Below are 56,930 nucleotides of genomic sequence, written 5' to 3'. Positions count from 1 at the left end.
AACCCGAAGATCATTTCGGTTCGTTATTGCTGATGGCGGCGTGGCTGGCTGAAAGTGGCCGACACACTGAATGCGAACAGCTGCTGGCGTGGCATCTGTTCCCGTGGTCATCCCGCTTCCTGGACATATTTATTGATAACGCCGGTCATCCTTTTTATCGGGCTCTCGGCGAACTGGCCCGCCACACCCTGGCACAGTGGCAGTCTCAGTTACTGACTCCGGTCGCGGAAAAACCGTTATTCCGCTAACCCTCTGAAGGCAGGTTTTTCCTGCCTTTTCTGATACCTGCATCTTTCTTTGTTGTTACAGTGTCACTTCTGATTGGCGTTTTTAAGACAATTCTTTACATACCCTGCTTATCCTTTACGGCATAAGGCCAAATCGCGTTTAGCGATTAATAGTCTGCGAATCTAATTTGCCTTCACGCTGGAATCCTTCCCATCCTGTTGCTATAGCTCAAAACACCCTGCCGATACATGGCATAACAACATGCGACGATTATTCGCCGCCATAACGCATGCAAACAGGGAGACACACTGCAATGCACACTTCCACGTTAAAACACGTGCTGGGCTTTAGTTTCGTCATCATTGTGCTACTGGCACTGCTGATCTGGGGAATTGGCGTCGAAACGCTCAAATCACGTCAGGTCGATTTGCTCTATCTCGGCCAACAGCACCTGATTTTAGTCCTTACCTCAATGTTCTTCGCCCTGCTGGTCGGTATTCCAAGCGGTATCCTGCTCAGCCGCCCCGCAGCAAAGGGGATTGCTGAATATGCCATGCAGATCTTCAACATTGGCAACACGCTACCTCCGCTGGCCGTTCTCGCGCTGGCGATGGTCATTATCGGCATTGGCGACCTGCCCGCTATTGTTGCGCTGTTTCTGGCGTCACTGTTGCCGATTGTGCGTAACACCTATGCCGGACTGATTTCTGTCCCACCGTCGCTGATTGAAGCGGCAAACGGCATCGGTATGACGAAATGGCAGCGGCTTCGTCAGGTGGAAATCCCCAACGCCTGGCCGGTGATGCTTTCCGGGATCCGCATTGCCACAGCGATTAACGTCGGGACCGCCCCGCTGGCGTTTCTGATTGGCGCCAGTAGCTACGGCGAGCTGATTTTCCCCGGCATCTATCTTAACGACTTCCCGACATTGATTTTGGGGGCGACCGCCACCGCACTTTTCGCCCTGATCCTCGACAGTCTGCTCGCCTGGCTTGGGCGCGCCCTGAGCCCGCACACGGCCTGATGACAATGATAAAAACAAGGAGCGCTAAATGAATCTCAAGAATACATGGCTGGGATGGCTCGCCGCCGCGCTGTTGATGAGCACGCAGGCCCAGGCCGCCCCCATTATCCTCGCCACCAAGAGCTTTACCGAACAGCACATTCTCTCGGCCATGACCGTTCAGTATCTGCAAAAAAAGGGATTTCAGGTTCAGCCGCAAACCAATATCGCCACGGTCATCTCACGGAATGCGATGATCAATAAACAGATTGATATGACATGGGAATACACCGGCACCTCGTTGATTATTTTCAACCATATCAATGAGCGCATGAGCCCGCAGGCGTCGTATGACACGGTGAAGCGCCTTGATGCCAGGCTGGGGCTGGTATGGCTGAAACCGGCAGATATGAACAACACCTACGCGTTCGCCATGCAGCGTAAGCGCGCCGAAGCGGAAAACATCAACACCATGTCGGAGATGGTGGCGAAAATTGAGCACATCCGCCAGACCGATCCCGACAACAACTGGTTGCTGGGGCTCGACCTGGAATTTGCCGGGCGCAGCGACGGAATGAAGCCGTTGCAGCAGGCTTATCAAATGGAGCTTGACCGACCGCAAATCCGCCAGATGGATCCCGGACTGGTCTACAACGCCGTGCGTGATGGCTTTGTTGACGCCGGCCTTATCTATACCACTGACGGTCGTGTGAAGGGTTTTGATCTCAAGGTGCTGGAAGATGATAAGGGCTTCTTCCCAAGTTACGCTGTCACGCCTGTGGTGCGTAAAGATACGCTGGAGGCCAACCCAGGGCTTGCCGAGGCGCTCAATACCCTCTCGGCGCAGTTAAATAATGACGTGATCAGTTCATTGAATGCGAAGGTTGATATCGATCACCAGTCACCTCAGCAGGTTGCTCGTGAATTCCTGCAACAAAAGAACCTGCTGTAAGGAGCGCATATGGATACGATTCACTACATGATCGATAACGCAGGTTATCTGGCGACGCTCACTTTTCAGCATCTGTGGCTGGTGGCGCTGGCGGTTGGCCTGGCGATTGTGACTGGCGTACCGCTCGGGATCCTGATTGTCCGCCACAAATGGCTGGCAACGCCCGTACTGAGCGCCGCCACACTGCTATTGACGATTCCATCTATTGCCCTCTTCGGGCTGATGATCCCTCTGTTTTCGCTGATCGGTCACGGAATTGGCGCACTGCCCGCCATTACCGCCGTGTTCCTCTACTCGCTGCTGCCTATCGTGCGTAACACCCATACCGCGCTGGACAGCATCCCACCGGGCTTACGCGAAGCGGGTCGCGGGATAGGCATGACGTTCTGGCAGCGTTTGCGCTGGGTTGAGATCCCAATGGCTTTACCGGTGATTTTCGGCGGGATCCGCACCGCCGTGGTCATGAACATCGGCGTGATGGCGATTGCCGCAGTGATTGGCGCAGGCGGCCTGGGATTACTATTACTGAATGGTATCGGCGGCAGCGACATTCGCATGCTGATTGCCGGCGCATTGATGATTTGTCTTTTAGCGATTGTACTTGACTGGCTGTTACACCGCCTGCAAGTCGTCCTGACACCGAAGGGGATACGATAATGATAAAACTGGAAAACCTCACCAAACAATTTTCGCAGAAAAACGGTCAGCCGCTTAAGGCCGTCGATAACGTCAATCTGAACGTGCCAGAGGGAGAAATGTGCGTTCTGCTGGGGCCGTCGGGCTGCGGCAAGACCACTACCCTGAAGATGATTAACCGCCTGATTACCCCGAGCAGCGGCAACATCCTGATTAACGGTGAAAATACGGGCGAGATGGATACCGTCACCCTACGCCGCAACATTGGCTATGTGATCCAGCAGATTGGTCTGTTCCCTAACATGACGATTGAAGAAAATATTACGGTCGTCCCCCGCATGCTGGGCTGGGATAAAGCCCGCTGTAAAAGCCGTGCCGAAGAGTTGATGGAGATGGTAGCAATGGATGCGAAGAAGTTTCTGCATCGCTATCCAAAAGAGATGTCCGGCGGCCAGCAACAGCGTATTGGCGTCATTCGCGCCCTGGCGGCGGATCCGCCGGTTCTGCTGATGGATGAACCGTTTGGTGCCGTCGACCCAATCAACCGCGAAGTGATCCAGAACCAGTTCCTCGACATGCAGCGCGCGTTGAAGAAAACGGTGATGTTGGTAAGTCATGATATTGATGAAGCGTTGAAACTCGGCGATCGTATTGCCGTATTCCGCCAGGGACGCATTGTCCAGTGCGCCAGCCCGGATGAGTTGTTGGCAAAACCGGCCAACGACTTTGTCGGTTCATTCGTCGGTCAGGACCGTACGCTCAAGCGCCTGCTGCTGGTCTCGGCGGGCGACGTGACCGACCAGCAGCCAACGCTGACCGCGCAACCGTCTACGTCGCTGAATGAAGCCTTTGGCATTATGGATGACAACGACATTCGGGCGATTACGGTGGTGGATGGCGAAGGTAAACCGCTGGGCTTTGTGAAACGTCGCGAGGCGCGTCAGGCCACCGGCACCTGCGCAGACATCATTCATCCCTTCCGTATTACCGGCAAGGCCGAAGACAACCTGCGTATTGTGCTGTCCAAGCTGTATGAAAGTAATACCAGTTGGATGCCGATTGTTGACGAGGACGGTCGCTACAACGGCGAGATCTCACAGGATTACATCGCCGATTATCTCAGTTCTGGACGTACCCGCCGGGCGCTGAACATTCACGAAAGCAGCTAAGACCGGTTTTGACGGTATAAAAAAACCGGGGAGCGCGTTGGCTCCCCGGTTTCATCATTATGATGTGTAAGGTCGTGAATCAGGCCATGATTCTATCGACTGACAGCACGCTACCCAGCATTGACAGGCGAATGTACTGTCCAAGATCGCGCTGCTCGGCGCGCGGTAAATAAGGCAGTTCGCCGATCAACGGCGCAGGCAATTTTTTGCTCAGGACATCGATAATTTCCGCATAGTGTGCCAGACCCGGATTGATACGGTTGGCGACCCAACCGATCAGCGGTAAGCCGTCGTTGGCGATCGCCTGAGCAGTCAGCAGCGCATGGTTAATACAGCCTTCCTGAATGCCTACCACCATCAGTACCGGTAACTGCTCCTGCACCACCCATTCAGACAACGGACGCAGATCGTTCATCAGACTGCGCCAGCCGCCGGTGCCTTCAACCACCACGTGATCGACTTTCTCTGACAGGCTCGCCAGACCGTTAGAAAGTAAGGTGTAATTGATCGGGCAACTGTGGGCCACACTACTTTCATCTTCGCTCAGGGCGATGGGGTTAACGGCCTCATAGGGCAATTCCAGCGTCGATACGCTTTGCAGCACCAGTGCATCCCGGTTGCGCAACCCTTCAGGGGTCTCTTTGCTGCTCTTCGCGACCGGTTTATATCCCGCAACGCTTTTACCCCCCGACGCTAACGCTTGTAGCAATGCGCGGGAAACAACCGTCTTCCCAACAGAAGTGTCTGTACCTGTAATAAAGAAACGCTTCAGCATCACCAACTCCACCGTTATGCTTCGAAAATATAAGCCAGGAAAATAATACAGTAGAGAAAGTCTAAGGTATGCCAGGTAGAATCAGCTTGAGTTAGCGCAATTTTTGGTAGAACAGTTAAAAAATGTTAACCCTGTAATAGACGAATCAACAAAGAACCATTATACATCGCGTCTTTTACCAGCGCGGCCCCCGCCATCGTCCCCTGATTAGAAAACTGCGTGCTCTCAACGACCATATTTTTGCTGTAGGCCGGTAGCGCCTGCTGGCGAATGCTGTCCGCAATCGCCGGGAACAACACGTCCGCCGCTTTACTGAGCGGCGATCCGATCAGTATTTTTTGCGGGTTAAACAGATTGACCATAATGGCGAGGATACGTCCAACGTGAGTTCCCACGCCGCTGATAATGTCTTTAGCCAGCAGATCGCCCTGCATCGCCGCCTGACACAACGAATCAACCGTCAGCGGCTGGCCATGGAGCGACGAGCTCATGGATTGTGCCAGCCGCAATTGCGCCAGTTCCAGCACGCTTTCGACGCTGGCAATGGTTTCCAGACAGCCGTGGTTGCCGCAGTAACAGCGTTTACCGTAAGGATCAACCTGGGTGTGGCCAATCTCCACCAGGCTGCTGCTGCCCGCATGCAGTAAGTGACCGTCGGTAATCACCCCGGCCCCAACGTTATGATCGATAACCACCTGAATCACATCACGCGCCCCACGGGACGCGCCAAACAGCGCCTCTGCCATTGTCCAGGCGCTGATATCATGCTGAATGTAGACCGGTACACCGGTGTGCTGCGACAGCGTATCGCCGAGCGGCATCTCTTTCACATCGGCATAAAACGGCATGCGATGCACGATCCCATTCTCTGTATCAATAATGCCGGGTAAGGTAATGGCGATGGAGGTCAGACGTTCGAGCTTCTGCTGATGGCGAATAAAGAACTGATCGACCAGCGTGACAATCCGCGCCAGCAGCGGCGTTTCATCGTTCAGCGGCAGCTCAAGACACTCTTCCACCACCAGTTTGCTGCTGAGATCGCGCAGGGCGAGAAATATTTCCCCACGACTGATACGAAGAGACAAATAGTGCCAGGCTTCTGTTTCCACCACCAGTCCCACCGCAGGCCGTCCGCGACTACCGGCTTCTTTAATTTCCAGTTCCTGGACCAGGTGCGCTTCAAGCATTTCGCGCACTATCTTCGTGATACTGGCAGGCGCCAGCTGCGCAAGACGCGAAAGATCAATACGCGATACCGGCCCCAACTGATCAATCAGGCGATAAACTGCACCCGCATTGGTCTGCTTTATTTGATCGATGTGCCCAGGCTGACTATCAGCAACCACCTCTGACTCCCTTTATTTTCGCGCTCCGAAATAATCTGCGGGCTATGGTGAAGTACTTCAATACACGACGTCAACTTTTTACTTAGCCGTGTGATTAACTGCACATTTTCAGCCGTTATTAAATTAATTTAAGCGCTCCTGACGGCCTGAATTAACTGCTGACGAAAGCGTAGCGCCGCCTGGCTCTGTTCATGATGTGCCGACCAGACCAGCCACATTTCCGAGACCGCATCCTCTTCCGCAATCGGCACCCAACACATCTCATTGAGCTGCACTTTTTTAAACGACGCCGGAAGTATCGACACGCCTAAGCCGGCAGCGACCAGCCCAATGATCGTCATTGCCTCGCCGACCTCCTGGGTAATCACAGGCGACAACTGGTAGCGACGCATCATGCCGAGGATATCGTCGTAAAGACCGGTTCCGACGTGAGGGTCAAAGAAAACAAACGGTTCTTTCGCCAGTTCAGCCAGCGTCACTACCGGCTTTTGCGCCAGCGGGTACACCCGGGGGATCATCGCCATCAGCGGTTCATGCAAGATAACCGCATGATGTAAGCTCTCCGGCAACAGGGTATTGCGCATCAGGCCCAGATCCAGCGCCCCTTCACTCAGCGGTGCCAGTTGTTCGCGGGTATTCATCTCGCGGGTCTGCAAATGCATATCCGGGTAATTCTGCCGGAACAACGACAGCGTATCGGAGACCGCGCGTATAAACGGCGCCGACGAGGTAAAGCCGATGCGCAGTTCCCCGGCCTCCCCCAGGTGCAGACGCTCCGCGCGGGCGGCGGCATCATTAACCAGCCCGAGGATCTGCCGACTGTCGGCGAGAAATTGCTTGCCTGCGGCGGTCAGCGCGACGCTACGGTTCGTTCGCGCGAGCAGGCGCGCGCCGACCTGTTGCTCAAGCATCTGAATTTGCTGGCTCAGCGGCGGCTGCGAAATGTTCAATCGGGCCGCAGCACGCCCAAAATGCAGTTCTTCCGCTACGGCAACAAAGTAGCGAAGGTGACGAAGTTCAATATTCATATTTTGAAAGTATTATTTGAGACTATTAATATATTAGACAGAATAATGAGTTTTTCCTACTCTACTCAACAAGGTTATGCCCGTCCCCTCAAAACACGGGTTTGTTGCGCAAGGATTTCCAGTGAGTCGTACTACTACAGTCAATGACGCGACGGCGAGCGATATTGACGACCAACGCATTTCTCAGCCGGTTCAGTTTATTCAACGCGGTACCTCTGCCTTCATGCGCGTCACGCTGGCACTCTTTTCTGCCGGACTGGCGACCTTCGCCCTGCTGTACTGCGTCCAGCCTATTCTGCCAGTGCTGTCCCATGAGTTTGGCGTATCGCCTGCCAGTAGCAGTATTTCATTGTCGATTTCCACAGGAATGTTAGCCGTTGGCCTGCTGTTTACCGGCCCGCTGTCGGATGCCATCGGCCGCAAGCCGGTGATGGTGACCGCGCTGCTGCTCGCCTCCTGCTGTACGTTGCTTTCGACGATGATGACCAGTTGGCACGGTATACTGGTGATGCGCGCGCTGATTGGCCTTTCGCTCAGCGGCGTAGCGGCCGTCGGAATGACCTATCTGAGCGAGGAAATCCACCCCAGCTTTGTCGCGTTCTCAATGGGGCTGTATATCAGCGGCAACTCGATTGGCGGAATGAGCGGACGTCTGATTAGCGGCGTGTTTACTGATTTCTTTAGCTGGCGCATTGCGCTGGCGGCCATTGGCTGCTTCGCACTGGCGTCGGCCCTGATGTTCTGGAAAATTCTGCCGGAATCACGCCACTTCCGTCCCACGTCGCTGCGCCCCAAAACGTTGTTCATTAACTTTCGACTCCACTGGCGCGACCAGGGGCTGCCGCTGTTGTTTGCGGAAGGTTTTCTGCTGATGGGGTCGTTCGTCACCCTGTTTAACTACATCGGTTATCGCCTGATGCTTTCACCGTGGGAGCTCAGCCAGGCGGTGGTCGGCCTGCTTTCCGTTGCCTATCTGACCGGGACCTGGAGTTCACCGAAAGCCGGTTCGATGACGGTGCGCTACGGGCGCGGCCCGGTGATGCTCTTCTCTACCGCCGTGATGCTTGTCGGTCTGCTAATGACCCTATTCAGCTCGCTATGGCTGATTTTCACCGGCATGCTGCTCTTCTCGGCGGGATTCTTTGGCGCCCACTCCGTCGCCAGTAGCTGGATCGGCCCGCGCGCGCGGCGCGCCAAAGGCCAGGCCTCTTCGCTGTATCTGTTCAGCTACTATCTGGGATCCAGTATCGCCGGTACGCTCGGCGGCGTGTTCTGGCATAACTATGGCTGGAATGGCGTGGGGGGATTTATCGCTATTATGCTGATACTGGCCATTCTGGTCGGTACCCGACTGCATCACCGCCTTCACGTCTAGTCTGAAAGAAAAGCCCGGGTTTCACCGGGCTTTCGCCTCTCGACCAACAGTGGTTACCAAATTCCTAAGATTGATGAATACCCCATCAATTCTCTGACGGCATCCAGTGCCAGAAGAGCAAAGACAACCCAGTGAAGTGGATTCATTTTGCTGTGTGTGTTTATTTTTATTGGACGGGGACGATGTTCCCGTTGGCTACTATAAAAAAGGCTATCGATAAACATAACTACCCATTATGGTGGGGGAACTCAACCTGCCTGTTTCGTCGAAGAGGTTACATGGATAACAAAAGCTATCAACAACTTGCACGCACCTTCCTGCGGCTGTCCCGCTTCTCTCACCTTTCCGCCATCGCCAGTTGGGATATGTTCGCCATGATGCCGCCAGGCGGCAGCGCGGCGCGCGGTGAAGCGCTGGCTGAGCTGAGCGTGCTGGAACATCAAATTCTGACCGAACCGAAAGTGGCGCAATGGCTTGCCGCTGCCGCCCAGGAGGATCTCAATGATGTGGAACAGGCCAATCTGCGGGAAATGACGCGGCTGCATACCCAGGCCGCATTGTTACCTGAGTCGCTGGTGGAGGCTAAATCGCTCGCTGGAAGTCGCTGCGAGCACGCCTGGCGCAGTCAGCGTCCCGCTAACGACTGGCAGGGATTCTCGGCGAATTTGCGAGAGGTGGTGAAACTGAGTCGCGAGGAGGCCAGGCTGCGTGCGCAGGTCAAAGGCGGCTCGCCGTATGACGCGCTGCTGGATATTTATGAGCCAGAAATGACCAGTGCACAACTGGACGGACTGTTTGCCGATCTCAAATCGTGGCTGCCGGATCTCCTCAACCGCGTGGTTGTCCGGCAGTCACAGCAGTCGCTGGTTGCCCCTGTTGGCCCTTTCCCGACTGCCGTCCAGCGAGAACTGGGGCTGGAGACGATGTCTGTACTCGGTTTCGATTTTAACGCGGGTCGCCTGGATATTAGCGCTCATCCGTTCTGCGGCGGCGTGCCGGAAGATGTGCGTATCACGACGCGCTATGACGAAAACGAGTTACTCAGCGCCCTGTTTGGCGTTATCCACGAAACCGGACACGCCCGCTATGAGCAGAACCTGCCGCGTAACTGGCTGGGTCAGTCGGTAGCGCTAGCCCGTTCCACCGCGATCCACGAATCCCAGAGTCTGTTTTTTGAAATGCAGGTGGGCCGCAGCAATGCGTTTTTACGGCGACTGCTACCCGCCGTGAAGCGTCATTTTGGCTCTCAGGCTGCCTTTGAAGAGCAAAACTTCATCGCCTGGAACCAGCGGGTTAAACCCGGTTTTATCCGCGTGGATGCAGATGAAGTCAGCTACCCGGCGCACGTCATTCTGCGCTATGAGATTGAGCGAGCGTTAATCAATGGCGACATCGAGGTGGAAGATATTCCGGCGCTGTGGGACGAAAAAATGCAGGCATGGCTGGGACTGTCGACAAAAGGGAATTATCGCGACGGCTGTATGCAGGATATTCACTGGACCGACGGCGGGTTTGGTTACTTCCCTTCTTACACGTTGGGCGCGATGTACGCCGCGCAGTTGTTCAGCGCCGCGAACCGCGCGTTGCCGGGTCTCAACCAACAAATTGCTGGCGGTGATTTCAGCGCGCTGTTTGACTGGCTGCGACAGAACATCTGGCAACACGGCAGCCGCTTTACTACGGAGCAGTTGATCACCCAGGCCACCGGAGAAACGCTCAACAGCCGCCATTTCCGCGCCCACCTTGAATCTCGCTATCTGTAAACCGCCTTGCCGGGCCGTTGCGCCCGGCATTGTACATATCGTTACACGCCGAAACCAATGACTCACGGAAGCACACATAATCCAGCGATATAGTTATTTCAACGGCCCCGCAGTGGGGTTGAATGAAAAACCAAATCGAGGGTATGAGAATGAAAAAAGTATTAGCTCTGGTTGTTGCCGCTGCTATGGGTCTGTCTTCTGCCGCATTTGCTGCTGACACTACGACAACTGCACCGGCTGCCGCACCTGTCGCAAAAGCGGCTCCGGCAAAAACCATGCACCACAAAAAACATCACAAAGCGACCACCCAGAAAGCGCCAGAGCAAAAAGCGCAGGCCGCTAAAAAACACCCGAAAAAAGCCAAAGCCACGACTGAGCAGAAAGCGCCAGAACAAAAAGCGCAAGCCGCTAAAAAGCACGCCAAGAAACACACCAAACAACCGGCTGCTAAGCCCGCCGCTCAACCGGCAGCTTAAGTCCTGAATCTGTAAACTGGCGCGCCCCCTCGCGCCATTACTCAACGGCGCTGAACGCTTTCCCGGTTTAGCGCCGTCTTTTTCGGAGGGTAACATGGTGCGCCGTTATCGCTTTGAGTTCATCCTTATCACGCTTATTTTATGTGCACTCATTGCTGCCCGCTTTTATCTTTCCTGATCGTAGTACTCTGATTTTGCTCTCACTTTCCCGCCGTTACGTCTATAGTATTTACTGAGGGTTTTCTTTTAATAATCATAATTACCCACACAGAGTGTGATATGCGTAAAACCGTTGCTGTATTACTGGGGTCGTTGTGCTTTTCATCGGGTATTGCGCATGCGGATAAGCCTGACGCGGATAGCGAGACCAGTGAAGTCAAAACGTTATTTTTTGGTCAGGACGATCGCGCGCCGGTAAGCGATCCTACACAATCGCCGTGGGATGCTATCGGACAACTGGAAACCGCCAGCGGAAACTTGTGTACTGCGACGCTGATCTCCCCGCATCTGGCGCTTACCGCCGGACATTGCTTATTAACCCCGCCTAAAGGGAAACCGGATAAAGCCGTGGTCCTGCGTTTTGTCTCTAAAAAAGGTCTCTGGCGTTATGAAATCCACGGAATTGAAGGACGCGTCGATCCCGGTCTGGGAAAACGTCTGAAGCCCGATGGCGATGGCTGGATTGTGCCGCCGGCTGCCGCGCCGTGGGATTTTGGTCTGGTCGTCCTGCGCTATCCGCCTTCCGGCATCACGCCGTTGCCGCTCTTTGAAGGGGATAAAGCCGCACTGACCGCCGCACTCAAGGACGCCGGGCGCAAGGTCACACAGTCGGGATATCCGGAAGACCATCTTGATACGCTCTATTCTCATCAGGATTGCATTGTCACCGGCTGGGCGCAGAATTCGGTGTTGTCACATCAGTGTGACACCCTGCCGGGCGACAGCGGTTCGCCGCTGATGTTGAAAACCGAGGCGGGATGGCAGTTAATCGGCGTTCAGAGTTCAGCCCCGGCGGCAAAAGATCGCTGGCGCGCAGACAACCGGGCTATCTCGGTGACCGGTTTTCGTGAAAAACTGGATGCACTGGCCGGGGAACAATAACGCTCATCGCGCTGCCCGCAGGAAGCGGGCAGCGGAACATCAGGCAAGTTTAATCATCACCATTCCGGCCAGCAGCAGAACAACGCCAATCCAGCCCTTATGATTCAGGCGCTGACCAAACAGTATCCATCCGGCGGCCAGCGTCGCGGCGATACCAAACCCCCCCCACAGCGCATAGGCAACGGACAGATCAATGCCTTTTACCGCCTGAGACAGCGCGCTGAACGCGGCGAGTACCGCGACCAGCGAGAGGATGCCGTACCATTTGCGCCGAAAGCCGTCAGAGAATTTTAAGAAGACGTTGGCGATAATTTCCAGAACGATCGCCCCTCCCAGCCACGCAGCGTGAACCCACTCAAACTGTTGCATGCGTCACCTCTTTCGCACTCTGACGCGACTTGCGGGTACCAGACTTGATCAACACAATCCCCAGTACCAGCGTCGCCAGACCGGCAATTTTCATGGCCGACAGCGACTCATCAAATAACAGCACGCTAAACAGCGTAATAAATAAAATACCGATACCTTCCCACAGCGCGTAAGCTACGCCGAGGGCGATTTTTTTAACGGCGAAAGAGAGAAAAATATACGAGGTCGCGATCATCACCAGCATTAAAATAAATCCGCTGTTGCCATCGCTCACGCTTGCCCATTTCATCGACAGTGTGCCGGTAATTTCGGCGGCAATCGCCAGGCCTAATAAAATCCAGTAAAACATGGTGCTTCTCCTGCTTGAGAATATAATCCTTTGGGCTTGCACAAAGCGGCAAACCAGAAAATAAAATCAGTTAGCCAGACGCATGGCGTCAGCTCGAACAGAAGAAGGGACTACAGCGCGTTGCGCCAGTGCTGCTCACCTGCAAGCAAGAAAGAGGAGGAAGTGCGAAGAAGAGTCTGTGTAGAAAAAAACGTCCTGAACATATTGTCCATAATATTACAATTATCCGCAGTGTTGCTTCTCGTCATCGCGGATGATAATTGTCCTCGGTAGTTGAACACGCCTGATTTGTATCATAGGCCAGGAATTAACTCAAAACCTTTTCACTTCTTTACCCGAATCGTTTGATTTTTTCCAGGACACCTCGACAGGAATCACATTATTATACGCGGCAATCAGAAAAATACAGGACACCTCATGGCAAAACCCATCATCACGCTGAACGGTCTCAAGATAGTCATTATGCTGGGAATGCTGGTGATCATTCTTACCGGTATCCGCTTTGCGGCGGATATTATTGTTCCCTTTATTCTGGCCTTATTTATTGCCGTTGTCCTTAGCCCACTGGTACAGCGGATGGTGAAACTGCGCGTTCCACGCGTGCTGGCGATCTCCTTGCTGGTTATCATCATCGTTATGGCGATGGTCCTGCTGCTGACCTACCTTGGAACGTCCCTCAACGAACTGGCGCGCACCCTGCCCCAGTATCGTTCGTCACTGGTCATTCCCCTGAAAAATCTGGAGCCCTGGCTGGTTCGCTTAGGCATCGGCGTCTCCGTGGATGAGATGGTGAAGTACATCGATCCCAACGCGGCCATGACGCTTATCACCAATTTGCTGACGCAGTTAACCAATGCCATGTCGTCGATATTTTTACTGCTGCTGACGGTGGTCTTCATGCTGCTGGAAGTGCCGCAGCTTCCCACTAAATTCCAGCAGATTATGGTCCGCCCGGTTGAGGGGATGGCGGCCATTCAGCGCGCCATCGACAGCGTGTCACACTATCTGGTGCTGAAAACGGCCATCAGTCTCGTCACGGGTCTGGTGGTCTGGGGGATGCTGGCCGCGCTGGATGTCCGTTTCGCCTTCATCTGGGGGCTTCTGGCCTTCGCGCTGAACTACATTCCGAACATTGGCTCGGTGCTGGCTGCAATCCCCCCTATCATTCAGGTACTGGCGTTTGGCGGCCTGTACGACGCGCTGGTGGTACTTGCTGGCTATCTGATTATCAACCTGGTGTTCGGTAATATCCTTGAGCCACGCATCATGGGACGCGGTCTGGGGCTCTCTACGCTGGTGGTGTTTCTGTCGTTGATCTTTTGGGGATGGCTGCTGGGACCGGTCGGGATGCTGCTTTCGGTACCACTGACCATTATCGTCAAGATTGCGCTGGAACAATCCGTTGGCGGGCAAAGTATCGCCATTCTGTTAGGCGACGCGAACAACGCATAACCGACGTAAAAACGGCCTCCGCAGAGGCCGTTTTGAACGAACAACCGATTACAGCGCTTTCAGAATCGCATCCACGCTGGCTTTGGCATCGCCAAACAGCATATGGGTGTTCTCTTTAAAGAACAGCGGGTTCTGCACACCGGCATAACCGGTATTCATCGAACGTTTAAAGACGATAACGTTCTGCGCTTTCCACACTTCCAGTACCGGCATACCGGCAATAGGACTGTTCGGATCGTCCTGCGCCGCCGGGTTCACCGTGTCGTTCGCGCCAATAACCAGCACGGTGTCGGTATCGGCGAAATCATCGTTGATCTCGTCCATTTCCAGCACGATGTCGTAAGGCACTTTCGCTTCCGCCAGCAGTACGTTCATATGGCCCGGCAAACGCCCGGCAACCGGGTGGATGCCGAAACGCACTTTGATGCCGCGCGCGCGCAGTTTCTCGGTAATTTCCGCAACCGGATACTGTGCCTGCGCCACCGCCATGCCATAGCCCGGGGTGATGATCACCGTATGCGAGTTTTTCAGCATATCGGCAGTATCTTCCGCACTGATCTCACGGTGTTCACCCACTTCTTCATCACCGCTGGACGCCGTACCATCGGTACCAAAGCCCCCCGCAATGACGCTGATGAACGAGCGGTTCATCGCCTTACACATGATGTAAGACAGAATCGCACCGGAAGAACCGACCAGCGCACCGGTCACGATCAGCAGGTCATTGCTCAGCATGAAGCCTGCCGCCGCCGCTGCCCAACCGGAATAGGAGTTCAGCATGGAGACCACGACCGGCATATCCGCCCCGCCGATGGAGGCCACCAGGTGCCAGCCAAACGCCAGCGCGATAATGGTCATCACCAGCAGCGCCAGAACCTGCAGGCCAACGCTTTCGGTACGTACAAAAACCACCAGCAGCAGGAAAGAAACCACCAGCGCCGCGAGGTTCATTTTATGGCGGTTCGGCAGCATCAGCGGTTTAGACGAGATCTTACCGCGCAGTTTACCAAACGCCACCACCGAGCCGGTGAAGGTCACCGCACCGATGAAGATGCCAAGGAACACTTCGGTCAGGTGAATATTGACCAGAATCGGCTCGAGGCCCGCTTCGTGATACAGATAGCTGTTAAAGCCGACCAGTACCGCAGCCAGACCGACAAAGCTGTGCAGAATCGCCACCAGCTCCGGCATTTCGGTCATTTCGACTTTCTTCGCCAGACGAATACCAATCGCGCCGCCGATGATCATTGCCACCAGGATCCAGGCAACGTTGCCGGTATCCGGGCCAAAAATCGTGGCAATCAGCGCAATCGCCATCCCGGCGATACCAAAGTTGTTACCCTGCTGAGACGTTTCATGCTTTGAAAGTCCCGCCAGGCTGAAAATAAACAGGATCGCGGCAACAATGTATGCAGCTGTAACTAATCCTCCAGACATGTGTTACCCCTTAGTTTTTCCGGAACATTTTCAGCATGCGCTGAGTCACGGTGAAGCCACCGAAAATATTGATGCTGGCAATCAGTACCGCGATGAAGCTCAGGAAGCTAACCCAGCCACCCTGGCCAATCTGCAATAGCGCGCCAACCACGATGATCCCTGAAATGGCGTTGGTCACGGACATCAGCGGCGTATGCAGAGCATGAGAGACGTTCCAGACCACGTAATAACCCACCACGCAGGACAGGGCGAATACCGTAAAGTGCCCGAGGAACTCTTTCGGCGCGACGTCAGCCAGCCAGCCGAACAGAATGATCGCCAGCGCCATCAGCGCATATTTACGCCACGGCGATGTGGGTTTTGCCGGTTCTTTTGCTGCCGGCGCGGCTTTCGCAGCGGCCTGCGGTTGTGCAGACACCTGAATCGGCGGCGCAGGCCAGGTAATTTCACCGTCACGCACCACCGTTACGCCACGCACGACCACGTCGTCGAAATCAACGGTGATATTACCGTCTTTCTCTTTGCACAGCAGTTTGAGCAGATTAACAAGGTTAGTGCCGTACAGTTGGGAAGACTGCGTCGGCAGACGCCCTGGCAAGTCGGTATAGCCGATCACTTTGACGCCATTTGCCGTGGTCGTGACCTGATTGGCGACCGTGTATTCACAGTTGCCACCGTTTTGCGCGGCCAGATCGACAATCACGCTGCCCGCTTTCATGGAGTCAACCATTTCACGGGTTATTAGTTTCGGTGCTGGTTTGCCGGGGATCAGCGCAGTGGTGACAATAATGTCGACCTCTTTTGCCTGCGCGGCAAACAGCGCCATTTCCGCTTTGATAAACGCTTCAGACATCACTTTGGCGTAACCGTCGCCGCTGCCTGCTTCCTCTTTGAAATCCAGTTCGAGGAATTCAGCGCCCATACTCTGGACCTGTTCTTTCACTTCCGGACGGGTGTCAAAGGCACGTACAATCGCGCCCAGGCTGTTCGCCGCACCAATGGCAGCCAGACCGGCAACACCGGCGCCAATCACCATCACTTTGGCAGGAGGGACTTTGCCCGCTGCGGTAATTTGCCCGGTAAAGAAACGGCCGAACTCGTGCGCCGCTTCCACGATCGCCCGATAACCGGCAATGTTTGCCATGGAGCTCAATGCATCCAGCGACTGCGCACGTGAAATACGCGGTACGCTATCCATTGCCATCACCGTCACATTACGCTCGGCGAGCTTTTGCATTAACTCTGGATTCTGCGCAGGCCAGATGAAGCTGACCAGCGTGGTGCCCGGATTGAGTAACGGAATTTCCTCATCTTCCGGTGCGTTGACCTTCAGAATGATCTCTGATTGCCAGACAGCGCTGCTATCGACAATTTCCGCGCCCGCTTCTACAAAAGCTTTATCGTCAAAACTCGCCAGTCCACCCGCGCCGCTCTCTACCGCGACGGTGAAACCCAGCTTCAGCAGTTGCTCAACCGTTTTTGGCGTCGCTGCTACGCGGGTTTCATTGGTAAACCGTTCTTTTGGTATGCCAATTCGCATAATGTTCCCTTCCATCGGTATTTTTGATGATGGTTTGTCAGTGATCGTGGAATCGCGTAAGCAATTTCACGCAGGAGGTATAGGTTACCCCGGAAAAATAAAACAGTAACAAACTCTCTATAACGTACTGAAAATAGCGCCTGTGATCTAGCGCCAAAAAACAGTATTTGTCGGATTATCAGCAAAACAGGAACGATTCAGCCCTCTGTCCGGGATAATGACCTTCAATTCCTTGAGAAAGGCCAATAAATCGCTCAGACGAAGCGGCAAAACATGATTAAGCGCCACGGCAGATCAACTAATTAACATTAAATTAACTTATAAAATTCAGCACGTTCATCAGTTTTTACTGTGAAATGACCATTTTTTCGACATATCATAATTTGTTATCGACCTTGTGACGTCATCTGCCATGCTGATTGAAAAATGACGCAGACAGTCACCGGGTTTAAATGCAATAATCAGCCACGTTTCTAGTCAATAACAATACCAGTACCTGGTTTGCGCAAGGCGAAGGATTATTTTTATGAAGCTTAAGAACACTCTCCTGGCGTCCGCACTTCTTTCTGCGACGGCTTTTTCCGTAAACGCAGCAACAGAATTGACGCCGGAGCAAGCGGCAGCACTGAAACCTTACGACCGTGTCACGGTCACAGGCCGTTTTAATGCGATTGGCGACGCGGTGAAGGCCGTTAACCGCCGCGCAGATAAAGAAGGCGCTGCCTCATTTTATGTCGTTGATACATCTGATTTTGGCAACAGTGGTAACTGGCGTGTTGTTGCAGACTTCTACAAAGCCGACGCCGAAAAAGCGGAAGCCAGCAAAAACCGCGTGATCAATGGCGTGGTTGAATTACCGAAGTCTGAAGCCGTCATGCTGGAACCGTTTGATACCGTCACGGTACAGGGTTTCTACCGCAGCCAGCCGGAAGTGAATGACGCCATCACTAAAGCCGCACGTGAAAAAGGAGCCTACTCCTTCTACATCGTACGTCAGATTGATGCGAACCAGGGTGGCAACCAGCGTATCACCGCCTTTATCTATAAAGAAGATGCGAAGAAACGCGTGGTGCAGAGCCCTGACGCGATCCCGGCAGACTCCGATGCTGGTCGCGCAGCGCTCGCTGCTGGCGGCGAGGCGGCGAAGAACGTCGAAATCCCGGGCGTAGCCACTACCGCATCCCCGAGCTCTGACGTGGGCCGCTTCTTCGAAACGCAATCCACTAAAGGTGGACGTTACACTGTCACCCTTCCAGATGGCACGAAAGTCGAAGAGCTGAACAAAGCCACGGCGGCTATGATGGTGCCGTTCGACAGCATCAAGTTCACCGGCAACTACAGCAGCATGACCGAAGTCTCTTATCAGGTCGCCAAACGTGCGGCGAAGCAAGGGGCCAAGTATTACCACATTACTCGCCAGTGGCAGGAACGTGGTAACAACATGACCATCAGCGCCGATCTGTATAAATAACGATCTCCGGTAGCAAAATAAGGCGGCTTTATGCCGCCTTTCGTTTTATTAGTCACAAATTTTTCTCTGATCATTGCATGCAGTCTCTTCTCTCCGTAAAATCCCGCGCCTTAGTGGCTTTCACCATTTTTATGCGTTTTGCCACAATAATTATTCTTCATCGTTCGTTTTTACCACGGGATAACCATGGAAAAGAAACTGGGACTGAGCGCACTCACCGCGCTGGTTTTAAGCTCAATGCTTGGCGCAGGTGTTTTCAGTCTGCCGCAGAACATGGCCGCGGTTGCCAGTCCGTCGGCACTACTCATCGGCTGGGCGATCACCGGAGCCGGGATATTGCTGCTGGCGTTTGCCATGTTGATTCTGACCCGTATCCGTCCCGAACTGGATGGCGGCATCTTCACCTATGCTCGTGAAGGATTCGGGGAGCTGATCGGTTTCTGCTCTGCCTGGGGCTACTGGTTATGCGCGGTGATTGCCAACGTCTCCTACCTCGTCATTGTCTTCTCTGCCCTCAGCTTCTTTACAGACACGCCAGCGTTGCGTTTGTTTGGCGACGGGAACACCTGGCAGGCGATCGTTGGCGCTTCGGTTCTGCTGTGGGTGGTGCACTTTCTGGTACTGCGCGGCGTACAAACGGCGGCCAGCATTAATCTGGTGGCGACGCTGGCAAAATTGTTGCCGCTCGGACTGTTTATCGTGCTGGCCTTTATGGCGTTTAAACTGGAGGTCTTCAGCCTCGATTTTACCGGCCTCGCGCTGGGAGTCCCGGTCTGGGAACAGGTTAAGAACACGATGCTCATCACGTTATGGGTGTTCATCGGTGTGGAAGGCGCGGTGGTGGTCTCGGCGCGGGCGCGTAATAAGCACGATGTGGGTCGCGCCACGCTGTTAGCGGTACTCTCTGCACTTGCCGTTTATCTGCTGGTTACCCTGCTCTCACTTGGCGTGGTTGCCCGTCCTGAACTGGCGGAAATCCGTAACCCGTCAATGGCCGGTCTGATGGTCAAAATGATGGGACCGTGGGGTGAGATTATCATTGCGGCGGGCCTGATTGTCTCTGTCTGCGGAGCGTATCTGAGTTGGACGATTATGGCGGCGGAAGTGCCGTTTCTCGCCTCAACGCATAAAGCTTTTCCGCGGATTTTCGCCCGTCAGAATGCGCAAGGGGCACCATCGGCTTCGCTGTGGCTCACCAACCTCTGCGTCCAGGTCTGCCTGGTGCTTATCTGGCTTACCGGTTCAGATTACAACACGCTGCTGACCATCGCCTCAGAGATGATTCTGGTGCCTTATTTCCTCGTCGGTGCCTTTCTGCTGAAAATTGCCACCCGCCCGCTTCACCAGGCGGTAGGTGTCGGTGCGTGCATTTATGGCTTATGGTTATTGTATGCCTCCGGGCCAATGCACCTGCTGCTCTCGGTGGTGCTGTATGCGCCGGGTCTGCTGGTGTTCCTGTATGCACGCAAGACGCATACGCATGATAACGTTCTGAATCGTCAGGAGATGATTCTGATAGGTCTGTTACTGGTTGCCGCCGTACCGGCGACCTGGTTGCTGGTGGGGTAAGCGCATCCCATCGTTTGACGCTAATTGCCTGATTCGCAGGCGCATAAGGAGTTTTTCGATGGGAACCCAACATCCTCTGCCCATTTTAGTGACCGGTGGAGGTCGCCGCATCGGTCTCGCCATTGCCTGGCACTTTCTCAATCAGAAACAGCCGGTGATCGTCAGCTACCGCACGCATTATCCGGCCATTGATGGGCTGACCCAGGCAGGAGCCCTGTGCATTCAGGCCGATTTCTCTACCGATGAAGGCATTCTGGCCTTTGCCGATAACGTTAAAGCGTGTGCCAGCGGCCTGCGCGCCATCGTGCACAACGCCAGCGCATGGATGGCAGAGAAACCCGGAACGCCGCTCTCTGATGTACTGGCCTGTATGATGCAAATCCATGTTAATGCCCCCTATCTGCTTAATCATGCGCTGGAAGGCATGCTGCGCGGGCACGGGCACGCCGCCGGTGACATCATTCACTTTACCGATTACGTTGTGGAGAAAGGCAGCGACAAGCATATCGCCTATGCGGCCAGTAAGGCGGCGCTGGATAATATGACCCGATCATTCGCCCGTAAGCTCGCGCCAGAGGTGAAGGTTAACGCAATCGCCCCTTCGTTGATTCTGTTTAACGAAGGTGACGATGCCGAGTACCGTCAGCAGGCACTGAACAAATCGCTGATGAAAACGGCTCCGGGCGAAAAAGAGGTAATTGATTTAATCGATTATCTGCTGACCAGCTGCTTTGTGACCGGCCGCAGTTTCGCCGTGGACGGTGGTCGTCACCTGCGTTAGTGAAGTTTGACCCAGCAAAAGATCAGCAGCCAGGCGCTCAGGCACCAGCAGATCACCGCCCCGCCCAGCGCCACCGGCAGCTTCAGAAAACCGGTGAAGTACCACAGCGAAACGAGATAGACAAAATAGGGAATAATTGACCACATGCTGAACACGATGGTCGTTCGCAGCGCGTCAATACCCCGTTCGCTGGCCACGATGTAATGTGCAATCAGCGCGAATGTCGGGAACAGCGGGATTAACCCTGCGATGTAGTAATTCTTCGTTTTTGCCAACAACCCAATCAACACCACTACCAGCGCACCCAGCGCGGCTTTAATCACGAGTCCCATTACCTTGCCTTTACACATCAATAACATCGGCAACCAGCATAACGGAAGCGTCCCCGTTTAGGAAAGATTAATGGAAGGCAACGCCCCGGCGGTGTATGTTGACGTTTTCTGATCGGCAATCAAGACGATGAACACGATTGTATTTGTTGAAGACGATCCTGAGGTCGGTGCGCTCATTGCGGCCTATCTGGCAAAACATGACTTCGAGGTGGTCGTCGAACCGCGTGGCGATCTGGCGGAAGCGCGGATATTAGAGGTTCAACCGGACCTGGTGCTGCTGGATATTATGCTCCCCGGCAAAGACGGCATGACCCTTTGTCGTGACCTGCAGGGGCAATGGCAGGGTCCCGTCGTCCTGCTCACTTCGCTTGACAGCGACATGAACCACATCCTGGCGCTGGAAATGGGCGCCTGCGACTACATTCTGAAGACCACACCGCCAGCGGTGCTGCTGGCCCGCCTGCGGCTGCACCTGCGTCAGAGCGATCAATCTGGCCATAGCAAAGGGTTTCAGCCTGCCACCGTCACGCCGCATAAAACCCTGCGCTTTGGTTCCCTGTCCATCGACCCCATCAACCGTGTCGTATTGCTCAGCGGTGAGCAGGTCATACTGTCCACCGCCGATTTCGAACTGTTATGGGAACTCGCCACCCATGCCGGACAGATTATGGACCGCGATGCGCTGCTGAAAAATCTACGAGGCGTAAGCTACGACGGTATGGATCGCAGCGTGGACGTCGCCATCTCGCGGCTGCGTAAGAAACTGCTTGATAACGCGGCAGAACCCTATCGTATTAAAACCGTACGTAACAAGGGCTATCTGTTTGCCCCGCACGCCTGGGATGAAGTGCAAGGCCAGTAAGACGACGCCGTTCGCCGGTTACGGCATGACGATATGGGGAGGCAGTCTCAGGATCCGGAGATTGCCATAATGAATATCCAGCCCGGGGACCGTTTGAAACAGATGCTCATAGTAAACCGTCCAGTGCATGTGCGAACGGTTTTCTGTTGTACAGAACCGACGTAATTTTTCGTGGCAGGACAGTGGATAATGAATGCGTCCCAGTTGACGTGCAGGACTGGGATCGCGATTGGTCACCTGACAGGGGCAATAGGTAAGAAAGACGTCGGCACGCCGGGGAAGACGATGTCGATGGTTCGCGAAATCCCGCAATACTTCATCCCAGTGTTCAATCATTGCTTCTTCCGCATGTCGCCCCTCGGGATCCATAGCGGTTCTCGCTGCCATATTCCTCGCGAAACCAATCAGCTCTCGGTAGCGCAGTTGGCCTTGTGCGCTATCGTAAGGCGGAGGGTCTTCGTGTCCTCGGTGCAGCAAGTCATGATGCAGTTCCAGCCTCCTTTGCAGAACGGAGCTGGCAACCTGATCGCTGGTCTGGCGACTATGAAAAATATAATAACGCGCGCCTTCCAGACTCAATACCAGGCCCACGGCCCCTGCCCGCGTACGTAATGGTAAGGCTTCCGTCAGCGTATTACGCACCAGCATTTGTTCTCTCCCTTGAAAAGATCCATTCCTGTTATTACGACACCATATACTTTAGCCAGGAAAGAGGTTTCCCTCTTCATCACAAAATTTTCACGCAGGACAGGACAGTGTACACTGCCTGGCGGGATGCGCATGATGACGACCAGGACAACAGAGCAACGTGCCTGCAATCCGTTTGCATCAGACACAACATTGAACATTCGGTGATTTTTAATGAAGAAACTGTTCGTGCAGTTTTATCTCCTGCTGTTTGTCTGCTTTCTGGTGATGACCCTGCTGGTCGGACTGGTTTATAAATTCACCGCGGAACGAGCCGGCAGGCAGTCGCTCGATGATTTGATGAAAAGCTCGCTCTATCTGATGCGCAGCGAATTGCGCGAGATCCCCCCGCGCGACTGGGGTAAAACGCTCAAAGAGATGGATCTTAATCTCTCTTTTGACCTGCGCGTTGAGCCACTGACGAAATTCACGCTGGATGCCCCAAGTATGCAGCGTCTGCGTGAAGGTGACATCATTGCACTCGACGATCAGTACACCTTCATTCAGCGTATTCCGCGCAGTCACTATGTACTGGCCGTTGGCCCCATTCCCTATCTCTATTTTCTCCATCAGATGCGCCTGCTGGATATCGCGCTAATGGCGTTTATCGCCATTTCACTGGCCTTTCCGGTGTTTATCTGGATGCGTCCTCACTGGCAGGAAATGCTGCGACTGGAAGCTGCCGCTCAGCGGTTCGGCACCGGTCATCTCAGCGAACGACTGAATTTTGACAGCGGTTCCAGCTTTGAACGCCTGGGCATTGCCTTTAACCAGATGGCGGACAATATCAATGCGCTGATCGCCAGTAAAAAACAGCTGATCGACGGGATTGCCCATGAACTGCGTACCCCGTTGGTTCGACTTCGCTACCGGCTGGAGATGAGTGAAAACCTCAGTGAGCAGGAGTCGCTGGCGCTTAATCGCGATATCGGGCAACTCGAAGCCTTGATTGAGGAACTGTTAACCTACGCCCGGCTCGACAGACCGCAGAATGAACTGCATTTGAGCGAACCGGACCTCCCAAACTGGCTCACGGCACACATCGACGATGTACAGAGCGTGAATCCTGAGCGAACGCTTCAGGTTTCACACCTCGTCAACGGCGATTACGGTGCACTGGATATGCGACTCATGGAACGGGTGCTGGATAATCTGTTAAACAACGCGCTGCGCTATTGCCAGTCCACGGTGCAGATAAGCCTGCAACTTAGCGATCGTTTCGCCACGCTGGTCGTTGAAGATGACGGTCCAGGCATTGCCCCGGAAGCCAGAGAGAACGTTTTCGAGCCTTTTGTTCGCCTGGATCCGAGTCGGGATCGCGCCACCGGCGGTTGCGGTCTGGGTCTGGCTATCGTCTACTCCATCGCTCAGGCGATGGGTGGCACGGTCAGTTGTGGGGAAAGTGAACTGGGCGGTGCCCGCTTCAGCTTTTGTTGGCCGATCCGGCACACACTTTCCGAATTAACCGCTGGCTGACGCCACCCGCACCGTAGTCGCAGGCGAAATAACCTGCTATAAGTTGAGTATGTTGTAACTAATGAGGTGCGCAATGACCCGTTACGATCTCGTCGACAGACTGAATACCACGTTTCGCCTGATGGAGCAGGCGCTGGCCGAACTGACACAAACGCTCGGACAACATCAGCTGATGATTGCCCGCGTCTTTTCGCTACCGGAAGTGACCAAAGAGGCCGAGCACTCCCCGCTGGATACCATTGCGGTGAAGCAGCATCTGGGCAAAGAGGCCGAAACGCTGGCGCTGGCGCATTATCGTCACCTGTTTATTCAGCAGCAGTCCGAAACCCGCAGCAGTAAAGCGGCGGTGCGTCTGCCGGGTGTGCTGTGCTATCAGGTTGACGGTGCCGGCCAGGCCGCGCTGGAAAACCAGGTGCTGCGTATCAATCAGTTGAAAACCACTTTTGAGCATATTGTCACCGTCGAGTCCGGTTTGCCATCCGCCGCGCGCTTTGAATGGGTCCATCGCCATCTGCCGGGGTTGATTACGCTTAATGCCTACCGGACGCTGACGGTGATAAACGATCCGGCGACACTGCGCTTTGGCTGGGCGAACAAGCATATCATCAAGAATCTGACGCGCGATGAGGTCCTGGCGCAACTGGAAAAGAGTCTGAATACCCCGCGCAGCGTGCATCCCTGGACGCGCGAAGAGTGGCAGGCAAAGCTTGAGCGCGAGTATCAGGACATCGCCGCCCTGCCGCAGCAGGCAAAACTGAAAATTAAGCGTCCGGTGAAGGTTCAACCCATTGCCAGAGTCTGGTACAAAGGCGAACAAAAGCAGGTACAGCATGCCTGCCCGACGCCGCTTATCGCGTTAATCAATACGGAAAACGGTGCAGGCATGCCGGATATTGGCGAGCTACTGAACTACGACGCCGAAAACGTACAGCATCGATTTAAACCGCAGGCGCAACCGCTGCATCCGATCATTCCGCGACTGCACCTGTATGTGGCAGATTAACGACCCGGTTTCATGCTGCCGACCATCTGCTCTGGCCGCACCCAGCTGTCGAACTCCGCTTCGGTGAGATAGCCCAGCGCCAGAGCCGCCGCTTTCAGCGTCAGCCCCTCTTTATGCGCTTTCTTGGCGATTTCCGCCGCTTTGTCGTAGCCAATATGGGTATTCAGCGCGGTAACCAGCATCAGCGATTCATTAAGTAACTGATTAATCCGCTCGCGATTCGGCTCAATACCGACCGCACAATGCGCGTTGAAGCTCTCCATACCATCCGCCAGCAGACGCACCGATTGCAGGAAGTTGTGAATCACCATCGGACGGAAGACGTTCAGTTCGAAATTGCCTGACGCTCCGCCGATGTTGATCGCCACATCGTTCCCCATCACCTGACAGCACAGCATCGTCAGCGCCTCGCACTGGGTCGGGTTGACCTTGCCCGGCATTATCGAGCTACCCGGTTCATTTTCCGGGATCGCAATTTCGCCAATGCCGCAGCGCGGCCCCGATGCCAGCCAGCGCACGTCGTTGGCGATTTTCATTAGCGACGCCGCCAGCCCTTTCAGCGCGCCGTGGGCGTGAACCAACGCATCACAGGTTGCCAGCGCTTCGAACTTGTTCGGTGCCGTGACAAAGGGAGCGTGGGTAATTGCTGCCAGTTCGTCGGCGACGCGGCGGGCATACTCCGGATGCGTATTCAGCCCGGTGCCAACGGCTGTACCGCCCAGCGCCAGTTCCGCCACGTGTGGCAGGCTGTTTTCGATGTGCCGCAGATTATGTTCTAACATCGCCACCCAACCGGAAATCTCCTGCCCCAGCGTCAGCGGCGTGGCGTCCTGGAGATGAGTACGGCCAATTTTGACAATATCTGCGAAGGCGTGTGATTTTTCATTCAGCGTTTTTGTTAATACCTGCAACTGCGGAATAAGATGGCTGCGTAGCGCCAGCAGCGCAGCGACATGCATCGCCGTCGGAAAGACGTCGTTTGAACTCTGGCTCTTGTTGACATCATCATTAGGATGGACTTTGCGCTCCATGCCGCGAACGCCGCCAAGCAGTTCACTGGCCCGGTTTGCCAGCACCTCGTTCATGTTCATGTTGCTTTGCGTACCTGACCCGGTCTGCCAGATAGCCAGAGGAAACTCCTGGGCGTGTTTATCTGCCAGCACCTCATCGGCAGCCTGCATAATTGCGGCGGCTTTTTCGGCGTCCAGCAGCCCTAAATCTTCGTTAACCTTTGCCGCTGCGCGCTTGGTGAGCGCCAGCGCGTGGATCAGCGAGACGGGCATTTTCTCGGTGGAGATACGAAAATGCTCAAGCGAACGCTGGGTTTGCGCTCCCCACAGCTTATCTGCCGGGACATCAATCGCGCCCATCGAATCTTTCTCGCTGCGTACCGTTACCATGACCTGCTCCTTAGATAATGAATTGATTAGGTTATGTTCGACATTGCCCACTTGCTTGCGGTCTTATGAGTATCAACGATGACAGCACCACCGTTTGGTGGTTTGTGCGATAAAAAAAACCGCCCCGAAGGGCGGCTGACGTTACTTAACGCAGCGTGCGCACTGCGACGTCTGAATCTGCTGGAAGAAATCGTTTCCTTTATCGTCAACGAGAATAAAGGCCGGGAAATCTTCGACTTCGATTTTCCAGATAGCTTCCATTCCCAGTTCCGGATATTCCACGCACTCCAGGCTCTTGATGCTGCCCTGCGCCAGAACGGCTGCCGGACCGCCAATGCTGCCGAGGTAGAATCCGCCGTGTTTTTGACAGGCATCGGTCACCTGCTGACTGCGGTTACCTTTCGCCAGCATGATCATACTCCCACCCTGCGACTGAAGCTGATCGACATACGAGTCCATACGCCCGGCGGTAGTCGGACCGAGTGAACCGGAGGCGTAGCCTTCCGGCGTTTTCGCCGGACCCGCGTAGTAAATCGGGTGATCTTTCACATACTGCGGCAGCCCTTCGCCATTATCCATCCGCTCTTTCAATTTAGCGTGCGCGATATCACGACCGACGATAATCGTGCCGTTCAGGGAAAGACGAGTCGAAACCGGGTATTGCGATAGCTGTTCAAGGATCGCTTTCATGGGACGATTCAGGTCCACGCGTACCGCTTCCCCTTCGCCCGCTTTACGCAGTTCTTCAGGAATGTACTTACCCGGATTGTGCTCCAGTTTTTCGATCCAGATGCCTTTGCGGTTGATCTTCGCTTTGATGTTTCTGTCCGCCGAACAGGAGACGCCCATCCCGACCGGACAAGACGCGCCGTGACGCGGCAGACGGATCACGCGAACATCATGGGCAAAGTATTTGCCGCCAAACTGTGCGCCTAAGCCGAGGTTTTGCGCTTCCAGCAGCAGTTCTTTTTCCAGCTCAACGTCGCGGAACGCCTGACCGTGCTCATTTCCTTCCGTCGGCAGTTCGTCATAGTATTTTGCCGACGCCAGCTTCACGGTCTTCAGGTTCGCTTCCGCCGACGTCCCGCCTACCACAAAAGCGATATGGTATGGCGGACAGGCTGCGGTTCCGAGCGTGCGCATCTTCTCGACCAGGTAGTTTTTCAGCTTGCCCGGTGTTAATAGCGCTTTGGTTTCCTGCCAGAGATAGGTCTTGTTCGCTGAGCCGCCGCCCTTCGCGATGCAAAGAAATTTGTACTCATCGCCATCGACGCTATAGAGGTCAATCTGCGCGGGCAGGTTGGTGCCGGTATTCACCTCTTTATACATATCCAGCGCGGCATTTTGCGAGTAGCGCAGGTTATCTTCGATGTACGTGTTGTACACCCCACGCGCCAGCGCCGCCTCATCACCACCGCCGGTCCAGACGCGCTGGCCTTTTTTTCCGACGATTATCGCCGTGCCGGTGTCCTGACAGGTTGGCAGAATACCTTTTGCCGCGATGTCGGAGTTACGCAGGAACTGCAGCGCCACATACTTGTCGTTTTCACTGGCCTGCGGGTCACGCAGAATATCGGCAACCTGCTGTTGGTGCGCAGGACGCAGCATAAATGAAGCGTCATGGAAGGCCTGGCGCGCGAGCAGCGTCAGCGCTTGCGGGTCGACTTTGAGGATCTCTTGTCCTTCAAATTCGGCGACGGAAACATATTCACTGGTCAGCAGGGTGTATTCGGTATCATCCTTTTTAAGGGGAAAAGGATCCTGATAATGAAAGGGTTTGTTTGACATTGTTCTCTCACTTACTGCTCGGTCTGATTTTCTTAGGCTTCAGGGCAGATGTTCCATTGCCCTCGTTAAAAGCGAGTTACACTATCCTACACATTTTTTTAACAAAAACTGAGACAAGTACGACTTTTTGCGCCCACAGGTTACTTCCCACAGGTTTCTTGCTTTAATAGTCGAATTAAGTTTTCACTGATTTCCAACTTGCAACAGGGCATTGAACATGCAAAAACTCATCAACTCCGTTCAGAACTACGCCTGGGGAAGTAAAACAGCGCTGACGGAACTCTATGGTCTGGCGAATCCGCAGCAGTTACCCATGGCGGAACTGTGGATGGGCGCACACCCGAAGAGCAGTTCGAAGATTGAAGATGCCAGCGGACGCATTGTGTCGCTGCGTGACGCGATCGACAGTCGGCAATCCGCCTTGCTCGGCGATGCCGTGGCAAAGCGCTTCGGGGAGCTGCCGTTCCTGTTTAAAGTGCTGTGTGCTGCGCAGCCGCTGTCCATTCAGGTACACCCAAACAAGCGTAATTCTGAAATCGGCTTTGCTAAAGAAAATGCCGCCGGTATCCCGATGGATGCCGCAGAGCGCAACTACAAGGATCCGAACCATAAGCCGGAACTGGTTTTCGCCCTGACCCCGTTCCTTGCCATGAACGCATTCCGCGAGTTCTCTGAAATCGTTTCACTGCTGCAACCGGTGGCTGGCGCGCACACCGCCATCGCCCATTTTCTGGAACACCCCAACGCTGAGCGTCTGAGCGAGCTGTTTGCCGGTCTGCTGAGTATGCAGGGCGAAGAGAAATCCCGGGCGCTGGCGATTCTGAAAGCGGCGCTGGAAACCCAACAGGGCGAACCGTGGCAAACTATCCGCCTTATCGCAGAATTTTACCCGGACGACAGCGGTCTCTTCTCGCCTCTGTTGCTGAACGTGGTGAAACTGAATCCTGGCGAAGCGATGTTCCTGTTCGCCGAAACGCCGCATGCCTATCTGCAGGGCGTGGCGCTGGAGGTTATGGCGAACTCCGATAACGTGCTGCGTGCGGGTCTGACACCGAAGTACATCGACATCCCGGAACTGGTCGCCAATGTTAAGTTCGACGCAAAGCCGGCAAACCAGTTACTGACCACGCCGGTGAAAAACGGCGCGGAACTCGATTTCCCTATCCCGGTGGATGATTTCGCGTTCTCCCTGCATGCTCTGTCAGCCGAAGAGACGACGATTGACCAGCAAAGCGCGGCGATCCTGTTTTGCGTTGAAGGCGAAGCGGTGTTGAGCAAAGGCGAACAGAGTCTGGTACTTAAACCGGGGGAATCGGCGTTTATCAGCGCCGAAGAGTCGCCGGTGAGCATGAGTGGCGTGGGCCGTGTGGCGCGGGTTTACAACAAACTCTAGCAACTTACTGAATTCTGTAGTAACTCTTGCTAAGCTTGTAAAGGGCTTATGACTTTGCCGGGCGGTCCCTACCGCCTGGCTTCATTTTATGGACAAACAATATGAAAAAATCGCTGGTAGCTGCAGGTGTGATCGTCGCACTCGGCGTCGTCTGGACAGGCGGTGCGTGGTACACAGGTAAGAAGCTGGAAACCCATCTTGCTGAGATGGTCAGCCAGGCCAATGCGCAGATTAAACTCACCGCACCGGAAGCAAACGTGGAACTCGCTTATCAGAACTATCAGCGTGGCGTATTCAGTAGCCAGTTACAGTTAGTGCTTAAGCCGGTGGCGGGAAAAGAGAATCCGTGGCTGAAAGCGGGCCAGAGCGTGGTGCTTGATGAATCCGTCGATCACGGTCCCTTCCCGTTTGCCCAACTGAAAACCTTTAATCTCCTGCCGTCGATGGCTTCGGTGAAAACCACCCTGGTGAACAACGACGTCAGCAAACCGCTCTTTGAGATGGCGAAAGGTGAAACGCCTTTTGAGGTCAATTCTCGTATTAGCTATAGCGGCGATACCCGTTCCGCACTGTCGCTGAAACCGCTGAACTATGAGAAAGGGGCTGAGAAAGTCGCGTTCAGCGGCGGCGACTTTATCTTCAATGCTGATAAAGAAGGAAAAGTGGTATCCCTTTCCGGTGAGGCGAAGAGCGGTCTGGTCGATGCAGTAAATGAGTACGATCAGAAGGTCCAGGTCTCCTTTAATGACCTGAAAACAGAAGGTTCCAGCACGCTTGCCAGCTTCGGTGAGCGCGTCGGCAACCAGAAAGTCACGATTGGGAAAGTAGCACTCGCCGTTGAAGGCAAAGAGATGGCGCTGCTGGAAGGCATGGAGATCAGCGGTAAAACCGATCTCGTGGATGACGGTAAAACCATCAACAGCCAGCTGGATTACGCCCTGAACAGCCTGAAGGTTCAGAATCAGGATCTGGGCAGCGGCAAGCTGACGCTGAAAGTGGGCCAGATTGACGGCGCGGCCTGGCATCAGTTCAGCCAGCAGTATAACGCCCAGACCCAGGCGCTGTTATCTCAACCGGACATAGCGGATAACCCGGAACTGTATCAGCAGAAAGTGACCGAAGCCTTCTTCGGTGCCCTGCCGCTGTTGATGAAAGGCGAACCGACGATCACCATTGCACCGCTGAGCTGGAAAAATGCCAAAGGCGAAACCGCGCTGAATGTATCTCTGTTCCTGAAGGATCCGTCCGCCGCACAGGGCGAGCCGCAGACGCTGGCTGACGAAGTCGATCGCTCAGTGAAATCGTTCGACGGTAAGCTATCGATTCCGGTGGACATGGCCGTTGAGTTCATGACTCAGGTTGCCCGACTCGAAGGTTATCAACAGGATGAAGCGGCTAAGCTTGCCAACCAGCAGGTGAAGGGGCTGGCCGCAATGGGACAGATGTTCCGCATTACCACCCTTGAGGACAACACCATTGGCACCAGCCTGCAGTACGCTAACGGTCAGGTGACCTTAAACGGTAAGAAGATGCCGCTGGAAGAGTTTGTCGCGATGTTTGGTATGGTATTGCCGCAGTAATAATCGTTAAAGCCCCTCTACGGAGGGGTTTATTTTTGCACCACCAGCCGCGCAGACAGCGTCTGATTACGGGAGTGACTCTCTTCGTGTGCAAGACGTTGCAGCATGCGCTCCGCCAGGCTGTACCCCATTTCCCGGGCCGGTATCGTCGCCCAGACAATCGGCAAATCGTCCAGTGCGTTTTCCGCCACGTCAGCAAAGGCGCCTAACGAGACCTGTTGTTCAAAGTAGCGATCGACACCCACTTCACCGCTCTGCCGCCCCGCCCGCATCAGACCAAACCACGCCCCCATCGCAATGGTTTCGTTGTAGCACACCACGGCGCTGATGGTTGGATTGCGCCGCAGTAACGCGCCGATTGCCTCGGCGGCCTGCTTCTGGCTGGACGCGCACTCCATCACCCAGTCGCTGTGAAACGGTAAACCGTATTTCAGCAGCGTCGCACAGTAGCCGCCGACGCGTTCCGCACGCGTTAATGAAGAACTCTGCCCACCCAGCCAAGCGATGCGCTGATGACCGTGGCGAATCAGATGCTCGGTCAACAGTTGCGCGGCCTGCATGTTGTCGGGACGCACGGTATCCATATCATCCAGATAGCTGGCCCGCGAGGCAAAAACCACCGGAATGCCCTTCTCTTCCGCCATCATGCGCAGGTCGTCGCTACTGCCAGCCGCCCCGGCGATCACCACCCCGTCAACGCCCTGATTCAGTAACATGGCAAAGCGCTGGGCCAGTTGTTCACCATCCTGACCGCCATGCAGTAAAAACACCATCCGCCCCTGTGCTTCCAGCGCTTCCGTTAGTCCCGCCGTCAGTTCCGCATAAAACTGCGCCGACAAATCGCGGACAATCAGTCCGATCACGCCGCTCTGCCCACCCCGTAGCGCCGAGGCCTGACGGTTACGCACAAAACCCAGTTGTTCTATTGCCGCATTCACCCGTTCGCCGGTGGCGGTTGAAATGCGACCCTTGCCGCTGAGCACCAGTGAAACCGTACTGACGGAGACACCTGCCGCAAGGGCGACATCGTGAATAGTGATTTTTTTGGCTATAGCCATAAAAACGCCGGACTCCCTGATAATGTGACAGATAAAACGTTTTATCTATAACTTATATTTATACGCGTAATCATCCGCTGATAATGTGACTTTCACCGCACTAAAAAATGGTAAAACGTTTTATCTTCTTGCTCAAATTTGCTCATTACCAATGGATTTGCACAAGGAGTCGTTAGATGACGGCGAAGACAACACCAAAAATTACGTTGTGGGAGTTTTTCCAGCAGTTGGGGAAAACGTTTATGTTGCCCGTGGCACTGCTTTCGTTTTGCGGGATTATGCTCGGGATTGGCAGTTCGTTAAGCAGCCACGATGTGATCACCCTGCTTCCGGCACTGGGTAATCCGGTGCTACAGGCCATCTTTACCTGGATGAGCAAAGTGGGCTCCTTCGCCTTTAGTTTCCTGCCGGTGATGTTCTGTATTGCTATCCCGCTCGGACTGGCGCGCGAAAACAAAGGCGTTGCGGCGTTCGCCGGTTTTGTCGGTTACGCGGTTATGAACCTCGCCGTCAACTTCTGGCTGACCGCGAAAGGCATTCTGCCAACCACCGATGCAGCAGTGCTGAAAGCCAACAACATCCAGAATATCCTCGGCATCCAGTCCATCGACACCGGGATCCTCGGCGCAGTAATCGCCGGTATCATCGTCTGGATGCTGCACGAACGTTTCCATAACATCCGCCTGCCGGATGCGCTGGCGTTCTTCGGCGGCACCCGCTTTGTCCCGATCGTCTCCTCGGTGGTGATGGGTCTGGTCGGTCTGGTGATCCCGCTGGTGTGGCCGGTTTTCGCGATGGGAATCAGCGGCCTGGGCCATATGATTAACAGCGCGGGTGACTTTGGTCCAATGCTGTTTGGTACGGGCGAACGCCTGCTGTTGCCGTTTGGTTTGCATCACATTCTGGTGGCGCTGATTCGCTTTACCGACGCCGGAGGCACCCAGGAAGTGTGTGGTCATTCGGTGAGCGGCGCACTGACTATTTTCCAGGCACAGTTGAGTTGCCCGACCACGCAGGGCTTCTCGGAAAGCGCCACCCGCTTCCTGTCACAGGGTAAAATGCCGGCGTTCCTCGGCGGCTTGCCGGGTGCAGCGTTAGCGATGTACCATTGCGCACGTCCGGAGAACCGTCACAAGATCAAAGGACTGCTGATCTCAGGGTTGATTGCCTGCGTCGTTGGCGGCACGACTGAACCGCTGGAGTTCCTGTTCCTGTTTGTCGCGCCGGTGCTCTATGTCATTCACGCGTTACTGACCGGTCTGGGCTTTACCATGATGTCGGTACTGGGTGTGACTATCGGTAATACCGACGGCAATATTATCGACTTTGTGGTGTTTGGGATCCTGCACGGGCTGTCGACCAAGTGGTATCTGGTACCGGTCGTGGCGGCAGTCTGGTTCGTGGTGTACTACGCCATCTTCCGCTTCGCCATCACCCGCTTTAACCTCAAAACACCGGGTCGTGACAGTGAAATCGCCAGCACGCTCGAAAAAGCCGTTGCCGGAACGCCGGGAAAATCGGGTTATAACGTTCCTGCTATTCTGGTCGCGCTGGGCGGTGCTGATAACATCGTCAGTCTGGATAACTGCATTACCCGCCTGCGTCTTTCTGTTAAAGATATGTCGCAGGTGAACGTGCAGGCGCTGAAGGACAACCGAGCCATTGGCGTTGTGCAGTTGAATCAGCATAACCTACAGGTGGTGATTGGCCCGCAGGTCCAGTCGGTTAAAGACGAAATGGCAGGCCTGATGAATACGGTTCAGGCATAAGGACACGCGCATGTTTGATTTTTCACAGGTTGTCGACCGTCACGGTACGTGGTGCACGCAATGGGATTACGTGGCCGATCGTTTCGGTACCGCCGACCTGCTGCCGTTTACCATCTCTGATATGGATTTCGCGACGGCTCCCTGCATCCTGGAGGCGCTAAATCAGCGCCTCGCACATGGTGTGCTGGGCTACAGTCGCTGGAAGAATGATGCGTTTCTCAGCGCGATCGCCCACTGGTTTGCCCGGCGTCACAACACGCCCATTGATACCGGGTCGCTGGTGTATGGCCCTTCTGTAATCTATATGGTGTCGCAGCTCATCCGCCAGTGGTCTTCTGTCGGCGACGGTGTGGTGCTTCACACCCCGGCCTATGACGCCTTTTATAAGGCCATCGAAGGCAATGAGCGCCACGTTGTGCCGGTGGCGCTGGAGCAGCGAAATGGCGGCTGGCATTGTGACATGGACAAACTGGATGCGGCGCTGGCTCGCCCGGAAAGTAAAATTCTGCTGCTGTGCAGTCCGCATAACCCAACCGGTAAAGTCTGGACGCACGAAGAACTGGAGACGATGGCGGAACGCTGCCAACGTCACGGCGTGCGGGTGATATCTGATGAGATTCATATGGATATGGTCTGGGGCGAACAGCCGCATATTCCCTGGAGCAACGTAGCACGCGACCACTGGGCGCTGTTCACGTCCGCCTCCAAGAGCTTCAACATTCCGGCGCTGACCGGCGCCTGGGGAGTGATTGAAGACGCTGACAGTCGCGATGCGTATCTGAGTGCGCTAAAAGGCCGCGATGGCCTGTCGTCTCCCGCCGTGCTGGCGCTGACTGCGCACATTGCAGCCTACGAACAGGGCGCGCCGTGGCTGGATGCGCTGCGGGAGTATCTCAGGGACAATCTGCGCTACGTTGCGGATACGCTGAACCACGCGTTTCCTGAACTCAACTGGCAGATGCCTCAGTCGACCTATCTCGCATGGATTGACCTGCGGGCGTTGAACGTTGACGATAGCGTATTGCAGAATGCGCTGATTCAGCAGGAAAAAGTCGCCATCATGCCCGGCTACACCTACGGTGATGAAGGACGCGGTTTTGTGCGCCTGAATGCCGGTTGTCCCCGTTCAAAACTGGAAAAAGGGGTGAACGGGTTAATTAACGCAATCCGCTCAGTACGCTGACAGCCTGTTGCGCAATGGAATTAATCATTGCGCAACATAGCTTTTCCCCTGCTTTTGTTTTTATAATAGAGCGCACTTTTATATTCGAATAATGAGTGCGACCATGATTGATACTTCCCTGCCGTTAACTGACATTCATCGCCACCTTGATGGAAACATCCGGGCACAAACCATTCTGGATCTTGGCCGCCAGTTCAATTTGCCCCTCCCCGCACAAACCCTTGAAGCGTTGATCCCTCATGTGCAGGTGACAGCTACAGAGCCCGATCTCGTCAGCTTTCTGTCGAAACTGGACTGGGGCGTAAAGGTCTTAGCCTCCCTTGACGCCTGTCGCCGCGTGGCTTTTGAAAACATCGAAGACGCCGCGCGTAATGGCCTGCACTATGTTGAGCTGCGTTTTTCCCCAGGCTACATGGCAATGACGCATCAGCTGCCGGTCGCTGGCGTGGTTGAAGCCGTGATTGCCGGCGTGCGTGAAGGCTGCCAAACCTTTGGCGTACAGGCGCAACTGATCGGCATCATGAGCCGGACCTTCGGCGAAGCCGCCTGCCTGCAAGAACTGGAAGCATTGCTGGCGCACCGCGATCGGATAGCCGCCCTCGACCTTGCCGGTGATGAACTGGGCTTCCCCGGCAGTCTGTTCCTGTCCCATTTCAACCGCGCCCGTGATGCCGGTTTGCATATTACGGTGCACGCCGGTGAGGCCGCCGGTCCGGAAAGCATCTGGCAGGCCATTCGCGAACTGGGTGCGGAACGTATCGGTCACGGCGTAAAAGCGGTAGAGGATCCCGCGCTGATGGATTTCCTCGCTGAACAGCGTATTGGTATCGAATCCTGTCTGACGTCAAATATTCAGACCAGCACCGTGGCGTCGTTATCCGTCCATCCGCTGAAGACGTTCCTGGAGCACGGCATCCTCGCCAGCCTGAACACTGACGACCCGGCGGTCCAGGGGGTGGATATTGTTCACGAATATACGGTCGCGGCACCGGCAGCGGGACTGAGCCGTGAGCAGATTCGTCAGGCGCAGATCAACGGACTGGAAAGCGCCTTCCTGAGCGCAGCGGAAAAACAGGCGCTGCGTGAAAAAGTCGCAACGGCATAAAGATAAAAGCCCGATGAATTTCATCGGGCTTTTCAGACATCAGGCAAGACATAACGTCGAACGATGCTTCGCCGACTCAATGCCCAGCTCAATCAATTCCATGATCTGGATGGCCTGGCTCGCCGGTACCGGGTTTTCGCCGTTACCATTCAGCGCGTCGCGGATCCCGGCATAATACGCCGGATAATTCCCCGGCACGGTCAGCCAGGTCTCTTCCACCCGCGTTTCGCCCTCAACGCGTGTGACGATGCCATCACGCATATCATAGCCCCAGTCTTCCTGTGGCAGACGTTCCCCGCTTTTTAGGCGCTCTTCCTGCGGATCCAGACCATACTTCACATAGCTGCCGCGCGAACCATGCACGATATAACGTGCCGATTCCGCCGCGGCCAGCATCGTACCGTGCAAAATAACCCGACGCTGTGGATAGGAAAGCGTGGCATGGAAGTAGTCCGTTGACTGCGCCCCCGGACGCAACTGCGCTAAATCTACCGTCATGCTGACAGGCAGGCCGAACAAATTGATCGCCTGGTCAAGGAGATGCGGAGCCAGATCGTACCAGATACCGCTCCCCGGCCCCCCTTGCTCACGCCAGCGGTCGCGCACCTGCGGACGAAAGCGATCGAAATGCGATTCGAAATAGGCGACCTCACCCAGAACACCTTCTGCCAGCATCGCTTTCAGGGTCAAAAAGTCACTGTCCCAGCGGCGATTGTGGAAAACAGAAAGCACCCGTCCCAGGCTGCGCGCCAGCGCATCCAGCTCACGAGCTTGTGACAGTGTCACGGTGAAGGGCTTATCCACCACCACATGTTTGCCGGCTTCCAGCGCCGCTTTGGCCAACGGGAAGTGGGTATCGTTGGGGGTAGGAATGACAATCAGATCGATATTGGGGTCATTAAACAGATGCTTCGGCTCAGAGACAACGGCCACGGAAGGCCAGTCCGCCTTCACTTTCGCTGTATCGCTACTGGATACTGCCCCCAGCTCCAGTCCCGGTGTGCCGTCAATCAGGGGAGCATGGAACGTTTTACTGGCGTATCCGTAGCCGATCAGTCCTACCCGGATGTTGTCACTCATATCTATGCCTCTCGTTTCAGTCTGCGACTATTTCACACTATCCATAAACCACTAACAATAGTTTACTCACCCTGCCGCAAGAAAGGTCGTTATTTAACTTAAGTCAAATAAATGTCACTTTCGCGCATTTTGTCGATATAAAGTCACTGAAATCGTTCCCAAAACACTTGCCGGGATAATTATTGCTAAGTAACATCTGCTGCCTGTATTTAAGGATAAAACAACGCAAATGTCGTCAGTCATCGATCGTCTTATTGAATTAACTGGTTGGGTGGTTCTCGCAGTCTCTGTGGTGCTCCTCGGCGTCGCTAATCATATTGATAATTATCAGCCTCCCGAACCGACCGCCGCTATTCAGCAGAAATAGTGTGCCAGGCGACGTATGTCGCCTGGAAGGTCTGTTTTCCCCTGTTGATCGCAGAAAAAGCCGTAAAAATTATCTGAAAAAGCGGATTGTGCGGCTTCCTGCCTCTGCGCGTATTGCCAGTCATGGCGAAGCGCGTTACCCTTCGCTCTGGTGTCGTCTGACACGTCAAACACCACTTAAGAAAATACTTTGTTGACATTTGCCTGCCGGTTCTTTTCGCCGGAAAGGTTTATTTACGTTCACGACTCGTAGGCTTTATTTTTATAATAGGGATCCCTGTTTATGACTGTTCAGGATTATTTATTAAAATTTCGCAAAATTAGCTCGCTCGAAAGTCTGGAAAAACTGTTTGACCATCTGCACTACACCCTTACCGATGACCAGGACATTATCAATATGTATCGCGCTGCCGATCACCGTCGCGCTGAACTGGTCTCCGGCGGTCGCCTTTTTGATGTTGGCCAGGTACCGAAATCAGTCTGGCGCTACGTGCAATAAGAAAGTAGCGCTTGCCGGTAAAAGCTTTATAATAACCGCCCCAAAAAGAACGGTACATATGGCAATTCCGGAGATTTTATGACCACAACACCGGCACAGCGCATTGGCGGTTGGTTACTGGGCCCTCTGGCCTGGCTTTTAGTCGCCTTGCTGAGTGCCTCGCTGGCCCTGTTTCTGTATGCTACAGCACTCGCCTCTCCCAAAACGTTTGCGATGCTGGCAGAGCAAAGTACCGGCAATCTGCTGTTGTGGGGCGTCTCTTTTCTCACCGCGATCGCCATGTGGTATTACACCCTGTGGTTGACGATTGCGTTCTTTAAGCGCAGACGCAGTGTTCCGAAACATTATATTATCTGGCTACTGGTCTCCGTCTTACTGGCGGTTAAAGCCTTTGCTTTTTCGCCGGTACCTGACGCACTCGCGGTACGCCAGTTGCTATTTCCACTGCTGGCGGCGGCACTGTTAGTGCCCTATTTCAAGCGCTCAGTACGTGTGAAAACCACCTTTGTGAATCCGTAATAACCCTACAGTTAACCTGTTGTCGCCTGCTGTAGATTGTCAGATAATAGGCGGCTTTTTTATTTCAGGCCGAAAAATGACTGATTACCTGCTGCTGTTTGTCGGAACTGTACTGGTCAATAACTTTGTACTGGTTAAGTTTCTGGGTCTTTGTCCCTTTATGGGCGTTTCCAAAAAACTGGAAACCGCGATGGGGATGGGGCTCGCGACCACGTTTGTGATGACGCTGGCTTCAATCTGCGCCTGGCTGATTGACACCTGGATCCTGATTCCGCTCGATCTCATTTATCTGCGTACGCTGGCCTTTATTCTGGTTATCGCGGTCGTGGTGCAATTTACCGAAATGGTGGTGCGCAAAACCAGCCCGGCGCTCTATCGTCTGCTGGGGATCTTCTTGCCGCTTATCACCACCAACTGTGCGGTTCTCGGTGTGGCGCTGTTGAATATCAATCTCGGCCACAACTTTTTGCAGTCGGCACTGTACGGCTTTTCCGCCGCTGTCGGCTTCTCACTGGTGATGGTGCTGTTTGCGGCGATTCGCGAGCGTCTCGCCGTCGCGGATGTGCCAGCTCCGTTTCGCGGTAACGCCATTGCGCTGATTACCGCCGGGTTAATGTCTCTGGCCTTTATGGGCTTTAGTGGTTTGGTGAAGTTGTAATGAATGCTATCTGGATTGCCGTTGCCGCCGTGAGCCTGCTGGGTCTGGTGTTCGGCGCTATCCTGGGTTATGCCTCCCGTCGTTACGCGGTGGAGGATGATCCTGTCGTTGAAAAGATTGATGAAATTCTGCCGCAAAGCCAGTGCGGGCAATGCGGCTATCCTGGCTGTCGCCCCTACGCGGAAGCGATTGGTGGCCAGGGTGAAAAAATTAACCGCTGTGCGCCCGGCGGCGAAGCGGTCATGTTGAAAATTGCGGAACTGCTGAACGTCGATCCCCAACCGATTGATGGCGATGAACAAGACGTTGCGCCGGTTCGCATGCTGGCGGTAATTGATGAAGCTAATTGCATTGGCTGCACCAAATGTATTCAGGCCTGTCCGGTGGACGCGATTATTGGCGCAACGCGCGCCATGCACACGGTGATGAGCGATTTGTGCACGGGCTGTAATCTGTGCGTTGACCCCTGCCCGACTCACTGCATTGAACTGCGTCCGGTCGCCGAAACGCCTGACAACTGGAAGTGGGATTTGAACACGATCCCCGTGCGTATTATCCCCGTGGAACAACATGCTTAAGTTATTCTCTGCTTTCAGAAAAGATAAGATCTGGGATTTCAACGGCGGCATCCATCCGCCGGAAATGAAAACACAGTCAAACGGCACGCCGCTGCGCCAGGTTCCCCTCGCGCAGCGTTTCGTTATTCCGCTCAAACAGCATATCGGTGCAGAAGGGGAACTGTGCGTCACCGAAGGGCAGCATGTACTGCGCGGACAGCCGCTAACCCGTGGATGGGGAAGAATGCTCCCGGTTCATGCGCCTACCTCCGGGACAGTGGTGGCGATTGCGCCCCACTCGACGGCGCACCCTTCAGCATTAGCCGAGCTGAGCGTAATCATTGATGCCGACGGTGAAGACCGTTGGATTGAGCGTGAAGGCTGGCAGGATTACCGTTCGCAGAGTCGCGAGGCCCTGATCGCCCGCATTCATCAGTTCGGCGTCGCCGGGCTGGGCGGAGCCGGTTTCCCGACCGGGAATAAATTGCAGGGCGGCGGCGACAAAATTCAAACGCTGATCATCAACGCCGCGGAATGTGAACCCTATATCACCGCCGACGATCGTCTGATGCAGGATTGTGCGGCGCAGATCGTCGAGGGTATCCGCATTCTGGCGCATATTCTGCAACCGCGTGAAATCCTTATTGGTATTGAAGATAACAAACCGCAGGCGATCTCAATGCTGCGTGCAGTGCTGGCCGGCTCGCAGGATATCGCGCTGCGCGTGATCCCAACGAAATACCCTTCGGGCGGGGCAAAGCAGCTTACCCAAATCCTGACCGGAAAACAGGTTCCGCACGGCGGTCGTTCTTCCGACATCGGCGTACTGATGCAAAACGTCGGCACGGCGTATGCGGTTAAACGTGCGATTATTGACGGCGAACCGATTACCGAGCGCGTTGTGACCCTCACCGGTGAAGCGGTCAGTCGTCCGGGTAACGTCTGGGCGAGACTCGGTACGCCGGTACGCCATCTGCTAAATGATGCGGGTTTCTGCCCTTCTGCCGATCAGATGGTGATCATGGGCGGCCCATTGATGGGCTTCACCCTGCCGTGGCTCGATGTCCCGGTGGTGAAGATAACCAACTGTTTGCTGGCACCGTCGGCAACGGAAATGGGCGAGCCGCAGGAAGAGAAAGGCTGCATTCGCTGTAGCGCCTGTGCCGACGCCTGCCCGGCCGATCTTCTGCCCCAGCAGCTTTACTGGTTCAGTAAAGGACAGCAGCATGACAAAGCCACCGCGCATAACATTGCCGACTGCATTGAGTGTGGCGCTTGCGCCTGGGTCTGCCCAAGCAACATTCCGCTGGTGCAATATTTCCGTCAGGAAAAAGCGGAGCTTTATGCAATAAGCCAGGAAGAAAAGCGCGCGGCGGAAGCCAAAGCGCGTTTCGAAGCGCGTCAGGCTCGCCTGGAGCGTGAGAAAGCCGCGCGTCTGGAACGTCATAAGAAAGCCGCCGTACAGCCAGCGGCGAAGGATCAGGATGCCATTGCCGCCGCCCTGGCTCGCGTTAAAGAGAAACAGGCTCAGGCGACGCAACCGGTAATGATTAAGGCGGGTGAAACACCGGACAATAGCGCGGTGATTGCGGCTCGTGAAGCGCGTAAAGCGCTGGCACGAGCAAAACAGGCCGGGAACGCCACCGCTACTGACACCGATCCGCGCAAAGCCGCCGTCGAAGCCGCTATTGCCCGCGCAAAGGCGCGCAAACAGGAGCAGCAGGCCAGCAGTAAACCCGCCGCGTCGGATGAACCGGTGGACCCACGTAAAGCCGCCGTCGAAGCCGCTATTGCCCGCGCGAAGGCGCGCAAACAGGAGCAGCAGGCCAGCAGCGAACACGCTGCGTCTGATGAACCGGTGGACTCGCGTAAAGCCGCCGTCGAAGCCGCTATTGCCCGCGCGAAGGCGCGCAAGCAGGAGCAGCAGGCCAGCAGTAAACCCGCCGCGTCGGATGAACCGGTGGATCCGCGTAAAGCCGCCGTCGCCGCCGCAATAGCACGGGCAAAAGCCAAAAGAGACGCTCAGCAGCAGGTTGTTAACGAGGATTAAATGGTATTCAGAATCGCAAGCTCTCCCTACACGCATAATCAGCGTCAAACGTCGCGCATTATGCTGCTGGTCTTACTTGCCGCCGTGCCGGGAATTGCCGTGCAATGGTGGTTTTTCGGCTGGGGAACTCTGTTGCAGATCGTACTCGCCTGCGCAAGTGCGCTGCTGGCTGAAGCCGCCGTGCTCAGATTACGTAAGCAACCGGTAGTGGCGATTTTAAAGGACAACTCCGCGCTACTGACCGGTCTGCTGCTTGCCGTCAGTATTCCCCCGCTCGCGCCCTGGTGGATGGTGATCCTCGGTACGGTATTCGCGGTGATCATCGCCAAACAGCTGTATGGCGGTCTGGGACAAAACCCGTTCAACCCGGCGATGATTGGCTATGTGGTGCTGCTTATCTCTTTCCCGGTGCAGATGACCAGTTGGTTACCGCCACAGGATATTGCCGCCACAACGCCAGGACTGCTCGATGCCCTGCAGATCATCTTTACCGGACAGACCACCGGCGGGGGCGACATGCATACGCTGCGCATGGGGATTGACGGGATAAGCCAGGCCACGCCGCTGGACACCTTCAAAACGTCCCTGCATGCCGGTCATTCTGTTGAGCAGATCATGCAATACCCCATTTACAGCGGCATCTTTGCCGGTGCGGGCTGGCAGTGGGTCAACCTGGCCTGGCTGGCTGGCGGTGTTTTTCTGCTGCAACAAAACGCTATTCGCTGGCATATTCCGGTTAGCTTCCTGCTCTCATTAGCCGTCTGCGCGACGCTGGGTTGGCTATTTGCGCCTGAGACGCTCGCCTCCCCGCAAATTCATCTGCTCTCCGGGGCAACGATGCTCGGCGCATTCTTCATTCTGACTGACCCGGTGACGGCGTCGACGACCAATCGCGGTCGTCTGGTGTTTGGCGCGCTGGCAGGCTTGCTGGTGTGGTTAATCCGCAGTTTCGGCGGCTATCCGGATGGCGTGGCCTTTGCCGTGCTGTTGGCCAATATCACGGTCCCGCTGATTGACTACTACACGCGTCCGCGCGTGTACGGACACCGCAAAGGATAATCCATGCTGAAAACGATTCGTAAACATGGCATCACCCTGGCGCTGTTTGCGGCGGGGTCGACTGGACTGACTGCCGCCATCAACCTGATGACCAAAACCACCATTGATGAGCAGGCGGCCATTCAGCAAAAGGCGCTGTTTGATCAGGTTCTGCCTGCCGATCGCTATAATAACCGTTTGCAGGATCGCTGCTTCGTGGTCAGCGCGCCCGCACTGGGGAAAGGTGAGCATCGCGTCTATATTGCGGAGCAGGACGGTACGCCCGTGGCGGCCGTGCTTGAGACAACGGCGCCGGATGGCTATTCTGGCGCCATTCAGTTGCTGGTCGGTGCCGACTTCAGCGGCACGGTTTTGGGCACCCGTGTAACGGAACACCATGAAACGCCGGGGCTGGGCGATAAAATTGAACTGCGCCTGTCAGACTGGATAACCGGTTTCAGCGGTAAAAAGATTCAGGGTGACAACGACAGCCACTGGGCCGTGAAAAAAGATGGCGGAGATTTTGATCAGTTTACCGGGGCAACGATTACGCCGCGCGCGGTGGTCAATGCCGTCAAGCGTGCAGGGCTGTATGCCCAAACGCTGCCTGCGCAACTGCCTCAACTTCCGGCCTGCGGAGAGTAAGTCATGAGTGAAATTAAAGACGTCATCGTTCAGGGATTGTGGAAAAATAACTCCGCGCTGGTGCAACTGCTGGGGATGTGCCCGCTGCTGGCGGTCACCTCGACTGCCACCAATGCCCTCGGGCTGGGGCTTGCCACCACGCTGGTGCTGACGCTGACCAACCTGACTATCTCCGCGCTGCGCCGCTGGACGCCAGCCGAAATTCGTATCCCGATTTACGTGATGATCATCGCCTCGGTGGTCAGTGCGGTACAAATGCTGATCAACGCCTATGCCTTTGGTCTTTACCAGTCATTGGGGATCTTTATCCCGCTGATCGTGACCAACTGCATTGTGGTGGGACGCGCTGAAGCCTTTGCCGCCAAAAAGGGCCCGGCGCTGTCGGCGCTGGACGGCTTCTCCATTGGGATGGGGGCAACCGGCGCTATGTTTGTGCTGGGTTCCCTGCGCGAGATAATCGGTAACGGGACGCTGTTTGACGGGGCGGACGGGCTGCTCGGCAACTGGGCAAAGGTGCTGCGTGTGGAAATTTTCCACACCGACTCTCCTTTCCTGCTGGCAATGTTACCGCCTGGCGCATTTATTGGGCTGGGACTCATGCTGGCGGTGAAATATCTCATTGATGAAAAGATGAAAAAGCGCCGCGCCAGTGCGGCAGTTGCGACGGAGTTGCCCTCCGGTGAACCAGGGAATGCCTCATGAATAAAGCAAAGCGGTTAGAAATATTAACCCGATTACGCGCGAACAATCCGCATCCGACCACCGAGTTGAACTTCAACTCCCCCTTTGAGCTGTTGATCGCGGTGCTTCTGTCGGCGCAGGCGACGGATGTCAGCGTGAACAAGGCCACGGCGAAACTCTATCCGGTTGCAAATACCCCCGCCGCGATGCTGGAGCTCGGCGTTGAAGGGGTCAAGTCCTACATCAAAACGATCGGCCTGTTTAACAGCAAAGCCGAGAACGTGATTAAGACCTGCCGTATTTTGCTTGAGCAGCATCATGGCGAGGTGCCAGAAGATCGTGCGGCGCTTGAAGCGCTGCCGGGCGTGGGCCGCAAGACGGCGAATGTTGTGCTGAATACCGCCTTCGGCTGGCCAACCATCGCCGTCGACACGCATATCTTTCGCGTGTGTAACCGTACCCAGTTTGCACCGGGCAAAAACGTTGAGCAGGTGGAAGAGAAATTACTGAAGGTGGTTCCCGCGGAATTTAAGGTCGACTGCCACCATTGGCTTATCCTGCACGGGCGCTATACCTGTATTGCCCGTAAGCCGCGCTGTGGTTCCTGTATCATTGAAGATCTCTGTGAATTCAAAGAGAAGGTGGATATCTGACCGCCAGGGGCTGGTAACATTGTCCAGCCATCACTTTTTGTTATCCTCTACTTCTTTCTTCCCAATCCGTCAATGATTCCGCTTTCTACGTCTTATACAAATGATTCATCCTGGCTATAAGCACTTATTCAGGTTAATCCTTTTTTTAATAACGAAAATTTCTATCCAATTGTGATCTCGATCATAGTGATAACTCTATGTAAATTTTTCTGTTCATTTTGGTTAACTTTGCATTCAGATGACAATGCGTCAGTTTTTATACACAAAACATTACACTGGCTATTTTTTAGATGCTGGCCTTTATCACTACATTATCCGACAAATAGCAGAACATATCGCCATACAACCATTTTCAGGGCAATGTGACAGCGTAATAAACTGCCATTACTCAATTAATAAAATTTAACGCTAGATAACATTTGCCCACCCCGTGGAATCCACCATTCAATATATATGTAACAGAGTATTACAAAGGACTTGTCTGAAAGTGCAAGATAGTGAACATTACTCGCCGTTTCCCCTCCCACTATAACAATTTCACGGCTACCCAAGAGGTATCACGTGACAGAACACCCCCGTTAATATGGGATGTAAAAAAAGAGGTTAAAGTGTCTACTGCAAACAAGAAACCAACGGAAAGCGTCAGTCTTAACGCTTTCAAACAACCGAAGGCGTTCTATCTCATCTTCTCGATTGAGCTCTGGGAGCGTTTCGGTTATTACGGCTTACAAGGAATTATGGCCGTTTACCTGGTTAAACAACTGGGTATGTCTGAAGCGGATTCAATCACTCTTTTCTCATCCTTTAGCGCCCTGGTTTACGGTCTGGTCGCCATTGGTGGCTGGTTAGGTGACAAAGTTCTGGGTACCAAGCGCGTCATTATGCTCGGTGCGGTGGTACTGGCTATCGGCTATGCACTGGTGGCATGGTCCGGACACGACGCCGGTGTCGTTTATATGGGAATGGCCGCCATTGCCGTCGGTAATGGTCTGTTTAAGGCTAACCCATCCTCTCTGCTGTCGACCTGCTATGCGAAAGATGACCCGCGTCTTGATGGCGCCTTTACGATGTACTACATGTCCGTCAATATCGGTTCATTCTTCTCTATGCTGGCAACACCGTGGCTGGCCGCGCATTACGGCTGGAGCACCGCGTTCGCGCTGAGCGTCGTCGGTATGCTGATAACCGTAGTAAACTTCGCATTCTGCCAGCGTTGGGTGAAAAACTACGGTTCTAAACCTGACTTCGAACCTATCAACATCCGCAACCTGCTGCTGACCATCGTCGGTGTTGTCGCGCTGATCGCAATTGCGACCTGGCTGCTGCATAACCAACAAATCGCACGTATGGTGCTGGGCGTGATCGCACTTGGTATCGTCTTTATCTTCGGTAAAGAAGCGTTCGCCATGCAGGGTGCCGCTCGTCGTAAAATGATTGTGGCCTTCATTCTGATGCTGGAAGCGATCATCTTCTTCGTACTGTATAGCCAGATGCCGACGTCGCTGAACTTCTTCGCTATTCGTAACGTTGAGCACTCTATTCTTGGCATTGCATTCGAACCTGAACAGTATCAGGCGCTGAACCCGTTCTGGATCATCATTGGTAGCCCTATCCTCGCGGCTATCTATAACAAGATGGGTGACACTCTGCCGATGCCAACGAAGTTTGCCATTGGTATGGTGCTGTGTTCTGGCGCGTTCCTGATCCTGCCGCTGGGAGCAAAATTCGCGACCGATGCGGGTATCGTTTCCGTTAACTGGCTGATCATCTGCTACGGCTTGCAAAGTATCGGTGAGCTGATGATTTCCGGTCTGGGTCTGGCCATGGTGGCACAGCTGGTTCCACAGCGTCTGATGGGCTTCATCATGGGCAGTTGGTTCCTGACCACCGCCGGTGCCAACATCATTGGCGGTTATGTCGCCAGCATGATGGCGGTTCCTGAAAATGTGACCGATCCGCTGATGTCTCTGGAAGTGTATGGTCGCGTGTTCCTGCAGATTGGCGTGGCGACCGCCGTGATCGCTGTTCTGATGCTGCTGACGGCGCCGAAACTGAACCGCATGACTCAGGACGACGAACCAGGCGAGAAAGCGTCCAAGACCGCTACCGCGTAAATTTCTGGGAAACGCGTAATGAAGCTGCTAACTTTGCGTTAGCAGCTTTTTTTTGCCTGAACCCGAACCAGGATACGTTAAACCTCAGTTGAAAGGAGTTATCGATGAAACTGTTCTACAAGCCAGGCGCCTGCTCTCTTGCTTCCCATATTACCCTTCGCGAGAGTGGGAAAGATTTCACGCTGGATGGTGTGGATTTGATGAAGAAGCGTCTGGAAAACGGTGATGATTTTTTCGCGGTCAATCCGAAAGGACAGGTTCCCGCCCTGCTGCTCGATGACGGCACGCTGTTAACCGAAGGCGTGGCGATTATGCAATACCTCGCCGATAGCGTTCCTGACCGCCAGTTGTTGGCGCCCGTGAGCAGCATCTCGCGCTATAAGACGCTTGAGTGGCTTAACTACATTGCAACTGAGCTGCACAAAGGCTTCACCCCGTTGTTTCGCCCTGATACCCCGGAAGAGTACAAACCGACCGTTCGTGCGCTGCTGGAGAAGAAGATGCAGTACGTTGATGCTTCCCTCAAAGAGGGACAGTGGATATGCGGATCGCGTTTCACTATCGCAGATGCCTACCTTTTCACCGTACTGCGCTGGGCATACGCGGTGAAGCTCAATATGAATGGGTTGACGCATATCGCGGCGTATATGAAGCGCATGGCTGAGCGTCCGGGCGTTGCGGCGGCGCTGAAAGCTGAAGGGTTACAATAAGCGAATTGTGCCGGATGGCGGCGGTAGACGCCTCATCCGGCAAGTGGGTCAGAGTTGTGTGGCGCTGAAGTAATGCTCTGGTTGCGCGATCCTGTCCTGTGCGGCAACCACCTGTAGTTCATATTCCTGCATCGTTTTGGTGGCAATCATAATCTCATACACCGCCGCAGTGACATGCTCCAGCGCCTGCTGGTTTGTCGCCCCCTGCAACAACTTCACTAACAGCAACCCGCTGGTCACATCGCCAACGCCGACCGGCTGGCGTGTGCCGAAATCCACCAGCGGACGGCTGATGTGCCAGGCGTCATCAACAGTGACCAGCAGCATTTCAAAACGATCCTGACTGTAACCCGCGCGCGCCAGATGTTTTACCAGCACGATCTCCGGTCCCTGTGCGATTAACTCGCGGGCGGCGACAACGGCGTCATCCACACTGTTCACCGCGTGTTCGCAGAGGATTTCCAGCTCAATCAAATTCGGCGCAATAATATCGCTTGCTGGCAGCGCGTGACGAACATGAAATTCGGCGACGCCCGGAGCGACGATGCAGCCTTTCTCCGGATGTCCCATCACCGGGTCACAAAAATATTTCGCCGCCGGGTTGGCCGCTTTCACCTGACGCACGATCCCCAGAATATGCTCGCCCTGCTCGGCAGAACCCAGGTAACCGCTCAGCACGGCATCGCAGCGCTTCAGCTGATCGATATCAGCTATGCCCTGCACAATCTCGGTCAGATGTGATGGCGGCATGACGCAGCCTGTCCATTTGCCGTATTGCGTGTGATTAGAGAATTGAACCGTATTGAGGGGCCAGACGTTGGCACCGAGGCGGCGCATCGGGAATTCCGCGGCACTATTGCCAGCATGCCCAAAAACAACGTGGGACTGGATGGCGAGAATATTCTTCATTTTTTGCTTACCACAACCCTGAAAATAGAAAGGGGCGTGGTTTCCCACGCCCCTGCTGACTTTCGATTACTTCCAGCACACCAGACAGTAATTCTTCTTACCGCGACGCAGCAGCGTGTAGCGGCCATACAGACGATCGCCTTCGACGAAGGTGTATTCCGGATCTGACTGCTTCTCACCGTTAATGGTGATCGCGTTTGACGCAATGGTTTTACGCGCCTGACCACGAGACGGCTGCAGTTCGGAATCTACCAGCGCCTGCATCAGGTCAGCGCCTTTTTCCATTTCAACCATCGGCACGCCATCCTGCGCCAGCTGTTCGAAGTCCGCTTCGCTCAAATCGCTCAGCGTGCCGTTGAACAGGCTCTCCGTGATACGTTTCGCCGCAATAAGACCTTCTTCACCGTGCACCAGACGCGTGACCTGCTCGGCCAGCACATATTGGGCACGCGGCGCTTTGCCGCTGTTCTTGTCTTCTTCTTCCAGCGCATTGATCTCTTCAATGTCCATGAAAGTGAAGAACTTCAGGAAACGATACACGTCGGCGTCCGCCGTGTTGATCCAGAACTGGTAGAATTTGTACGGACTGGTTTTCTTCGGATCCAGCCACACTGCACCGCCTTCTGTTTTCCCGAACTTGGTGCCGTCGGCTTTAGTGATCAGTGGAACGGTCAGACCGAAGACCTGATTCTGATGCAGACGACGCGTCAGGTCGATCCCGGAAGTAATGTTACCCCACTGATCGGAACCCCCGATTTGCAGCGCCACGCCATGCAGTTTATTCAGGCAGGCAAAATCATAACCCTGTAACAGGTTGTAGGAGAACTCGGTGAAGGAGATCCCCTGATCGTCACGGTTCAGACGCTGCTTCACCGCTTCTTTGTTGATCATCTGGTTTACAGAGAAATGCTTACCGATATCGCGCAGGAAGGTCAACACGTTCATGTTGCCGAACCAGTCATAGTTGTTCGCCGCGATAGCGGAGTTTTCGCCGCAGTCGAAATCCAGGAACGGAGCAACCTGTTTACGGATTTTGTCTACCCACTCCTGAACGGTGTCTTCGGTGTTCAGTTTACGCTCGGCGGCTTTAAAGCTCGGGTCGCCAATCAGACCGGTCGCGCCGCCGACCAGCGCCACAGGTTTGTGACCTGCCTGCTGGAAGCGTTTCAGGCATAACAATGGAACCAGATGCCCCAAATGCAAGCTGTCAGCGGTAGGATCGAAGCCGCAATAGAGCGCGATCGGGCCTTGCGCCAGTCGCTCTGCTAACGCTTCCTCGTCCGTCACCTGGGCGACCAGCCCCCGCTCTTGCAATTGTTTAATCAAGTTACTGCTTGCCATCAAAATCTCCATGTATAAAACGACTGCACCTTTGCCGGTACACGACTTTTCGCCAGACGCGAAAGCTCTATAGAATAAAGCGCTGGCGCACACAGCGCTAGCGCTTAAAACAACAATTTTCCGGGTTTATGGCGCGAGACGGTCAATTTTCCATGCGTTATTTTCACGCTGGTATAAAAAGCGGTCATGCAGTCGGTGTTCACCGCCCTGCCAGAACTCCATCTGCTCAATGCTGACGCGAAATCCGCCCCAGAAACTGGGCAGCGGCACTTCACCTTGCTGGAATTTCTGTTTCAGTTCGAGGAATTTGCTTTCGAGGATCCCGCGCGCGGAAATGCGGCTGGACTGTTTCGAGACCCAGGCACCTATCTGGCTGTCACGTGGACGACTGTGGAAATACTTCACCACTTCCAGCGTCGATAAGCGCTCGGCTTTGCCGGTCACCATCACCTGACGCTCCAGCATATGCCAGGGAAACAGCAGGCTGATCCGTGGATTTTTTTCGATTTGATGCGCTTTGCGGCTGCCAAGGTTGGTATAGAACACCAGACCTTTCTCATCGTAGTGCTTCAACAACACAATACGCTGATAAGGTTGGCCATTTTCGTCAACGGTCGCCACGACCATGGCGGTGGGATCCGCCAGTCTGGCATCACATGCCTGAGCCAGCCAGCGTTCGAAAAGGGTTAACGGCTCAGCGGGAAGATCGCGGCGGCGCAGACCGCCTTTGGTATATTCACGGCGCAGATGCGCGATTTGCTGCAATTCGTCGTTATCAGACATGGTGCTCGCTACGGATTGTCAGTGGGTGGCGCTATTGTGCGCCGCCCTGCTGGAAATCTCAACGCTTCGGGTTTTGTAACTGGCAGTTATTCAGCACGATACGGTCACGTTTGTAGACGGTCGCACCGTCGCCTTTCGACCAGAACACATAAATTCCGTCGGTATAACGCGCGCCCGACGCCGAGATGCCCTGCTTCAGATTGAGCAGTTTGTTGTCATAAACAAAGTTCACCTCCTGACGGGTATTATTCAATTTCACCGTCAGCGGTTTTTCATCACACTGGTATTCCAGCGTGTCCGTTTGCATGCGCTCAACAAACTGATTGTAGACGCTACAACCGGACAGCATAAGCGGGAAACAGATGAGTAGCAGTTTTTTCATAGACGTATCCTGAAGACTTTCCTGGTCCGGGAGGGTGAATTCACCCTCCTTAATCTCCACAGTGTAACGGCAGAAGACGAAAGAAAAATTCAGTTAACTCTGAGTTCGCGGGTTGGTGGGGAAAACAGCACCGAGCACACTCGCTTCGCGAGCACCGGTGACCGAGGGCAGATTGCCCGGAAGACCGGCAAGCGTACGCCACGCCAGCCACGCAAACGCCAGCGCTTCCATATCATCGCCGCTAATCCCGGCCTCATCGGTGGTGGTCACTTCGGTTCCCGGCAGCAGTCCCGCCAGGCGTGTCATCAACAGCGGGTTGCGACTGCCGCCGCCGCAGACCATCAGGCGCTCACAGCCTCCGCTCAGCAGCACCTGCTCGGAGATGGTTACCGCCGTCAGTTCCGTCAGCGTCGCCTGAACATCTCGCGGGCTAATCCCCGGGAACGCCGTCATCTGACGTTCGATCCAGCCATAGTTGAAGTATTCCCGTCCGGTACTTTTCGGTGCCGGTAGCGAGAACCAGGGGTCACTGAGCATGTTTTGCAGCAACGGAATAATCACCGTCCCACCACAGGCCCATTGCGCATCTTTATCATAGGGTTTACCGCACTGCCGCCAGATCCAGGCATCCATCAGCATATTGCCAGGACCGGTATCGTATCCACGAACGGGTTGCCCTGGAATCAACATCGACAGATTCGCTATACCGCCAATGTTGAGCACCATTCTTCGCTCCGTTGGATGCGCGAGCAGCGCCTGATGAAATGCGGGCACCAGTGGCGCGCCCTGTCCGCCCAGCGCAATATCACGACGGCGGAAATCGCCGACCACCGTGATACCGGTACGCGCCACAATCTGGTTGTTATCGCCAATCTGTAGCGTGTGCGGCGCAACGCCGCCAGGTTCATGCCACACGGTTTGCCCGTGACAGCCGATGGCGACAATGTCTTGCGGACGGAGTTTTTCCTGTGCCAGCAGCGCGTTTACCGCCTCAGCAAACAGCATGCCCAACTGGACATCCAACTGACCAAACTGAGAGAGCGTCAGGGATTGTCCCTGACAGATATCGAGAATCGCCTGTTTAAGGGACACCGGCATCGGCCAGGTGAGACTCCCCTGTTGAGCCACCATCGTGTCATCAATCGTCGCCAGTACTACATCGACACCATCAAGACTGGTGCCAGACATCACGCCAATATAACGGCCCGATTTCATACATGTTCCTTTTTTAAGCATAATGTTGCGTCAACACTCCATCACAAACGCGCAGTCAATGCTACGCTTCATTCACGTTTTTCCCCCGAAAGCGCGTGCGCAATGTCAATTAAGTGGATCCGCTGAATAGTTCGTTTAAAGTTGGTTAACCTGGCTGTTATTATGATTTCTGCATCGTTAAGACAGAACATGTGACCTTAAACGCACAAATACCATATAATTTGACCATGAGGGATGCTTGGGTAGCGTTTCATGGTGAACAGGAGATTTTTAGATGATTAAACGTGTGCTGATCGTTTCACTGGCAGGCCTGTCTCTGGTGGGTTGTTCCAACACAGATAGCCTTTCAGGCGATGTCTACACCGCCTCCGAAGCGAAGCAGGTGCAGAATGTCACCTACGGTACGATTGTGAACGTCCGTCCGGTCAAAATTCAGGCCGGTGATAATGAAAACGTGATCGGCGCCATTGGCGGTGCCGTGCTCGGCGGCTTCCTGGGGAATACTGTCGGTGGTGGTACGGGTCGTTCCCTGGCAACCGCGGCAGGCGCTGTCGCTGGTGGCGTTGCCGGTCAAGGCGTACAGGGTGCGATGAACAAAACGCAGGGCGTTGAGCTGGAAATCCGCAAGGATGATGGCAACACCATCATGGTTGTTCAGAAACAAGGGGATACGCGTTTCTCTGCAGGACAGCGTGTCGTGCTGGCCAGCAACGGTCGTCAGGTTACCGTCTCTCCGCGCTAAGTGAATTAACGTGTGGTCAGATCCTGACCACACGTTTCATGATTTTAATCGCGCGACTGGAGCTCAATAATATTGTGTTCAAGTCGGGTGATCAGCTTGATCAGCAGATCAATTTCCTGCGCAGTAATCCCTTCCAGAATTTCACCACGCGTTTTATTGATAACCGCTTCCATATCGGCAATCAGCGGCTCTGCCTTTTCCGTTAGCTTTATACGTTTAGCACGGCGATCGCTGACACAGGTTTGACGCGAAATGAGCCCTTTCTCTTCGAGCTGATCCAGCGTACGTACCAGTGACGGCTGTTCAATGCCAATCGCTTTTGCCAGTTGTATCTGTGATTGATCCGGTGGCAATTGATGAATATTATGCAGCGTTACCCAGTGTGTCTGCGTCAATTCCAGAGGCTTAAGACGGTGGTCTATCAAAGCACGCCAAATGCGCACCAACCGTGCCAGATCAGAACCTAATGGCGATTCCAATTTCATCTCCTTATAATTAGCTTGCTAAGATATTATACTGATTTTAGAATAGTGTGCAGCAATTGTATTGCTAAAACAAATGTATTGCTGCAATTGGTTACCGCCAGACATATTTTTCAGACATTACGCGAAAAAAGCGCTCGTCATGCCGGTTTTTGCTAAACCTGTATACACGTAACCTGACGCAAAGGACTATTGCTTGTGACCTCCGCACTCAATACTACAGGGATGCCCTTACAAGACCTGGTGATTGGCGCATCTGTTTACTTCCCACCGCTGTTCAAGGCCTTCGCGCTGGGATTTTTCCTCTGGCTTTTCATCCATCGCCTGCTGCGCGAACGCATCTACTCCGGTGAAATCTGGCATCCATTATTAATGGATCTGTCGATTTTTGCCCTCTGCGTCTGTTCGGGTCTTTTTCTATTGGTTGCGTGGTAATTATGACGCTGAAAACACTGAAGTATTTCTCCACAATTGTGATTGCTGCCCTCGCCGTTCTGGCGGGTTGGTTTATGTGGAATTATTACATGCAATCACCCTGGACGCGTGACGGTAAGGTGCGCGCCGAGCAGGTCAGCATTACCCCCCAGGTGTCTGGCACCATCGTCGATCTCCAGGTAAAGGATAACCAGTTCGTCAACGCGGGCGATCTGCTCTTTCGCATTGATAAGACCCCTTTTCATATCGCCGAACTCAACGCGCAGGCTCAACTGGCTAAAGCGCAATCTGAACTGGCAAAGGCCAACAATGAAGCCAACCGCCGCCGCCGTTTATCGCAGAACGTCATTTCTGCAGAAGAGTTAGACACCGCTAATCTGAACGTCAAAGCGATGCAGGCAAGTGTGGACGTCGCTCAGGCGACGCTCAGACAGGCGCAGTGGCAACTGGCGCAGACGGATGTCCATGCCCCGGTCTCCGGCTGGATAACCAATCTGTCGACGCGTACCGGTGATTTCGCCACCACCGGGCAACCGCTGTTTGCTCTGGTGGATAGCCACTCCTTCTATGTGATGGGGTATTTTGAAGAAACCAAGTTGCGTCATATCCGCGAGGGCGCGCCTGCCAGAATAACGCTCTACAGCGGCAATATTCAGTTACAGGGTCACGTATCCAGCATCGGTCGCGCCATTTACGACCAAAGCGTGGAGAGCGATTCCGGACTGGTGCCGGATATCAAACCTAACGTGCCCTGGGTGCGTCTGGCGCAGCGCGTGCCGGTACGTATCGAATTTGATCAACTACCGCATGACGTGACGCTCGTTTCCGGCACGACCTGTAGCGTAGCGATCGGCAAATAAATGTCCTCCCTGTACCGCTATCTGAGCAAAACGCCGTGGCTGAAAGCGACGGCCGGGCAGTGGCGATATGCATTGCGTAATACCCTCGCGATGTGTCTCGCGTTGACGTTCGCCTATTATCTGAACCTGGATGAACCCTATTGGGCCATGACCTCTGCCGCGGTGGTCAGTTTTCCCACCGTCGGCGGCGTTATCAGCAAGAGCCTCGGGCGTATTGCCGGGAGTTTGCTCGGCGCAACCGCCGCGTTGATTCTCGCCGGGCATACTCTCAACGAGCCGTGGCTTTTTCTGCTGAGCATGTCCGCCTGGATTGGTTTTTGTACCTGGGCCTGTGCGCAGTTTACCAACAACGTGGCCTACGCTTTTCAGCTTGCCGGTTACACGGCGGCGATTATTGCCTTCCCGATGGTCAACATCGTTGAGATCACTCAACTCTGGGATATCGCGCAGGCGCGCGTCTGTGAAGTGATTGTCGGGATCCTCTGCGGCGGCACGATGATGATGATCCTGCCGAGCACCTCCGATGGCACCGCGTTGCTGACGGCGTTGAAGAATATGCATGTACGCTTGCTGGAACATGCCAGTCTGCTGTGGCAACCCGAGACTACCGACGCCATCCGCTCTGCCCACGAAGGGGTGATCGGGCAAATATTGACGATGAACTTACTGCGTATCCAGGCCTTCTGGAGCCATTACCGCTTTCGTCACCAGAATGCGCTGTTGAATGCCCTCTTGCACCATCAGTTGCGCCTGACCAGCGTCATCTCAAGCCTGCGCAGGATGTTGCTTAACTGGCCAAATCCCCCAGCCCACACGCGTGATGTCATTGACCAACTTTTGACGGCCCTGGCCCGCTCGCAAACGGACAGTTACACCATCGCTCGAATTATTGCCCCGCTTGCCCCCGCTAACGGGGCTGATTACCGTCATGTCGCCTTCTGGCAGCGGTTATGCTACTTCTGTCGTCTCTATCTGCGCACCAGCCATCAGTTATACCTGATCGAAAATGGCGGGGCACTGACGCCTGTCCATATTCCCCGTGCGCCTGCGCTGGCGCGACACACTGATAATGCTGAAGCGCTCTGGAGCGGTTTGCGCACTTTCGTCACGCTGACGGTGATTGGCGCCTGGAGCATTGGGTCACAGTGGGAATCGGGTTCGGGGGCGCTGACGCTGGCCGCCATCAGTTGCGTGCTCTACTCTGCCGTTGCCACGCCGTTTAAATCACTGACGCTGCTGATGCGTACGCTGGTGTTGTTATCGCTGTTCAGCTTTGTGGTGAAGTTTGGTCTGATGGTGCAGATTAGTGAACTGTGGGAATTCTTACTGTTTTTGTTCCCCCTGCTGACCACCATGCAACTTCTTAAGCTACAGATGCCAAAACTGGCGGGGCTTTGGGGACAACTCATTGTCTTTATGGGATCGTTTATCGCCGTGACCAATCCGCCCGTCTATGACTTTGCTGATTTCCTTAATGACAACACCGCCAAGATCGTCGGAGTCGCCTTGTCCTGGCTTGCTTTCGCTATCTTGCGTCCGGGATCGGATGCGCGTAAAAGTCGCCGTCATATCCGCGCGTTACGCCGGAGTTTTGTCGACCAACTGAGCCGCCATCCTGCACACAGTGAAAACGAGTTTGAGTCGCTGACGTATCACCACATCAGCCAGCTAAGCAACAGCCAGGATGCGCTGGCCAGACGCTGGCTTTTACGCTGGGGCGTGGTGCTGCTCAACTGTTCACACGTGGTCTGGCAG

58 protein-coding genes and 1 pseudogene (2 of these 59 cut by a window edge) are annotated in these 56,930 nt (G+C 54.6%); 38 read left to right on the top strand and 21 right to left on the bottom strand.

Annotated features, from left to right (window positions below; genetic code table 11):
* The 5 genes from dmsD to osmV form a co-directional block, all read left to right on the top strand.
* Window positions 1-248 carry the 3' end of a Tat proofreading chaperone DmsD gene (dmsD, locus tag ACERJC_RS06340; RefSeq protein WP_373671280.1) on the top strand. It extends 367 nt beyond the left edge of the window, so only the last 248 of its 615 coding nucleotides appear in the window; the start codon falls outside the window, past its left edge; it ends in the stop codon at window positions 246-248.
* A gap of 293 nt (window positions 249-541) precedes the next feature.
* Window positions 542-1,252: an osmoprotectant ABC transporter permease OsmY gene (gene osmY, locus ACERJC_RS06335; protein WP_152404785.1), complete on the top strand. Its 711-nt coding sequence runs from the start codon at window positions 542-544 to the stop codon at window positions 1,250-1,252.
* Between the two features lie 28 nt (window positions 1,253-1,280).
* Window positions 1,281-2,183 carry an osmoprotectant ABC transporter substrate-binding protein OsmX gene (gene osmX / locus ACERJC_RS06330; RefSeq protein WP_178825038.1) on the top strand — a complete coding sequence of 301 codons (903 nt, stop codon included), beginning with the start codon at window positions 1,281-1,283 and terminating at the stop codon, window positions 2,181-2,183.
* Window positions 2,184-2,192: 9 nt separating this feature from the next.
* On the top strand, window positions 2,193-2,840 hold the full coding sequence (osmW, locus tag ACERJC_RS06325) for an osmoprotectant ABC transporter permease OsmW (protein ID WP_046480576.1): 648 nt from the start codon (window positions 2,193-2,195) through the stop codon (window positions 2,838-2,840).
* Entirely contained in the window at window positions 2,840-3,988 is a 1,149-nt protein-coding gene (gene osmV, locus ACERJC_RS06320; RefSeq protein WP_152404787.1) for an osmoprotectant ABC transporter ATP-binding protein OsmV, read from the top strand. The genes osmW and osmV overlap by 1 nt, the downstream gene beginning before the upstream one ends.
* Window positions 3,989-4,067: 79 nt before the next feature.
* On the opposite strand, the gene bioD is transcribed toward osmV, so the two are convergent.
* From bioD to ynfL, 3 genes are all read right to left on the bottom strand, one after another.
* On the bottom strand, window positions 4,068-4,763 hold the full coding sequence (bioD, locus tag ACERJC_RS06315) for a dethiobiotin synthase (protein WP_152404788.1): 696 nt from the start codon (window positions 4,761-4,763) through the stop codon (window positions 4,068-4,070).
* Between the two features lie 125 nt (window positions 4,764-4,888).
* Window positions 4,889-6,109, bottom strand: a complete 1,221-nt coding sequence (mlc, locus tag ACERJC_RS06310; RefSeq protein WP_371894762.1) for a sugar metabolism global transcriptional regulator Mlc — start codon at window positions 6,107-6,109, stop codon at window positions 4,889-4,891.
* 128 nt (window positions 6,110-6,237) lie between these two features.
* A complete protein-coding gene (ynfL, locus tag ACERJC_RS06305; protein WP_373671279.1) occupies window positions 6,238-7,137 on the bottom strand; it encodes a multidrug efflux transcriptional activator YnfL/SxtR(Kp) in 900 nt (299 codons plus the stop codon).
* A 121-nt stretch (window positions 7,138-7,258) separates the two neighbouring features.
* On the opposite strand from ynfL, the gene ynfM reads away from it, so the two are divergent.
* Window positions 7,259-8,512 carry a multidrug efflux MFS transporter YnfM/SxtP(Kp) gene (gene ynfM / locus ACERJC_RS06300; RefSeq protein WP_152404791.1) on the top strand — a complete coding sequence of 418 codons (1,254 nt, stop codon included), beginning with the start codon at window positions 7,259-7,261 and terminating at the stop codon, window positions 8,510-8,512.
* 53 nt (window positions 8,513-8,565) lie between these two features.
* On the opposite strand, the gene ACERJC_RS06295 is transcribed toward ynfM, so the two are convergent.
* Window positions 8,566-8,658, bottom strand: a complete 93-nt coding sequence (locus ACERJC_RS06295; protein WP_216525544.1) for a KPN_01571 family protein — start codon at window positions 8,656-8,658, stop codon at window positions 8,566-8,568.
* Window positions 8,659-8,790: 132 nt separating this feature from the next.
* On the opposite strand from ACERJC_RS06295, the gene ACERJC_RS06290 reads away from it, so the two are divergent.
* The 4 genes from ACERJC_RS06290 (at window position 8,791) to ACERJC_RS06275 (ending at window position 11,852) form a co-directional block, all read left to right on the top strand.
* Window positions 8,791-10,275: a carboxypeptidase M32 gene (locus tag ACERJC_RS06290; RefSeq protein ID WP_373671278.1), complete on the top strand. Its 1,485-nt coding sequence runs from the start codon at window positions 8,791-8,793 to the stop codon at window positions 10,273-10,275.
* Between the two features lie 149 nt (window positions 10,276-10,424).
* A complete protein-coding gene (gene asr, locus ACERJC_RS06285; protein WP_152406333.1) occupies window positions 10,425-10,751 on the top strand; it encodes an acid resistance repetitive basic protein Asr in 327 nt (108 codons plus the stop codon).
* A gap of 94 nt (window positions 10,752-10,845) precedes the next feature.
* Complete coding sequence (ydgU, locus tag ACERJC_RS06280) at window positions 10,846-10,929, top strand: small membrane protein YdgU (protein ID WP_099434124.1); 84 nt, start codon at window positions 10,846-10,848, stop codon at window positions 10,927-10,929.
* 101 nt (window positions 10,930-11,030) lie between these two features.
* Window positions 11,031-11,852 carry a trypsin-like serine peptidase gene (locus tag ACERJC_RS06275; RefSeq protein WP_373671277.1) on the top strand — a complete coding sequence of 274 codons (822 nt, stop codon included), beginning with the start codon at window positions 11,031-11,033 and terminating at the stop codon, window positions 11,850-11,852.
* Between the two features lie 39 nt (window positions 11,853-11,891).
* On the opposite strand, the gene mdtI is transcribed toward ACERJC_RS06275, so the two are convergent.
* The 3 genes from mdtI to ACERJC_RS25505 all read right to left on the bottom strand — a co-directional run bounded on the left by mdtI (window position 11,892) and on the right by ACERJC_RS25505 (window position 12,851).
* Window positions 11,892-12,221 (bottom strand): multidrug/spermidine efflux SMR transporter subunit MdtI, encoded by a 330-nt coding sequence (mdtI, locus tag ACERJC_RS06270; protein WP_152404794.1) that lies wholly within the window; start codon window positions 12,219-12,221, stop codon window positions 11,892-11,894.
* Window positions 12,208-12,570, bottom strand: a complete 363-nt coding sequence (gene mdtJ / locus ACERJC_RS06265) for a multidrug/spermidine efflux SMR transporter subunit MdtJ (RefSeq protein WP_152404795.1) — start codon at window positions 12,568-12,570, stop codon at window positions 12,208-12,210. The genes mdtI and mdtJ overlap by 14 nt, the downstream gene beginning before the upstream one ends.
* A 110-nt stretch (window positions 12,571-12,680) precedes the next feature.
* Window positions 12,681-12,851, bottom strand: coding sequence for a protein YdgV (locus ACERJC_RS25505; RefSeq protein WP_080949895.1), 171 nt, complete (start codon window positions 12,849-12,851; stop codon window positions 12,681-12,683).
* Between the two features lie 136 nt (window positions 12,852-12,987).
* Between ACERJC_RS25505 and ACERJC_RS06260 the strand changes: the two genes are divergently transcribed.
* The gene (locus ACERJC_RS06260) at window positions 12,988-14,022 is read left to right on the top strand and encodes an AI-2E family transporter (RefSeq protein WP_373671276.1); all 1,035 of its coding nucleotides are present in this window, start codon (window positions 12,988-12,990) and stop codon (window positions 14,020-14,022) included.
* Window positions 14,023-14,070: 48 nt separating this feature from the next.
* On the opposite strand, the gene pntB is transcribed toward ACERJC_RS06260, so the two are convergent.
* Window positions 14,071-15,459: a Re/Si-specific NAD(P)(+) transhydrogenase subunit beta gene (pntB, locus tag ACERJC_RS06255; protein WP_046480558.1), complete on the bottom strand. Its 1,389-nt coding sequence runs from the start codon at window positions 15,457-15,459 to the stop codon at window positions 14,071-14,073.
* Between the two features lie 10 nt (window positions 15,460-15,469).
* Window positions 15,470-16,999 carry a Re/Si-specific NAD(P)(+) transhydrogenase subunit alpha gene (gene pntA / locus ACERJC_RS06250; RefSeq protein WP_152404797.1) on the bottom strand — a complete coding sequence of 510 codons (1,530 nt, stop codon included), beginning with the start codon at window positions 16,997-16,999 and terminating at the stop codon, window positions 15,470-15,472.
* Window positions 17,000-17,525: 526 nt separating this feature from the next.
* Here pntA and ydgH point away from each other — a divergent pair.
* From ydgH to folM, 3 genes are all read left to right on the top strand, one after another.
* Window positions 17,526-18,470, top strand: coding sequence for a DUF1471 family protein YdgH (gene ydgH, locus ACERJC_RS06245; protein WP_152404798.1), 945 nt, complete (start codon window positions 17,526-17,528; stop codon window positions 18,468-18,470).
* 186 nt (window positions 18,471-18,656) lie between these two features.
* Window positions 18,657-20,039: an amino acid permease gene (locus tag ACERJC_RS06240; protein ID WP_373671275.1), complete on the top strand. Its 1,383-nt coding sequence runs from the start codon at window positions 18,657-18,659 to the stop codon at window positions 20,037-20,039.
* 58 nt (window positions 20,040-20,097) lie between these two features.
* Window positions 20,098-20,820, top strand: a complete 723-nt coding sequence (folM, locus tag ACERJC_RS06235) for a dihydromonapterin reductase (protein ID WP_178826208.1) — start codon at window positions 20,098-20,100, stop codon at window positions 20,818-20,820.
* Here folM and ACERJC_RS06230 read toward each other — a convergent pair.
* Window positions 20,817-21,152, bottom strand: a complete 336-nt coding sequence (locus tag ACERJC_RS06230) for a GlpM family protein (protein WP_042319174.1) — start codon at window positions 21,150-21,152, stop codon at window positions 20,817-20,819. The genes folM and ACERJC_RS06230 overlap by 4 nt on opposite strands.
* A gap of 127 nt (window positions 21,153-21,279) precedes the next feature.
* Between ACERJC_RS06230 and rstA the strand changes: the two genes are divergently transcribed.
* Complete coding sequence (gene rstA / locus ACERJC_RS06225; protein ID WP_286633211.1) at window positions 21,280-22,014, top strand: two-component system response regulator RstA; 735 nt, start codon at window positions 21,280-21,282, stop codon at window positions 22,012-22,014.
* A gap of 18 nt (window positions 22,015-22,032) precedes the next feature.
* On the opposite strand, the gene ACERJC_RS06220 is transcribed toward rstA, so the two are convergent.
* Complete coding sequence (locus tag ACERJC_RS06220) at window positions 22,033-22,662, bottom strand: hypothetical protein (RefSeq protein WP_373671274.1); 630 nt, start codon at window positions 22,660-22,662, stop codon at window positions 22,033-22,035.
* 213 nt (window positions 22,663-22,875) lie between these two features.
* On the opposite strand from ACERJC_RS06220, the gene rstB reads away from it, so the two are divergent.
* Both rstB and tus read left to right on the top strand, forming a co-directional pair.
* A complete protein-coding gene (gene rstB, locus ACERJC_RS06215; RefSeq protein WP_152404804.1) occupies window positions 22,876-24,177 on the top strand; it encodes a two-component system sensor histidine kinase RstB in 1,302 nt (433 codons plus the stop codon).
* 73 nt (window positions 24,178-24,250) lie between these two features.
* On the top strand, window positions 24,251-25,180 hold the full coding sequence (gene tus / locus ACERJC_RS06210; protein ID WP_373671273.1) for a DNA replication terminus site-binding protein: 930 nt from the start codon (window positions 24,251-24,253) through the stop codon (window positions 25,178-25,180).
* Here the strand turns inward: tus and fumC are convergent.
* Window positions 25,177-26,580, bottom strand: a complete 1,404-nt coding sequence (fumC, locus tag ACERJC_RS06205; protein ID WP_152404806.1) for a class II fumarate hydratase — start codon at window positions 26,578-26,580, stop codon at window positions 25,177-25,179. The two genes, tus and fumC, sit on opposite strands and share 4 nt — an antisense overlap.
* A 141-nt stretch (window positions 26,581-26,721) precedes the next feature.
* A complete protein-coding gene (gene fumB / locus ACERJC_RS06200; RefSeq protein WP_152404807.1) occupies window positions 26,722-28,368 on the bottom strand; it encodes a class I fumarate hydratase in 1,647 nt (548 codons plus the stop codon).
* A 217-nt stretch (window positions 28,369-28,585) separates the two neighbouring features.
* On the opposite strand from fumB, the gene manA reads away from it, so the two are divergent.
* Window positions 28,586-29,761, top strand: a complete 1,176-nt coding sequence (gene manA / locus ACERJC_RS06195) for a mannose-6-phosphate isomerase (RefSeq protein ID WP_373671272.1) — start codon at window positions 28,586-28,588, stop codon at window positions 29,759-29,761.
* A 101-nt stretch (window positions 29,762-29,862) separates the two neighbouring features.
* Window positions 29,863-31,341 (top strand): YdgA family protein, encoded by a 1,479-nt coding sequence (locus ACERJC_RS06190; protein ID WP_373671271.1) that lies wholly within the window; start codon window positions 29,863-29,865, stop codon window positions 31,339-31,341.
* Between the two features lie 29 nt (window positions 31,342-31,370).
* Here ACERJC_RS06190 and ACERJC_RS06185 read toward each other — a convergent pair whose 3' ends face one another.
* Window positions 31,371-32,399: a Mal regulon transcriptional regulator MalI gene (locus ACERJC_RS06185; RefSeq protein WP_152404810.1), complete on the bottom strand. Its 1,029-nt coding sequence runs from the start codon at window positions 32,397-32,399 to the stop codon at window positions 31,371-31,373.
* Between the two features lie 176 nt (window positions 32,400-32,575).
* On the opposite strand from ACERJC_RS06185, the gene malX reads away from it, so the two are divergent.
* The 3 genes from malX (at window position 32,576) to add (ending at window position 36,456) form a co-directional block, all read left to right on the top strand.
* Window positions 32,576-34,168 carry a PTS maltose transporter subunit IICB gene (gene malX, locus ACERJC_RS06180; protein ID WP_373671270.1) on the top strand — a complete coding sequence of 531 codons (1,593 nt, stop codon included), beginning with the start codon at window positions 32,576-32,578 and terminating at the stop codon, window positions 34,166-34,168.
* Between the two features lie 10 nt (window positions 34,169-34,178).
* On the top strand, window positions 34,179-35,351 hold the full coding sequence (locus ACERJC_RS06175) for a MalY/PatB family protein (protein ID WP_373671269.1): 1,173 nt from the start codon (window positions 34,179-34,181) through the stop codon (window positions 35,349-35,351).
* A 103-nt stretch (window positions 35,352-35,454) separates the two neighbouring features.
* Window positions 35,455-36,456 carry an adenosine deaminase gene (gene add, locus ACERJC_RS06170; RefSeq protein ID WP_373671268.1) on the top strand — a complete coding sequence of 334 codons (1,002 nt, stop codon included), beginning with the start codon at window positions 35,455-35,457 and terminating at the stop codon, window positions 36,454-36,456.
* Between the two features lie 39 nt (window positions 36,457-36,495).
* On the opposite strand, the gene ACERJC_RS06165 is transcribed toward add, so the two are convergent.
* The gene (locus ACERJC_RS06165; RefSeq protein ID WP_373671267.1) at window positions 36,496-37,536 is read right to left on the bottom strand and encodes an oxidoreductase; all 1,041 of its coding nucleotides are present in this window, start codon (window positions 37,534-37,536) and stop codon (window positions 36,496-36,498) included.
* Window positions 37,537-37,777: 241 nt separating this feature from the next.
* Between ACERJC_RS06165 and blr the strand changes: the two genes are divergently transcribed.
* From blr to gstA, 12 genes are all read left to right on the top strand, one after another.
* Window positions 37,778-37,903, top strand: coding sequence for a division septum protein Blr (gene blr / locus ACERJC_RS06160; protein ID WP_178826111.1), 126 nt, complete (start codon window positions 37,778-37,780; stop codon window positions 37,901-37,903).
* Between the two features lie 282 nt (window positions 37,904-38,185).
* Complete coding sequence (gene ydgT / locus ACERJC_RS06155) at window positions 38,186-38,401, top strand: transcription modulator YdgT (RefSeq protein ID WP_012905703.1); 216 nt, start codon at window positions 38,186-38,188, stop codon at window positions 38,399-38,401.
* A gap of 78 nt (window positions 38,402-38,479) precedes the next feature.
* A complete protein-coding gene (locus ACERJC_RS06150; protein ID WP_046480527.1) occupies window positions 38,480-38,920 on the top strand; it encodes a DUF2569 domain-containing protein in 441 nt (146 codons plus the stop codon).
* A gap of 76 nt (window positions 38,921-38,996) precedes the next feature.
* On the top strand, window positions 38,997-39,578 hold the full coding sequence (gene rsxA, locus ACERJC_RS06145; RefSeq protein ID WP_005121199.1) for an electron transport complex subunit RsxA: 582 nt from the start codon (window positions 38,997-38,999) through the stop codon (window positions 39,576-39,578).
* Entirely contained in the window at window positions 39,578-40,156 is a 579-nt protein-coding gene (gene rsxB, locus ACERJC_RS06140; protein WP_373671266.1) for an electron transport complex subunit RsxB, read from the top strand. Before rsxA ends, rsxB begins: the two co-directional genes overlap by 1 nt.
* Window positions 40,149-42,185, top strand: coding sequence for an electron transport complex subunit RsxC (gene rsxC, locus ACERJC_RS06135; protein WP_373671265.1), 2,037 nt, complete (start codon window positions 40,149-40,151; stop codon window positions 42,183-42,185). Before rsxB ends, rsxC begins: the two co-directional genes overlap by 8 nt.
* On the top strand, window positions 42,186-43,244 hold the full coding sequence (gene rsxD, locus ACERJC_RS06130) for an electron transport complex subunit RsxD (protein WP_286633198.1): 1,059 nt from the start codon (window positions 42,186-42,188) through the stop codon (window positions 43,242-43,244).
* A 3-nt stretch (window positions 43,245-43,247) separates the two neighbouring features.
* Complete coding sequence (rsxG, locus tag ACERJC_RS06125; protein WP_152404819.1) at window positions 43,248-43,868, top strand: electron transport complex subunit RsxG; 621 nt, start codon at window positions 43,248-43,250, stop codon at window positions 43,866-43,868.
* 3 nt (window positions 43,869-43,871) lie between these two features.
* Window positions 43,872-44,570, top strand: a complete 699-nt coding sequence (locus tag ACERJC_RS06120) for an electron transport complex subunit E (protein WP_046480516.1) — start codon at window positions 43,872-43,874, stop codon at window positions 44,568-44,570.
* Window positions 44,567-45,202 (top strand): endonuclease III, encoded by a 636-nt coding sequence (nth, locus tag ACERJC_RS06115; protein ID WP_286633197.1) that lies wholly within the window; start codon window positions 44,567-44,569, stop codon window positions 45,200-45,202. The genes ACERJC_RS06120 and nth overlap by 4 nt, the downstream gene beginning before the upstream one ends.
* Window positions 45,203-45,810: 608 nt before the next feature.
* Window positions 45,811-47,316 carry a dipeptide/tripeptide permease DtpA gene (dtpA, locus tag ACERJC_RS06110; protein WP_152404821.1) on the top strand — a complete coding sequence of 502 codons (1,506 nt, stop codon included), beginning with the start codon at window positions 45,811-45,813 and terminating at the stop codon, window positions 47,314-47,316.
* Between the two features lie 104 nt (window positions 47,317-47,420).
* Window positions 47,421-48,026, top strand: coding sequence for a glutathione transferase GstA (gstA, locus tag ACERJC_RS06105; protein ID WP_373671264.1), 606 nt, complete (start codon window positions 47,421-47,423; stop codon window positions 48,024-48,026).
* Between the two features lie 48 nt (window positions 48,027-48,074).
* On the opposite strand, the gene pdxY is transcribed toward gstA, so the two are convergent.
* The 5 genes from pdxY to anmK form a co-directional block, all read right to left on the bottom strand.
* Window positions 48,075-48,935, bottom strand: coding sequence for a pyridoxal kinase PdxY (gene pdxY, locus ACERJC_RS06100; RefSeq protein WP_373671263.1), 861 nt, complete (start codon window positions 48,933-48,935; stop codon window positions 48,075-48,077).
* A gap of 66 nt (window positions 48,936-49,001) precedes the next feature.
* Window positions 49,002-50,276, bottom strand: a complete 1,275-nt coding sequence (gene tyrS / locus ACERJC_RS06095; RefSeq protein WP_042319202.1) for a tyrosine--tRNA ligase — start codon at window positions 50,274-50,276, stop codon at window positions 49,002-49,004.
* Between the two features lie 126 nt (window positions 50,277-50,402).
* Window positions 50,403-51,059: a pyridoxamine 5'-phosphate oxidase gene (pdxH, locus tag ACERJC_RS06090; protein WP_046480507.1), complete on the bottom strand. Its 657-nt coding sequence runs from the start codon at window positions 51,057-51,059 to the stop codon at window positions 50,403-50,405.
* Between the two features lie 58 nt (window positions 51,060-51,117).
* Window positions 51,118-51,441, bottom strand: a complete 324-nt coding sequence (gene mliC, locus ACERJC_RS06085) for a C-type lysozyme inhibitor (RefSeq protein WP_044254665.1) — start codon at window positions 51,439-51,441, stop codon at window positions 51,118-51,120.
* Window positions 51,442-51,534: 93 nt separating this feature from the next.
* Window positions 51,535-52,656, bottom strand: coding sequence for an anhydro-N-acetylmuramic acid kinase (anmK, locus tag ACERJC_RS06080; RefSeq protein ID WP_373671262.1), 1,122 nt, complete (start codon window positions 52,654-52,656; stop codon window positions 51,535-51,537).
* A 274-nt stretch (window positions 52,657-52,930) separates the two neighbouring features.
* Here anmK and slyB point away from each other — a divergent pair, with 274 nt between their 5' ends.
* A complete protein-coding gene (slyB, locus tag ACERJC_RS06075) occupies window positions 52,931-53,398 on the top strand; it encodes an outer membrane lipoprotein SlyB (RefSeq protein WP_046480503.1) in 468 nt (155 codons plus the stop codon).
* Between the two features lie 44 nt (window positions 53,399-53,442).
* On the opposite strand, the gene slyA is transcribed toward slyB, so the two are convergent.
* A complete protein-coding gene (gene slyA, locus ACERJC_RS06070) occupies window positions 53,443-53,883 on the bottom strand; it encodes a transcriptional regulator SlyA (RefSeq protein ID WP_373671261.1) in 441 nt (146 codons plus the stop codon).
* A gap of 222 nt (window positions 53,884-54,105) precedes the next feature.
* Here slyA and ACERJC_RS06065 point away from each other — a divergent pair, with 222 nt between their 5' ends.
* The 3 genes and pseudogenes from ACERJC_RS06065 to ACERJC_RS06055 form a co-directional block, all read left to right on the top strand.
* Window positions 54,106-54,315 (top strand): DUF1656 domain-containing protein, encoded by a 210-nt coding sequence (locus ACERJC_RS06065; protein ID WP_152754576.1) that lies wholly within the window; start codon window positions 54,106-54,108, stop codon window positions 54,313-54,315.
* Between the two features lie 2 nt (window positions 54,316-54,317).
* The gene (locus tag ACERJC_RS06060) at window positions 54,318-55,175 is read left to right on the top strand and encodes an efflux RND transporter periplasmic adaptor subunit (RefSeq protein WP_152404827.1); all 858 of its coding nucleotides are present in this window, start codon (window positions 54,318-54,320) and stop codon (window positions 55,173-55,175) included.
* Window positions 55,176-56,930: pseudogene (locus tag ACERJC_RS06055) on the top strand (FUSC family protein); it runs 286 nt beyond the window's last position.

Source organism: Citrobacter telavivensis, assembly GCF_041807075.1.
GTDB classification, from domain to species: Bacteria; Pseudomonadota; Gammaproteobacteria; order Enterobacterales; family Enterobacteriaceae; genus Citrobacter_A; species Citrobacter_A telavivensis.
The sequence above is the reverse complement of the archived record's forward strand: the minus strand, read 5'-3'. Positions and strand labels throughout refer to the sequence as shown.

Coding starts and splice junctions, on each gene's coding strand:
- manA (WP_373671272.1), top strand. CDS start 28,586: ATGCAAAAACTCATCAACTCCGTTCAGAACTACGCCTGGGGAAGTAAA.
- rsxG (WP_152404819.1), top strand. CDS start 43,248: ATGCTGAAAACGATTCGTAAACATGGCATCACCCTGGCGCTGTTTGCG.
- bioD (WP_152404788.1), bottom strand. CDS start 4,763: ATGCTGAAGCGTTTCTTTATTACAGGTACAGACACTTCTGTTGGGAAG.
- tus (WP_373671273.1), top strand. CDS start 24,251: ATGACCCGTTACGATCTCGTCGACAGACTGAATACCACGTTTCGCCTG.
- mliC (WP_044254665.1), bottom strand. CDS start 51,441: ATGAAAAAACTGCTACTCATCTGTTTCCCGCTTATGCTGTCCGGTTGT.
- ACERJC_RS06230 (WP_042319174.1), bottom strand. CDS start 21,152: ATGGGACTCGTGATTAAAGCCGCGCTGGGTGCGCTGGTAGTGGTGTTG.
- ACERJC_RS06060 (WP_152404827.1), top strand. CDS start 54,318: ATGACGCTGAAAACACTGAAGTATTTCTCCACAATTGTGATTGCTGCC.
- asr (WP_152406333.1), top strand. CDS start 10,425: ATGAAAAAAGTATTAGCTCTGGTTGTTGCCGCTGCTATGGGTCTGTCT.
- fumB (WP_152404807.1), bottom strand. CDS start 28,368: ATGTCAAACAAACCCTTTCATTATCAGGATCCTTTTCCCCTTAAAAAG.
- mdtJ (WP_152404795.1), bottom strand. CDS start 12,570: ATGTTTTACTGGATTTTATTAGGCCTGGCGATTGCCGCCGAAATTACC.
- ACERJC_RS06260 (WP_373671276.1), top strand. CDS start 12,988: ATGGCAAAACCCATCATCACGCTGAACGGTCTCAAGATAGTCATTATG.
- ACERJC_RS06150 (WP_046480527.1), top strand. CDS start 38,480: ATGACCACAACACCGGCACAGCGCATTGGCGGTTGGTTACTGGGCCCT.
- ACERJC_RS06295 (WP_216525544.1), bottom strand. CDS start 8,658: ATGAATCCACTTCACTGGGTTGTCTTTGCTCTTCTGGCACTGGATGCC.
- ydgT (WP_012905703.1), top strand. CDS start 38,186: ATGACTGTTCAGGATTATTTATTAAAATTTCGCAAAATTAGCTCGCTC.
- slyB (WP_046480503.1), top strand. CDS start 52,931: ATGATTAAACGTGTGCTGATCGTTTCACTGGCAGGCCTGTCTCTGGTG.
- mdtI (WP_152404794.1), bottom strand. CDS start 12,221: ATGCAACAGTTTGAGTGGGTTCACGCTGCGTGGCTGGGAGGGGCGATC.
- rstB (WP_152404804.1), top strand. CDS start 22,876: ATGAAGAAACTGTTCGTGCAGTTTTATCTCCTGCTGTTTGTCTGCTTT.
- osmX (WP_178825038.1), top strand. CDS start 1,281: ATGAATCTCAAGAATACATGGCTGGGATGGCTCGCCGCCGCGCTGTTG.
- osmW (WP_046480576.1), top strand. CDS start 2,193: ATGGATACGATTCACTACATGATCGATAACGCAGGTTATCTGGCGACG.
- malX (WP_373671270.1), top strand. CDS start 32,576: ATGACGGCGAAGACAACACCAAAAATTACGTTGTGGGAGTTTTTCCAG.
- ACERJC_RS06065 (WP_152754576.1), top strand. CDS start 54,106: ATGCCCTTACAAGACCTGGTGATTGGCGCATCTGTTTACTTCCCACCG.
- osmY (WP_152404785.1), top strand. CDS start 542: ATGCACACTTCCACGTTAAAACACGTGCTGGGCTTTAGTTTCGTCATC.
- fumC (WP_152404806.1), bottom strand. CDS start 26,580: ATGGTAACGGTACGCAGCGAGAAAGATTCGATGGGCGCGATTGATGTC.
- gstA (WP_373671264.1), top strand. CDS start 47,421: ATGAAACTGTTCTACAAGCCAGGCGCCTGCTCTCTTGCTTCCCATATT.
- pdxH (WP_046480507.1), bottom strand. CDS start 51,059: ATGTCTGATAACGACGAATTGCAGCAAATCGCGCATCTGCGCCGTGAA.
- pntA (WP_152404797.1), bottom strand. CDS start 16,999: ATGCGAATTGGCATACCAAAAGAACGGTTTACCAATGAAACCCGCGTA.
- ACERJC_RS06240 (WP_373671275.1), top strand. CDS start 18,657: ATGGAAAAGAAACTGGGACTGAGCGCACTCACCGCGCTGGTTTTAAGC.
- ACERJC_RS06175 (WP_373671269.1), top strand. CDS start 34,179: ATGTTTGATTTTTCACAGGTTGTCGACCGTCACGGTACGTGGTGCACG.
- rsxB (WP_373671266.1), top strand. CDS start 39,578: ATGAATGCTATCTGGATTGCCGTTGCCGCCGTGAGCCTGCTGGGTCTG.
- ydgH (WP_152404798.1), top strand. CDS start 17,526: ATGAAGCTTAAGAACACTCTCCTGGCGTCCGCACTTCTTTCTGCGACG.
- pdxY (WP_373671263.1), bottom strand. CDS start 48,935: ATGAAGAATATTCTCGCCATCCAGTCCCACGTTGTTTTTGGGCATGCT.
- nth (WP_286633197.1), top strand. CDS start 44,567: ATGAATAAAGCAAAGCGGTTAGAAATATTAACCCGATTACGCGCGAAC.
- folM (WP_178826208.1), top strand. CDS start 20,098: ATGGGAACCCAACATCCTCTGCCCATTTTAGTGACCGGTGGAGGTCGC.
- ACERJC_RS06290 (WP_373671278.1), top strand. CDS start 8,791: ATGGATAACAAAAGCTATCAACAACTTGCACGCACCTTCCTGCGGCTG.
- add (WP_373671268.1), top strand. CDS start 35,455: ATGATTGATACTTCCCTGCCGTTAACTGACATTCATCGCCACCTTGAT.
- ACERJC_RS06165 (WP_373671267.1), bottom strand. CDS start 37,536: ATGAGTGACAACATCCGGGTAGGACTGATCGGCTACGGATACGCCAGT.
- rsxC (WP_373671265.1), top strand. CDS start 40,149: ATGCTTAAGTTATTCTCTGCTTTCAGAAAAGATAAGATCTGGGATTTC.
- anmK (WP_373671262.1), bottom strand. CDS start 52,656: ATGAAATCGGGCCGTTATATTGGCGTGATGTCTGGCACCAGTCTTGAT.
- slyA (WP_373671261.1), bottom strand. CDS start 53,883: ATGAAATTGGAATCGCCATTAGGTTCTGATCTGGCACGGTTGGTGCGC.
- ACERJC_RS06120 (WP_046480516.1), top strand. CDS start 43,872: ATGAGTGAAATTAAAGACGTCATCGTTCAGGGATTGTGGAAAAATAAC.
- osmV (WP_152404787.1), top strand. CDS start 2,840: ATGATAAAACTGGAAAACCTCACCAAACAATTTTCGCAGAAAAACGGT.
- ACERJC_RS06185 (WP_152404810.1), bottom strand. CDS start 32,399: ATGGCTATAGCCAAAAAAATCACTATTCACGATGTCGCCCTTGCGGCA.
- pntB (WP_046480558.1), bottom strand. CDS start 15,459: ATGTCTGGAGGATTAGTTACAGCTGCATACATTGTTGCCGCGATCCTG.
- rsxA (WP_005121199.1), top strand. CDS start 38,997: ATGACTGATTACCTGCTGCTGTTTGTCGGAACTGTACTGGTCAATAAC.
- ACERJC_RS06190 (WP_373671271.1), top strand. CDS start 29,863: ATGAAAAAATCGCTGGTAGCTGCAGGTGTGATCGTCGCACTCGGCGTC.
- ACERJC_RS06275 (WP_373671277.1), top strand. CDS start 11,031: ATGCGTAAAACCGTTGCTGTATTACTGGGGTCGTTGTGCTTTTCATCG.
- rsxD (WP_286633198.1), top strand. CDS start 42,186: ATGGTATTCAGAATCGCAAGCTCTCCCTACACGCATAATCAGCGTCAA.
- tyrS (WP_042319202.1), bottom strand. CDS start 50,276: ATGGCAAGCAGTAACTTGATTAAACAATTGCAAGAGCGGGGGCTGGTC.
- ynfL (WP_373671279.1), bottom strand. CDS start 7,137: ATGAATATTGAACTTCGTCACCTTCGCTACTTTGTTGCCGTAGCGGAA.
- ydgU (WP_099434124.1), top strand. CDS start 10,846: ATGGTGCGCCGTTATCGCTTTGAGTTCATCCTTATCACGCTTATTTTA.
- ACERJC_RS06220 (WP_373671274.1), bottom strand. CDS start 22,662: ATGCTGGTGCGTAATACGCTGACGGAAGCCTTACCATTACGTACGCGG.
- rstA (WP_286633211.1), top strand. CDS start 21,280: ATGAACACGATTGTATTTGTTGAAGACGATCCTGAGGTCGGTGCGCTC.